Origin of the sequence: Clavibacter tessellarius (assembly GCF_001618005.1) — a bacterium.
In the GTDB taxonomy this organism is placed as follows: domain Bacteria; phylum Actinomycetota; class Actinomycetes; order Actinomycetales; family Microbacteriaceae; genus Clavibacter; species Clavibacter tessellarius_A.
Genome location: NZ_LQXA01000042.1, coordinates 1 through 56,790 on the forward strand (window position 1 = coordinate 1; position 56,790 = coordinate 56,790).

Sequence of the window (56,790 nt, forward strand, 5' to 3'; positions counted from 1 at the left end):
CGGCACCCGACGCGTGCGTGAGCACGGCGCTCACGTGGGTGTCGACGGTGACGGGGATCGCGCGCGCCTCCGGGTCGGACGCGGGGTCGGGAGAGGCGGATGCGGGCGGGGAGGCCGGGCGGGAGCCGCGTCGGCGCGACGCCGGTGCCCCGGCGCCGGCCGCAGGCGCGTCGGGCGCGGGCGGACGCGGGACCCGGGGCCGGTCGAAGCCCTCGGGCCGCTTCACTCGAGCGGCCGGGGGGACGCGGCGGGCTCGGTCGGGCGCGCCAGCGCGTCGACCACCTGCGGGATGATCCGGTACACGTCGCCGCAGCTGAGCGTCACGACGAGGTCGCCGTCCCGCGCGATCTCCGCGACGCGGTCGGCGGCCTCCTGCCAGTCGGGCAGGTAGTCGACGCGGGCGGCGTCCGCGAACCGCTCCGTCACGAGCGCACCGGTGACGCCGGGGATCGGGTCCTCGCGTGCGCCGAAGACGTCGAGCACGATGGTGTGGTCGGCGAGCTCCTCGTAGACGCGCGCGAAGTCGCCCGCCATCAGCTGCGTGCGGCTGTAGAGGTGCGGCTGGTGCACGGCGATGATGCGGCCCGCCCCGACGACGGTCCGCGCGGCGGAGAGCGCGGCGCGCACCTCGGTCGGGTGGTGCGCGTAGTCGTCGTAGACGCTCACGCCACGGACCTCCGCGTGCAGCTCGAAGCGACGGCCGGTGCCGGAGAAGCCGGCGAGGCCCGCGATCGCGTCGTCGGGATCCACGCCGAGGCCGACGAGCACGGCGTACGCGCCGGCCGCGTTGATCGCGTTGTGGCGGCCGGGGACGCGGAGCGCGGCGCGGCGGGACACGCCCTCGTGGGTGATCGTGAAGGCGACGGGGCCGTCGGTGACGATGTCGGAGATCCGGACGTCGGCGTCCGGGTCCTCGCCGAACGTGACGATGCGGCCCTCGATGCGGTCGGTGACGCGCCGCGCGCCCGGGTCGTCGCTGGAGATCACGACGAGCTCGGATGCCGCGCTCGCGAACCGGACGAAGGCGTCGTCGAACGCCTCGTGCGAGCCGTAGTGGTCGAGGTGGTCGGCGTCGACGTTGGTGATGAGGGCGACGGCCGTGTCGTAGAGGAGGAAGGAGCCGTCGGACTCGTCGGCCTCGACGACGAAGAGCTCCTCGGATCCGGGGGCGCTGGAGACGCCGAGGCCGCCGATCACGCCGCCGTTGACGAACGAGGGGTCGCGGCCGGCCTCGAGCAGCGCCGTGACGATCATGCCGGTGGAGGTGGTCTTGCCGTGCGCGCCCGCGACCGCGACGAGGCGCTGGCCGCTGATGAGCCAGGCGAGCGCCTGCGAGCGGTGCAGGATCGGCAGGCCGCGCTCCTTCGCGAGCACGTACTCGGGGTTGTCCTGCCAGAGCGCGCCCGTGACGACGAGCGCCTCGGCGTCGCCCACGTGCGCGGCGTCGTGGCCGACGTGGATCTCGGCGCCGAGCTCCCGGAGCGCCTGCACGGCGTCGGAGTCGCGCGAGTCGGATCCGGTGACGCGGTGGCCCGCGGCGAGGAACAGGCGCGCGATGCCGCTCATGCCGGACCCGCCGATGCCCACGAAGTGGACGCGGCCGAGCTCGGTCGGGATGTCCATGGTCAGGTCGGGTGCGATCACGTGCGGTCTCCTCGGGAGGGTGGGAAGCGGGGCGGGCGGCGGCGCGGTCAGCGCGGGGAGGCGACCCGGGACGGGCGGCCGTCGGCGGAGTCGCGCACGAGGTCGGCCATGCGGGCGGCGCCATCGCGGCCGCCCACGGACGCGGCGGCCTCGGACATGCGCGCGAGCGCCGCCGGATCGGACAGGAGCGGGAGCACGTGCGCGAGCACCCAGTCGGGCGTGAAGTCGGCGTCGTCCACGACGATGCCGCCGCCCGCCGCGACGACGCCGCGGACGTTGACCGCCTGCTCGCCGTTGCCGACCGGGTACGGCACGTAGACCGCGGGGAGGCCCACGGCCGTGAGCTCCGAGAGCGCGCCGGCGCCCGCGCGCGAGACGACGAGGTCGGCCGCGGCGATGGCGAGCTCCATCCGGTCGGAGTAGCCGACCACGTGGTAGCGCTCGACCCCCGGATCGGTGAACTCCTGCGCGCCGCCGACGATGTGCAGGATCTGCGCACCGGTCGCCGTGATGCGCTCGGCCACCTGCACCACCGTCCGGTTGAGGCTGCGGGCGCCCGTGGATCCGCCGGTGACGAGGAGCGTCGGCCGGTCGGCGTCGAGGCCGAGCTCGGCGCGCGCGGCGTCGCGGACGGCGGCCCGGTCGAGGGTGGCGATCTCGCGCCGGAGCGGCATGCCGACGACCTGCGCGCGCGGTCCGAGCGCGGTGCCCGGGAACGTGATGCCGACGGCGGTGGCCACGCGGGCGCCCAGGCGGTTGGCGAGGCCGGGCGACGCGTTGGCCTCGTGCACGACGACGGGGACGCGGGAGCGGCGTGCGGCGAGGTACGCGGGCGCGGCCGCGTAGCCGCCGAAGCCCACGACCACGTCGACGCGGCGCTCGGCGATCATCCGGCGGATCTGCCCGACGGCGCGCGCGAACGCGGGCGCGAAGGCGACGGCGGCCCGGTCCGCCCGGCGCGGGAAGGGCAGCCGGGCGATGGTGAGCAGCTCGTAGCCGCGGGCCGGGACGAGGCGCGCCTCGAGGCCCTCGCGCGTGCCGAGCACGAGGATCGTCGACTCCGGCTCGCGCGCCCGCAGCTCGTCGGCGACCGCGAGCAGCGGGTTGACGTGCCCCGCGGTGCCGCCGCCGGCCAGCAGGTAGACCGTCACGAGCGCATGCCGATCACGGCCGGGATGACGTCCGGCGACTCCTCCGTCGTGGGCCTCCGGGCGAAGCCGAGCACGATGCCCATCGCGACGAGCGTCGTCACGAGCGACGATCCACCCGACGACACGAACGGCAGGGGCACGCCGAGCACCGGGAGCAGGTTCAGCACCACGCCGATGTTCACGAAGGCCTGCACGATGATCCAGGTCATGACGGCGCCCGTGGCGACGCGCGCGAACGTGTCGGTGTTCGCGCGGATCACGCGGATGAACCCGATGGCGAGCACCACGAACAGGAGGATGACGACGATCGCGCCGATGAGGCCGAGCTCCTCGCCGATGATGGCGAAGATGTAGTCGTTGTCGGCCTCGGGCAGCCACATCCACTTGGCCTTCGAGTTGCCGAGCCCCACGCCGAAGACGCCGCCCGCGGCCAGCGCGTACAGGCCGTGCGTGGACTGCCAGCAGCCGCCCGCGTAGTCGCACTGGCCGGTGAGGAACTCGGTGACGCGGCGCATGCGGCTGTCGCTGATGACGGTCATGAGCACCGCGAGCACGGAGCCGATCGTGAGCATGAGCGTGAGCTTGCCCATCGGGATCCCCGCGAAGAACAGGGCTCCCAGCACGATGCTCGCCATGATGATGACCGTCCCGAGGTCGCCGCCGAGCGCGACGAGGCCCACGGCCCCGCCCGCGACCGGGAGCACGGGGATGAGGATGTGCGGCCAGGTGCGCAGCAGGTGGCGCTTCCTCGACAGGATGAAGCCCAGCCAGATGACGAGCCCCACCTTGATGAGCTCGGCGGGCTGGAACGTGGTGCCGGCGATGCGGATCCAGCCGACGTTCTCGCCGACCTTCACGCCCATGGGGCCGAACACGAGCAGCTGCACGGCGGACGCGGCCAGCAGCAGGACCCACGCCCAGCGCTTCCAGAACATGGGCGGCACGAGCGAGACGAGCAGCATGAGCGGCACCCCGATGAGCGCGAACATGCCCTGCTTGAGGAAGATGCCGAAGAAGCCGCCGCCGGCGACGAAGGAGTCGATGCTCGACGACGACAGCACCATCACGAGGCCGAAGACCACGAGGAAGAGCGTCGTGCCGAGCAGGAGGAAGTAGGCGCCGCTCTCCGCGTGGAAGGCGCGGCCGAGGCTGATCCGCGCGGCGAGCCCGCGGCGCTGCGTGCCCTCCTGCGCGTCGTCGGCGGGTGCGGACGGGGTGCGCGGGCCGCGGGGGCCCGACGCGTCAGCCGCGCGAGGGGTCCGCGTCGTTCTCGGGGGCAGTGTCATCCGCCGCACCTCCCAGGTGGTGGTCGACCGCGGCGCGGAATCGGCGCCCGCGGTCGGCGTAGTCGGTGAATTGGTCCATGGATGCCGCCGCCGGGGCCAGCAGGACGGTGTCGCCCTGCTCTGCCACGCCCGCCGCGAGCCGCACCGCGGCCCGCATGACGTCCCCAGTGTCGCTCTCGGCCACCTCGAGGACCGTCACGTCGGGCGCGTGTCGCGCGAATGCCGCGAGCACCTCGGCGCGTTCGGCGCCGATCACCACGGCGGCGCGCAGCCGGGCGGCGTGGGCGCGGATCAGCTCGTCGAGCTCGACGCCCTTGAGCAGGCCGCCGACGACCCAGACCACCGACGGGAAGGCGGCGAGCGACGCGGACGCCGCGTGCGGGTTCGTCGCCTTGGAGTCGTCGACGAACGCGACGCCGTCCCGCTCCCCGACGCGCTCGATCCGGTGGCTGTCGAGCTCGAAGCGCTGCAGGGCCTGGCGCACGACCGCGGGCGAGACGCCGTAGGAGCGCGCGAGCGCGGCCGCCGCGAGGATGTTCTGCACGATGTGCGGCGCGGCCAGGCCCACCGCGCGCAGCTCGTCGAGCGTGGTCAGCTCGAGCGCGCTCGTGAAGCGCTCCTCGAGGAACGCGCGGTCGCAGAGGATCCCGTCGACGATGCCGAGGTCGCTCGGGCCGGGCGCGTCGAGGCCGAAGCCGATGGCGCGCGCGCCGTCCTGCACGTCGGCGTCGCGGAGCGCGTCCTCGGTGGCGCGGTCGGCGCGGTTGTAGACGCAGGCGACCCGCGTGTCCGCGTAGACCCGGCCCTTCGCGGCGGCGTACGCCTGCCGGGATCCGTGCCACTCGAGGTGGTCGTCAGCCAGGTTGAGGAACGCGCTCGCGTACGGGCGCACCTCGCGCATGTAGTGCAGCTGGTGGCTGGACAGCTCCACCACGAGCACGTCGAAGCCGTCCGGGTGGCGCACGACGTCGAGCACGGGCAGGCCGATGTTGCCGCACGGGACCGCGCGCACGCCGCCCTCCTGCAGGAGCGCGGCGGTGAGCTGCGTGGTCGTGGTCTTGCCGTTGGTGCCGGTGATGGTGATCCACTCGGCGGGCGTCCCGGTCTTGTCGCGCACGCGCCAGGCCAGCTCGATGTCGCCCCACAGCGGGATGCCCGCCTCGAGCGCCCATGCGGGCAGCGGATGGGTGGGCGCGTAGCCGGGCGAGACGACGACGAGCTCGGGCGCGAACTCCGCGAGCTCCGCGGGGACGGGCTCCTCCTCGGTCGGCCGCACGAGGCGCCCGCCGATGACCTCGAGCAGCGCCAGGCGCTCGGGCGACGCGTCGGAGGCGACCACGAGCACGTCCGCGCCGAGCTCCACGAGGGTGTCCGCGACCGAGAAGCCCGTGCGGCCGAGACCGAGGACGGCGACGCGGAGGCCGCTCCAGTCGTCGTGCCAGCTGTGCAGGGAGTCGGGGCGCGCGAACGCCGGATCGTCGTCGAGGGGAGCGTCCGTCATCTCTACTGCGTGATCCATTCCAGGTAGAAGGTGCCGACGCCGGCCGCGACCAGCAGGCCGGCGATGATCCAGAAGCGCACGACGACCGTGACCTCCGCCCACCCCTTCAGCTCGAAGTGGTGGTGGAGCGGGCTCATGAGGAAGATGCGCTTGCCGTGCGTGAGCTTGAAGTAGATGCGCTGCAGGATCACCGAGCCCGCGACGATCACGAACAGGCCGCCGATGAAGACGAGCAGCAGCTCCGTGCGGCTGAGGATGGCCAGGGCCGCGAGCGCGCCGCCGAGGCCGAGGGATCCGGTGTCGCCCATGAAGATCTGCGCGGGCGACGTGTTCCACCAGAGGAAGCCGATGAGGGCGCCGACGATGGAGGCCGCGATGATCGCGAGGTCGAGCGGGCTCGCCACCTCGTAGCAGCGGTACTCGTTCTGGTAGCTGGAGACGCTGTCGCACGACTGGTTGAACTGCCAGAAGCCGATGATGACGTAGGAGCCGATCGAGAAGATCGACGCGCCCGCGGCCAGGCCGTCGAGGCCGTCGGCCACGTTCACGCCGTTCGAGGTGCTCGCGACGATGAGGCAGATCCACACGATGAACAGCGCCGTGCCGATGACCGCGCCGAGCGCCATGAAGTCGAGCGGCAGGTCGCGGAACAGGCTGATGGCGGTCGATGCCGGCGTGAGGCCGGAGACCGGGTCGCGCAGCGTGATGGCGAGCACGGCGAACACCGCGGCGACGAGCACCTGGCCGGCGACCTTCTGCCAGCCGCCCAGCCCGAGCGACTGCTGCTTGCGCGTCTTCAGGTAGTCGTCGAGGAAGCCGACGAAGCCGAGGCCCACCATCATGAACACGACCAGCAGGCCCGACGGCGTCACGGGGTCGAAGCGGATGCCGTCCCACGTGAGCAGGTGCCCCGCGAAGTACCCGAGCACGCTCGCCAGGATGATGACGATGCCGCCCATGGTGGCCGTGCCGCGCTTCGTGTGGTGCGTCTGCGGGCCGTCGTCGCGGATGAACTGGCCCCACTGCAGCCGGTGGAACAGCTTGATGAACAGCGGCGTGAGGAAGAGCGTGAAGGCGAGCGAGAAGGCGCCCGCGAAGAGGAGGGCTACCACGAGTGCTTCTCCCCCAGCTCGTCGCCGAGGAAGCGCAGCCCGGCCGAGTTCGACGACTTGACGAGCACGAGGTCGCCCTCGCGGAGGATCCGGTCGAGGATCTCGCGGGCCTCGTCGACGTCCTCGGCGAAGATCGACTCGCCGTCCCACGAGCCCTGCGCGATGGCCTCGAGGTGCAGGCGGCGCGCGGCGCGGCCGACCACGACGAGCTGCCCGATGTTGAGGCGCACCGCGAGGAGGCCCACGCGGTCGTGCTCCTCCTCGGAGAACTCGCCGAGCTCGCTCATCTCGCCGAGGACGGCGACCGTGCGCTGGTCCGGGCCCTTGATCTGCGCGAGCGTGCGGAGCGCCGCCGCCATGGAGTCGGGGCTCGCGTTGTAGGCGTCGTTGATCACGGTGACGCCGTTGCCGCCGAGCACCTCCATGCGCCAGCGCTCGGCGCGCTGCACGGTCTGCAGCGCGGAGACGATGGCGTCGCCGTCGACGCCGAGCGCCCAGGCGCCCGCCGCCGCGGCCATCGCGTTCGTGACGTGGTGCTCGCCGAGCACGCGGAAGGACACGGGCCGCGCGGATCCGTCGGGCAGGTGCAGGGTGAAGGTCGTGCCCGCGGCGGACGCGACGATGTCGGTCGCGCGCACCGCGGCGCGCGCGTCCCGCCCGAACCACAGCACGGGCGCGTCGGTCTTGTCGCTCATGGAGGACACGCGCGGGTCGTCGGCGTTGAGCACGGCCGTGTCCTCGGGCAGGAGGTCCTGGACCATCTCGGTCTTGGTGCGCAGGGTCTGCTCGATGCCGCCGAAGCCGCCCGCGTGCGCGAGCCCCACGGTGAGCACGATGCCGACGTCGGGCTTCGCCATGCGCACGAGGCGCGTGATCTCGCCGGGCCCGCTCGCGCCCATCTCCGCGACGAGGAAGCGCGTGGTGCGGGTGACCTTGAGCATCGTGAGCGGCGCGCCGACCTCGTTGTTGAAGGACGCGACGGGGGACACGGTCTCCCCCTGCGTGGCGAGGATCGCGTGCAGCAGGTTCTTGGTGGTGGTCTTGCCGTTCGAGCCGGTGACCGCGACCATGCGCAGGCCGCCGAGCGCGCGCACGCGGGCGACGACCTCGCGCGCGAGCACGCCGAGCGCGTCCACGACATCGGGCACGAGCACCTGGGGCACGGGCAGGTCGAGCTCCCGCTCGACGAGCAGCAGGGCCGCGCCGGCCTCGACGGCGTGCGGCGCGAAGAGGTGGCCGTCGGTCTCCTCGCCGGGCTTGGCGACGAAGATCCCGCCGGGCTCGATGAGCCGGCTGTCGGTGTCCACCGCTCCGTCCACGACGGTCTGCGGGGTGGCGTCGCCGCGCAGCAGGAGGCGGCCGCCGACCGCGTCGGCGATCTCGGCGAGGGTGAGGGCGATCATGTCAGCTCCAGCCTGCGTCGCGGAGGGCCGCGCGCGCGTCGTCACGGGCGGAGAACGGGATCTTGCGCCCGGCCACCTCGTGGTAGTCCTCGTGCCCGGGTCCGGCGACGAGGATGGTGTCCCCCTCGCGCACCAGCGACACCGCGGTGCGGATCGCGGTGGCGGGGTCGGGCACCTCGTGGATCTCGCGGTCGGGCACCGCCGCACGCGCCCCCGCGATGAGCGAGGCCCGGATCGACGCCGGGTCCTCGTAGCGCGGGTGGTAGTCGGTGATGACCACGACGTCGGCGAGGCGGGCCGCGATCGCGCCCATCTCGGCCCGCTTCGTGGTGTCGCGGTCGCCGTCGGCGCCGAAGACCATCACGAGCTTGCCGGGCGTGAACGGGCGCAGCGCCTGCAGCGTCTGCTCGAACGCGTCGGGCGTGTGTCCGTAGTCCACGAAGAAGAGGGGACCGGTCTCGCCCGACACGCGCTCGGCGCGACCGGGGATGTAGGCCCGGATGCCGCCGTCGCGGTCGAGCACCTGCGCGACCGCGTCGAGGTCGTAGCCCGACTCGACGAGCATGACGATGGCCAGGCCCGCGTTCGCGGCCATGAACCACCCGGGCACGGGGACGCGCGAGACGAGGACGCGGTTGTCGGGCCCCTCGAGGCGGAAGCCGGTCGAGTCAGGCGTCTGCTCGAGGACCGTCACGGTCCAGTCGGCCTCGACGCCGGGCTTCGAGGAGATCGTGGTGATGGGGATGCGGGAGCCGTCGACGATGCGCTGCCCCCACTCCGTGTCGAGCGACACCACGCCGCGGCGGGCGCGGTCGGGGTCGAAGAAGGCGGCCTTCGCGTCGAAGTACTCCTCGAAGTCGGCGTAGTCGTCGAGGTGGTCGTGGCTGAGGTTGATGAAGGCGGCCACGTCGAACACGAGCCCGTCCACCCGGTGGCGCGACAGCGCCTGGGCGGAGACCTCGATCGTGACGGCGCGGACCTCGGCCTCGCGCATCCGCGCGAGGAGCGCGTGCAGCTCGCTCGCCTCGGGCGTGGTGAGCCGGCTCGTGATGCTCTCCTCCCCGATCCGGCGCTCGGCCGTGGAGGTGAGCCCAGTGACGACGCCGAGCTGGCGGAGCAGCCCGTCGAGCAGGTAGACCACGCTCGTCTTGCCGTTCGTGCCCGTGACGCCGTAGAGCGTCGCCGGGTCCTCCGCGGAGCGGTGGACCCACGCCGCGATGTCGCCGAGGGCCGCCCGCGGGTCGGGGGTGAGGATCACGGGGAGGCCGGACCCCTGCGCGTCGGCCAGCCCGTCGGGGTCGGTCAGCACCGCGACCGCGCCGCTCGCCGCCGCCGCCGCCGCGAAGCGGGCCCCGTGGGCGCGCGCGCCGCGGAGGCCGACGTAGAGGTCCCCCGGCTGGACGTCGTCGGTCGACAGCGTCACGCCGGTGACCTCCACGTCATCCACGTCGCCGACGACGTCGAGCGCGAAGTCGCGCACGAGGCCGGACAGCGACCGCGCGACGGGATGCTCGGGGCGGAGGGCGGGGGTGGCAGGGGAGGTCATCGCCCTCATCTCTCAGTAGGTCGTCGGGAGGTTCGGGGACGGCACGGTGGAGGGGGGCACCCGGTAGGTCTTCAGGACCTGGGACATGATCTTCTGGAAGACCGGGGCCGCGGCCGCCGAGGACTTTATGGTATCCGGATTGGCGAGGCTGATCGACACGACGTACTGGGGGTCCTCGGCCGGAGCCATGCCGGCGATCGAGACCAGGTAGTTCTTGCCGTACTTCCCGTCCGCCTCGGCGACCTGCGCCGTGCCGGACTTCGCGGCCACCCGGTAGCCCGGGATCGTCAGGTCCTTCGAGAGGTGCCCGCTGGTGACGACCGTCTCGAGCATGTTGACCGTGGAGTCGGCGGCCTGGGGCGAGATCACCTGCGAGCCCTCGGCCGACGGCTGGTGCGTCACCGTGCCGTCGGGCTGCTTGCAGCCGGACACGAGCGACAGCGGCAGCTTCACGCCGTGGTTGCCGATGGTCTGGTAGATGCTCGCGACCTGGAGCGCCGTCGTCGTGAGGCCCTGGCCGAACATGGTCGCGTAGTTCGTCTGCGGGTCCCACTGCTGCCACGGGCGCACGAGGCCGCTGCTCTCGCCCGGGAAGCCGATGGCCGTCTTCTCCCCCACGCCGAACGCCTTGAGGTAGTCGTAGCGCTCCGCGGGCGAGAGGCGCTCGCCGAGCGTCGAGATGCCCGTGTTGGAGGAGTCCATGAGGACGCCCGCGAGCGTGAAGCGCAGGTCGGGGTGCACGTAGCTGTCGCTGAGGTTCACGTTCGGCCGCGTGAACGTGTAGGGCGCCACCACGCGGGTGCCGGCGTCGGCCTTGCCCGAGTCGAGGAGACCCGCCGCCGTCACGGCCTTGAGCGTGGACCCGGGCTCGAACGCCAGGCTGAACGCCCGGCTCCCCCGGTCGTCCGGCTTCGTCGCCGCGACGTTGTTGGGGTCGACGGACGGGTACTCGGCGACCGCGAGGACCTTGCCGGTCTTGATCTCGACGATGGTGGCGTGCCCGTAGTCGGCGCCGACCTTGACGGCCTGCTCCGCCACAGCGGTCTGCGCGAAGTACTCGAGGTCGGTGTCGATGTTCGTCATCACGTCGCTGCCGTCCTTGGCCGGCTTCTGCGTGACGGTGCTCCCCGCGATGGCCACGCCGTCGGCGCCGCGCTCGTACGTCTGCGACCCGTCCTCGGCGGCGAGGCAGCTGTCGTACTCCTGCTCGAGGCCGGCCTTCACGCTGCCGTCGCCCGCGATGTAGCCGAGGACGCTGCCCGCGATCTGCCCGTTCGGGTACGTGCGGCTGGACACGGGCTGGAAGTAGATCCACGGGATCTTGAGGCCCCGCACCTTGAGGTAGGCGTCCACGTCGAGGCCCTTGGTCACGTAGGCGAAGAGGGACTTGGGGTCCTTGGCCAGCGCGCCCGTGATGATCCCGTGGATCTCCTCGGGCTTCTGCCCCGTGATGGCGGCGAGCTGGGCCTCCGCCTCGGCGAGCGTCACGGCCTCCTTGGCGGGCTTCCCGTCGGCTCCGGTCACGGTGCGGGTGAAGTCGCCGGCCTTCGACGGGTCCATCGTCACGTCGTAGCGCAGCACGCTGCTCGCGAGCACGTTGCCCTCGGCGTCGAAGATGCTGCCGCGCACGCCGGGGAGGGGCTGCTCGATGGCGCGCTTGCCGAGCGCGGCCTCGTTCAGCTCCGTGGCCTGGACCACCTGGATGTCGATGAGCTTGACCACGAACACCCCGATGACCGCGAGGATCGCGATGAGGGAGAAGGCGATGCGCCGTCGGTTCGAGATCGTGCTCACTCGGGGATTCCTCTCGGTGCCTGCGGTGCGGTGCTGTGCTCCGTCGGAGCGGTGTCGTGCGGGGGTCGCGCGCCCTCGGCGGGACGTGCGATCAGCGGGTCTTCGGGGTCGGGATCGCCGTGGCCGACGCTAGCCCCGAGGTCGCGCCGTCGGCGGGAGGCGCGCTCGGGGTCCCGGCGGTCACACCGCCGGTGGCCTCGGCCGAGCCGGGGATGGCGGAGCCGGGGTCGACGGCGGCTCCCGCGTCGGGCGACGTCGCCGCCTTCAGCGCCGCGGCCCTCTTCGCGGGGTCGGCCTCGATGGTCAGCGGCACCCCCGCGAGCAGCGAGTTGCCGATGAGCGTGTCCGCGGTGAGCGCCGTCGTGGCGCCGTCCTTCGCCTGCGGCGTGCCCTGGACGGTGCCGTCCAGCGAGAGGAACGAGGGCGAGGCGCTGGCGACCATGCCGAGCGCCTGGGCGTTGCGCGCGAGGTTCTGCGGCGAGGACAGCCGGTCGACGTCCTCCGTGAGCGCCTGGTGCGTGCGGTCGAGCTCCCTCTGCTGCTGCTGCAGCGACGAGATGGCGTAGGCACCGTCGGACAGCCCGATGGACAGCATGAGCTGGGCGAGCAGGAGGACGAACAGGCCGCCCACCACGATCAGGGCGTAGACCGTGCGCGGACGGGCGCGGCGCTGGTCGCGCGTGGCGACCACCTCGATGTGACGGGGCGCGGGCTCGGCGGACGGCCGGATCCGGGGACGCGCGGTCGCGCGTGCTGCATCGGTCATGCGTGTCGCCTCCTGGCTCGTTCGGCGGCGCGCAACCGGACGGATGCGGCGCGGGGGTTGCGGGCGATCTCGTCCTGGTCCGCGAGCTCGGCTCCGCGAACCAGGAGCTTGAGCTCGGGACGGTGCTCGGGCAGCTCCACCGGCAGGCCGACCGGCGCGGTGCTCGTCGACCGCGCGCGCAGCTCGCGCTTCACGATGCGGTCCTCGAGCGACTGGTAGGACTCGACGACCACGCGGCCGCCGACGGCCAGCCGGTCGACGGCGGCGGGCATGGCGCGCGCCAGGACGCTGAGCTCCTGGTTGACCTCGATGCGCAGCGCCTGGAAGACGCGCTTGGCCGGGTGGCCGGCCCGCTGCACCGCCGCGGGCGTCGCCTGCTGGATGATCTCCACCAACCGCGCCGAGGTCGTGATGGGCTCCACCTCGCGCGCCTGGACGATGCGGCTGGCGTAGCGCGGGGCGAGCTTCTCCTCGCCGTAGTCGTAGAAGATGCGGCGCAGCTCGAGCTCGTCGTACTCGGCGACCACCTGCGCGGCCGTCAGGCCCGCCGTGCCGTCCATGCGCATGTCGAGCGGCGCGTCCTGGGAGTACGAGAAGCCGCGCTCCACGCGGTCGAGCTGCAGCGATGAGACCCCGAGGTCGAAGAAGACGCCCTGCACCTCGCCGATGCCGAGACGGTCGAGCGCGCTCCCGATCCCGTCGTAGACGGTGTGCACGAGGTGGACCCGGTCGCCGAACCGCGCGAGCCGCTCCCTTGCGATGGCGAGGGCATCCGGGTCGCGGTCGAGGCCCACGAGACGCAGGCCGGGGAGCGCGTCGAGGAACGCCTCCGAGTGCCCGGCCATGCCGAGCGTGGCGTCGACCAGCACGGCGCCCTCCTCCTGGAGGGCCGGTGCGAGCAGCTCGAGGCAGCGCTCCAGCAGCACGGGGGTGTGGATGTCGTCGAGTGCCATGGCATCCCGATGCCCTGTCCGCGGCTCCTGATCCCCATCCGTCCCGACCTGCCACCGGGGAAGTGCGGCAGGGCGTCGGACGGCTGGGAGTCAGGGGCCGGGGTCAGAACAGGCCGGGGATCACCTCCTCCGCGGTGTCGGCGAACGCGCTCTCGTTGGCGGTGAGGTACTCGTCCCACGTGGCCGCGTCCCAGATCTCGACGCGGCTTCCCGCGCCGATGACCGCGAGCTCGCGGTCGAGGCCCGCGTAGGTGCGGAGGGCCTGCGGGATCGTGATGCGGTGCTGCTTGTCCGGCGTCTCGGCGTTCGCCCCGGACAGGAAGACGCGCATGTAGTCGCGCGCCTGCTTGCTCGCGAGCGGGGCCTGGCGCATGCGGTCGTGCAGCTCCTCGAACTCGCGCGTCGTGAACACGTAGATGCACCGGTCCTGGCCGCGCGTCATCACGACGCCGCCCTCGAGCTCGTCGCGGAACTTCGCGGGGAGGATGAGCCGCCCCTTGTCGTCGAGACGAGGCGAGTGGGTGCCGAGGAACACACCGACACCCCCTGTCTCTCCGGCCGTGGTTCAGGACTTGCTCCACTTTACTCCACAGCCCTCCACCCACCGCTAGGCGGCGCGCGTGAATGTCCGGTTCGCGACCGTGGTTCCCGCTGAACCAGCGGGATCCACGACGGGGAGGGATGTGGAGGGCGAATGCCCGCACGGCGCGCCGCGGGAGCACGACGACGCCCCCGGCCGCGCGGCGAGGCGCGATCGGGGGCGTCAGGGAGCCCGGTGGAGGGCGTAGGGGACGAGAGAAGGGGCCGGCCCCGGGTGCGGGGCCGGCCCCTTCGGGTCGGGTGGAGGGAGGTGGAGGACCCCCGCTCAGGGAGGCGTCAGTCCTGACCGCCCTGGCGCTTCTCCCAGCGCTCGTTGACGCGGTCCATGAAGGAGGACGAGCTGCGCTTGGCGGACGGCCGACGCGCGGCGCCCGGCGAGCCGGCGGAGGGCATGGACTCCGAGGAGCCGCCCCGCGGGCTGAAGATGAGGAGCGCCCCGACCATCATGACGGCGAAGCCGAGGACGCCGATGATGGCCAGCTTGGTGATGACGCCCGCGGCCAGGGCGGCGATGCCCAGCACGATGACGAGCACTCCCACGACGACCAGGGTGTAGTTCGGTCTGCTGCGACGGCCGCTGACGGTCGCCACGAAGTCTGCGTCGTTGTGATAGAGGCTTCGCTCCATCTCCTCCAGCAGGCGCTGCTCTTGCTCGGAAAGCGGCATCATGTTCCCCTCAGGCTCGGGACGACGCGTCGATGTTCACCTGTGGATTCTAGCTCCCCACCCCTGGCTAGGCTAGGCGGGTGCCCGAAAGCGACCGCCTCGTCAGCCACGTCCAGACCCGCCTCGACGACTTCCTGGCAGCGCAGGCGGCGGGGCTCCGGGAGATCAGCCCGGATCTGACGCCCGTCCACGAGTTCTCCGCGGATCTGCTGAGAGGCGGCAAGAGGTTCCGGGCGCAGTTCTGCTACTGGGGCTGGCGCTCGGTCATCGACCTCGAGCCCTCCCCCGCCGGACGCCCTCCGGGCGCGGAGCGACCGGGCTACCGGGCGGTCGTCGGCGTCGCCGCCGGCCTCGAGGTGTTCCACGCCGCGGCGCTCGTCCACGACGACATCATCGACCGGTCCGACACCCGGCGGGGGCGGCCCGCCGCGCACCGCCGCCTCGAGGCGCTGCACGCCTCCCGCGGGTGGGGCGGATCCTCCGCCGCCTTCGGCGAGGCCGGCGCGATCCTCCTCGGCGACCTCCTCCTCGGGTGGAGCGACGAGCTCCTCATCGACTCGCTGCTGGCGCTGGCGGACGGATCCGCGGCCCGCGCCACCCGCGCCGAGCTGGCGACCATGCGCACGCAGGTCACTCTGGGCCAGTACCTCGACGTCCTGGAGGAGGTGGCGTGGCCCACCGTCGACGAGGACGAGACGCTGGCCCGGGCGCACAACGTGGTCGTCTACAAGTCGGCGAAGTACAGCATCGAGGCGCCGCTGGTCGTCGGGGCGAGCCTGGCCGGCGCATCACCCGAGCAGGTCGCCGCGCTCCGGGCCGTCGGCCTGCCCCTCGGCATCGCCTTCCAGCTGCGCGACGACGTGCTCGGGGTCTACGGCGACAGCGCGGTGACGGGCAAGCCGAGCGGCGACGACCTCCGGGAGGGCAAGCGCACCGTGCTCGTGGCGCTCGCCCGGCGACGGCTGCCCGACGGAGTGCGGCGCACCGTGGACGCGCTGCTCGGCGACCCGGAGCTCGACGACGAGCAGATCCGCGTGCTGCAGTCCATCCTCCGGGAGAGCGGCGCGCTCGACGAGGTCGAGGGGATGATCTCCCGCAACGTGCGGGAGTCCCTCGCCGCCCTGCGCGACGCCCCCATCTCGCCGCGGGCGCGCAACCAGCTGGAGCTGCTCGTGGACAGCGTCACCCGCCGCGTCACCTGACGGCGGACGCACGGCGTCCGCGGGTCAGCGAATCAGGCGCTCGCCTGCGCGACGCGCCGGACCTCGGCCTTGCGCCCGGCCAGCAGGGCGTCGATCGGCGCGGCGCCCAGGCTCGGCTCCTCGGTGAGGAGCCAGTCCATCGCCTCGTCGTCGTCGAAGCCGTTGTCCCCGAGGACGATGATCGTGCCGCGCAGCTCGGACAGCGGCTCGCCGTCGCGAAGGAAGACCGCGGGGACCTTCAGCACACCGTCGAGGCGGACGGCCAGCAGCCTCCGGTCCTCGATGAGCCGGCGCACGCGGCTGACGGTGAGACCCAGGAGGTCGACGAGATCGGGGACGGTCAACCACTCACGGTCGGCATAGGGCTCGTTCACGTGTCACATGCTGGCACGCCCGGAGCGGGAGCGGCCACCGCGGCGGGCGCTCCGGGCTCCCGGCGTCCACCATCGACCGGCCCGGGAACTGCCTATCCGCCGAATGCGCGTGTCGCTGATCACTCCAGTCACATCCATCACTTATGTGCACTCCGTGCGCGTTGCGTGTTAACGTGGAACACCTGCATCAGGGAATCGTGCACGACGGCCGGAGTAGACCAACATGCCCATGACCGACCCCACCCCTCCTCGCGACCCCCGCCGGTCCTCGGACACCTCCACCGGCCGGACGGCCACCCGCCGCTCCAAGGCGCTGCTGGCCACCATGCCCATCGTGCTGGTGGGGTCGCTCGCGGTGAGCCTCGGCATGGCGTCGCCCGCCGAGGCGGCTCCCGTCAAGCGGGTGCCCAAGGCCAAGTCCGGCCCCTCGCAGACCAAGCTGCCGACCGTCGCGGCGCCCGCCGCCGCCCCGGCCGCCGCGCCCATGGCCGCCACCCCCTCCTCCTACGTGGTCGAGCAGGGCGATACGGTCTCGAGCATCGCGGGGCGCTTCGGCATCTCCACGGCATCCGTCCTCGCGCAGAACGGACTCGGCTGGAAGACGACCATCTTCCCCGGGCAGACGCTCACCCTCGGCGGATCCGGCACCTCCTCGACGACGTCGAGCCCGGCCTCCGCGCCCACGGCAGCCGGCTCCCGCTACACCGTGGTCGCGGGCGACACCGTGACCGGCATCGCCGGCAAGCACGGCGTCTCGACGTCGGCCGTCCTGTCGGCCAACGGGCTGCAGTCCACGAGCAGGATCTTCCCGGGGAACCAGCTGACGATCCCCGGCGGCTCCGCGCAGGCCGCGGCGACCGCCCCCAGCGCCTCGCCCGCCGCCAAGTCCGGGCTGAGCGGCACCTACACGATCGCCACCGGCGACACCCTGCACAGCATCGCGCAGGACGCGGGCGTCACCGTGCAGGACCTGCTCAACGCCAACGGCCTCAACTGGTCGAGCATCATCTACGCGGGCAGCAAGCTGACCATCCCGAACGCCTCCGCGTCGGCCGTCCAGGTCGCCTCGCTGCACGGGACGACGATCATGACGGACGAGATGCGCACCAACGCCCGCATCATCGTCTCGGAGGGGCGGAAGGCGGGAGTCAACGACTACGGCCTGGTCATCGCGCTGGCCACCGCCGCGCAGGAGTCCACGCTCCGCAACCTCGACTGGGGCGACCGCGACTCCATCGGCCTGTTCCAGCAGCGCCCGAGCCAGGGCTGGGGCCAGCCCGCGCAGCTCCACGACCCGCACTACGCGGCGCGCGCGTTCTTCGGCGGCCCCGTCAACCCGAACCCCGGCACCACGCGCGGCCTCCTCGACACCCCCGGATGGAAGTCGATGACCGTCACGCAGGCCGCGCAGGCGGTGCAGTACTCGGCCTACCCCGACGCGTACGCGAAGTGGGAGGCGTCGGCCTGGGCCTGGATGGACGAGATCGGCTGACGCAGGCCGCCGTGCGGATCCGCGCCGCGTCGCTCCGGTGTGCCGGGGAGGCCCGGGCATCGGCCATCCCTAGAATCATCCAGTGACCTCCAGCCCGACCGACCCCATGATCGGCCGTCTCCTCGACGGCCGGTACCAGGTCAGATCCCGCATCGCGCGCGGCGGCATGGCCACGGTCTACGTGGCCACCGACCTCCGCCTCGAGCGGCGCGTCGCCGTGAAGGTCATGCACGGTCACCTCGCGGACGACAGCGCGTTCCGCGACCGGTTCATCCAGGAGGCGCGCTCGGCCGCGCGGCTCGCGCACCCGAACGTCGTCAACGTCTTCGACCAGGGCCAGGACTCGGACATGGCGTACCTCGTCATGGAGTACCTGCCCGGCATGACGCTGCGCGAGCTCCTGCAGGAGTACGAGCGGCTGACGCCCGAGCAGACCCTCGACATCCTCGAGGCCGTGCTCTCCGGGCTCGCCGCGGCGCACAAGGCCGGCATCGTCCACCGGGACCTGAAGCCCGAGAACGTGCTGCTCGCGGACGACGGGCGCATCAAGATCGGCGACTTCGGCCTGGCGCGCGCCGTCAGCGCCAACACCGCGACGGGGCAGGCCCTGCTCGGCACGATCGCGTACCTCTCCCCCGAGCTCGTCACCCGTGGCATCGCGGACACCCGCAGCGACATCTACGCCGTCGGCATCATGATGTACGAGATGCTCGCGGGCGAGCAGCCGTTCAAGGGCGAGCAGCCCATGCAGATCGCCTACCAGCACGCCAACGACCAGGTGCCGACGCCGAGCACGACGAACCCGTCGGTGCCCGTGGAGCTCGACGAGCTCGTGCTGTGGGCCACGGCACGGGATCCGGAGCAGCGTCCCCGCGATGCGCGCGCGCTCCTGGACGAGCTCTACGCCGTCCAGAACCGCCTCGACGCGCGGTCCGGCGATCCCGCTCCGCTCCAGCGCACCGTCGTCTTCCCCAGCGCCCCGGCGCTGCCGCCCGTCACGACCGGCGAGACGCAGGTCGTGGGCGGCCCGCCCGTGCTGATGCGCGAGGAGGGCGAGCGCACGCAGCCCGACTCCGTGGTCGCTCTCGCGGCCGCCGGCTCGCGGCGCCGCTCGCGCGGGTGGGTCCTGGCCCTCCTCGTCGTCATGCTCGCCGCCCTCGCGGGCGGGACGGGCTGGTACTACGGTCAGGGCCCCGGCGCGCAGGTGCCCGTCCCCCGAGTGACGGCCATGGCCGTCGACGACGCGGCGGGCACCCTGCAGGGCCAGGGCTTCGTCGTGGCGCGCGCGGAGGAGCCGAGCGTCGACGTGGAGGTGGGGCACGTCATCCGCAGCGTCCCGGCCTCGGGCACCCCCGTCGACCAGGGATCCACCGTCACCGTCTACGCCTCCACGGGGCCGCGGCTCCTCCCCGTTCCCGAGGTCGTCGGCGCGGCGGAGGCCGACGCGCGCACCCGCCTGGAGGGGGTCCCCTTCGTCGTCCAGGAGGCGGTGGTCCGGCAGTACGGCGACGCCGCCGAGGGCACGGTCATCCAGGTGCTCGACGCCTCCGGAGCGCCCATCGGCGCGCAGTACCCCGAGCGGCAGGCGGTGACCCTGGTGGTCGCCGCCGGGAAGATCCCCCAGATCAACGGACGCTCGGTCGACCAGGCGAAGGCGACGCTGGCCCAGGCCGGGCTCGTCGGCGAGCCGGGCAAGCAGAGCTTCAGCGACGACGTCGACAAGGGCGAGGTCATCTCCGTCTACGCGCTCGACCAGAACCCGGTGCGCTCCGGCGCCGGCGGCGCTCCCGGCAGCAAGGTGGGCCTCGAGATCTCCAAGGGCCCCGACCTCGTCGCCGTCCCCGCGGTCGTCGGGCTCACGCGGGACGAGGCGAAGGCCGCGCTCGACAAGGCGGGCTTCAAGTACGCCTACTCGGCCTTCTGGGACGCGCTGCCCAACGGCATCACCCGGGTCGCGTCGGCGAGCCCGGAGGCGCAGGCGCTCGCCCGCCGCGGCTCGACGATCAACCTCGGCATCACCGCATCCGGCTAGCCGGGGGCCGCAGCTGCCGACGCTCGCACACGCGCCGGAGACGAGGATGCCCCGTCGCCATCGTGGGCGGCGGGGCATCGTCGTGCGGGAGCGGTCAGCCGCGCGCGGCGGCCAGCTCCTCGGCGACCAGGAACGCGAGCTCGAGGCTCTGCATGTGGTTGAGGCGCGGGTCGCACAGCGACTCATAGCGCGTGGCGAGCGTCGCCTCGTCGATGTGCTCGGATCCGCCGAGGCACTCGGTGACGTCGTCGCCCGTGAGCTCGATGTGGATGCCGCCCGGGTGCGTGCCCGCCGCGCGGTGGGCCTGGAAGAAGCCCTGCACCTCGTCCACCACGTCGTCGAAGCGCCGCGTCTTGTAGCCGGTGGGCGTGGTGAGCCCGTTGCCGTGCATGGGATCCGTGACCCACAGCGGGTTGGCGTCGGACGCCTTGACGGCCTCGAGCAGGGGCGGCAGCGCGTCGCGGATGCGCCCCGCGCCCATGCGCGTGATGAAGGTGAGGCGACCGGGCTCGCGGTCCGGGTCGAGCTTCTCGATGAGCTCGTGCACGGTCTCGGGCGTCGTCGACGGGCCGAGCTTGACGCCCAGGGGGTTGCGGACGCGGGACAGGAAGTCGACGTGCGCGCCGTCGAGGTCGCGGGTGCGCTCCCCGATCCAGATGAAGTGCGCCGACGTGTTGTACGGCGTGCCGGTGCGCGAGTCGATGCGGGTCATGGGCCGCTCGTAGTCCATGAGGAGGCCCTCGTGGCCGGTGTAGAACTCGACGCGCTTGAGGTCGTCGAAGTCGGCGCCGGCGGCCTCCATGAACTTGATGGCGCGGTCGATGTCGCGGGCGAGGTGCTCGTAGCGCTGGTTCGCGGGGTTCGCGGCGAAGCCCCTGTTCCAGCTGTGCACCTCGCGGAGGTCGGCGAAGCCGCCCTGCGTGAAGGCGCGGATGAGGTTCAGCGTGCTGGCGGCCGTGTGGTACCCCTTCACGAGGCGCGCGGGATCCGCCGCGCGCGACTCGGGCGTGAAATCGTAGCCGTTCACGATGTCGCCGCGGTACGCCGGCAGCGTGAGGTCGCCGCGCGTCTCGGAGTCGCTCGAGCGCGGCTTCGCGAACTGGCCGGCCATGCGGCCCATCTTCACGACGGGCATCGCCGCGCCGTACGTGAGGACGACCGCCATCTGGAGGACGGTCTTCACGCGGTTGCGGATCTGGTCGGCCGTGGCGCCCGCGAAGGTCTCGGCGCAGTCGCCGCCCTGGAGGAGGAACGCGCGGCCGTCGGCTGCCGCGGCGAGGCGGCTGCGCAGCTGGTCGACCTCGCCCGCGAAGACGAGCGGCGGGAGCAGGGCGATCTCGGCGCTGGCGGCGTGCACGGCCGCGGCGTCGGGCCAGGCCGGCTGCTGCTTGACCTCGAGCGTGCGCCAGTGGTCGAGGCCCGCGAGGACGTCGGGGTGGGCGGGGACGAGGTGCTCTGAGGCCACGGTGGGATCCCGGTTCGTGTCGTGCGCGTGTGCGCGGTGGAGGCGGTGCGGGAGACGGTCAGCGGGCCGCGCTCGCGCGCTTCTCCTTGACCGAGGTCGCATAGACGTCGACGTACTCCTGGCCGCTCAGCCTCGAGAGCTCGTACATGATCTCGTCGGTGATGGAGCGGAGGATGAAGCGGTCTCCCTCGAGGCCGGCGAACCTACTGAAATCTAGCGGCTCGCCGATGACCACACCAATCCGGCGGACCTTGGGGATGCGCGTGCCGATGGGCATGACCTTCTCCGTGTCGATCATGGCGATCGGGACGACCGGGACCTCGCCCTCGAGGATCATGCGGGCGACGCCCGTGCGCCCGCGGTACATCTTGCCGTCGGGGCTGCGGGTGCCCTCGGGGTAGATGCCGAGCATCCGGCCCTCGGCGAGCACGCGGAGGCCCGTGTTGAGCGACGCCTCGGACGCCTTCCCGCCGGAGCGGTCGATGGGGAGCATGCCGGTGGCCGTGAAGAACATCTTCGTGGCCCAGCCCTTGAGGCCGGTGCCCGTGAAGTAGTCGCTCTTGGCGAGGAAGACGAGGTTGCGGTCCACCAGCAGCGGCAGGAACACCGAGTCGATGAACGAGAGGTGGTTGCTCGCGAGGATGACGCCGCCCTTGGCGGGGATGTTCTCGAGACCGGTGACCCAGGGGCGGAACGTGCTCCGCAGGAGGGGTCCGGCGACCAGGTTCTTCATGAACCAGTAGAACATCGGGTGGCCACCTTCCGGGCGGGGTCGGGATCCAGCATAGCCAGCGGGGGCCGCGTCGGCCGCCGGGCCTCCGAGGCGAGGACGGCGCGGGTCAGGCCCCGTGGCGCAGCGCGGCAGCGTGCAGGCGCGCGAGGTCGGCCGCGCCCACGACGCCCGCGTCGTTCACGAGCTCGGCGATGCGGAACTCGGGCTCCGGGTGGTAGCCGCGCGCCGGCAGGTGCGACAGGTAGGCCTCGCGGATGGGGTCGAGCAGCAGGTCGCCGGCCTGCGCCACGCCGCCGCCGATGACGAACATCTGCGGGTCGAGGATCGCGCCGATGCTCGCCGCGGCCTCCCCGAGCCAGGAGCCGAGGCGCCGCAGGGCCGCGAGGGCACCCGGATCGCCCGCCTGGATCAGGTCGCTGACGTCGTGCCCGTTGAGCGTGCCGACCTCGCGGCGGCGCGCGGCGAGGCCGTCGCCGTGGGTGCCGCCGAGGTCGGCGAGCTCGTTGGCGGTGCGGAGGAGGGCGCGGCCGGATCCGTACTGCTCGATGCAGCCGCGCGCGCCGCAGCCGCACGGCAGGCCGTCGGGCACGACGCGCATGTGGCCGAGCTCGGCGCCGGCGCCGAAGCCGCCGCGGAAGAGGCGGTCGTCGGCCACGATCGCGCCGCCGACGCCCGTGCCGATGGTGAGGGTCACCATGTCGCTCACGAGGCGTCCGGCGCCGTAGCGGAACTCCGCCCAACCGGCGGCGTTGGCGTCGTTCTCGATGACGATGGGGAGGTCGATGCGGCGCCGCAGCCGCTCGCGCACGGGCTCGTTGCGCCAGTTGATGTTCGGGGCGTAGTAGACGGTGGACTGCGCGGCGTCGATGAAGCCCGCGGCGGCGACGCCCACGGCGACCGCATCCGGGTGCTCGGCGCGGAGGCCCTCGACCATGGCCACGACCGCCTCGACGATGGCATCGGGGCTGCTCGCCTCGGTGGGCGTGCGGGCCTCGGCCGCGATGGCGCCGAGCTCGTCGACCACCGCTCCCGCGATCTTCGTCCCGCCGATGTCGATCCCGATTGCATGCACGTGGCGGGCCCTTCCGTTGTTCTCGCCTGACGATCCTACCGACGCCCCGGACGCCCCCGTCCGGGGACGCGCGCCCGGAGACCCCGCGCAGATACTGTGGGAACATCCATTTCCGGTACCGAGGGAGTTGCCGTGGAACAGCACATCATGCCCGCCGCCGTCGAGGCGCGGCCCGACGACAACGTCACCGACGTCCTGGTGCACCGCGTGAGGACGAGCCCCGACGCTCCGCTGTTCGCGCTGCCGGACGGGGACGGCTGGCGCGACGTCACGGCGCGCGAGTTCCACGCCCAGGTGGTCGCCCTCGCGAAGGGGCTCGTCGCCTCGGGCATCGAGCCGGGTGAGCGCATCGGCATGATGTGCCGCACGCGCTACGAGTGGACCCTCGTCGACTTCGCGGTCTTCTTCGCGGGCGCCGTCCTCGTCCCCGTGTACGAGACGTCCTCCCCCGGCCAGGTGCACTGGAACCTGCAGGACTCCGGCAGCGTCGCCGTGATCCTCGAGTCGGCGGAGCACTTCTCCCGCTTCGACGAGGTGCACCCGGACCTCCCCGACGTGCGCCGCGTGTGGCAGATCGACCTCGGCGACCTCGACAAGCTCGCCGAGCGGGGCGTCGACGTGCCGGACGCGGAGATCGAGCGGCGACGGAACCTCGCGGTCGGCTCCGACATGGCGACCCTCATCTACACGTCCGGGACGACGGGCCGGCCGAAGGGCTGCATCCTCACGCACGCCAACTTCGTGGAGCTCGCCCGCAATGCCGAGGTCGCCATGGAGGAGGTCGTGCGGGTCGGCGCGTCGACGCTCCTGTTCATCACGACCGCGCACGTCTTCGCCCGGTTCATCTCGATCCTCAACGTGCAGGCGGGCGTGAAGACCGGGCACCAGGCCGACACGACGCAGCTGCTGCCCGCGCTCGCGTCCTTCAAACCGACGTTCCTCCTCGCCGTGCCGCGCGTGTTCGAGAAGGTCTACAACTCCTCCGAGCAGAAGGCGGAGGGAGCCGGCCGCGGCAAGGTGTTCCGGAAGGCCGCCGAGGTCGCGTACGCGCACTCCGTGGCGGTCGACGCCGGGCGCGTGCCCTTCGCGCTGAAGGCCCAGTACAGGCTCTTCGACGCGCTCGTGTACTCCAAGATCCGACAGGCGATGGGCGGGCGCGTGCGCTTCGCGGTGAGCGGATCCGCACCCCTCGGCCTCCGCCTCGGGCACTTCTACCGGTCGCTCGGCCTCACGATCCTCGAGGGCTACGGCCTCACGGAGACCACGGCGCCCGTCAGCGTGAACCTCGTGAAGGGCTTCCGCATCGGCACGGTCGGCCCGGCGCTGCCCGGCGTCGCGACGCGGATCACCGACGAGGGCGAGATCGAGGTCAAGGGCGTCAACGTCTTCGACGGCTACTGGCAGGACGAGGAGGCGACGGCGGAGGTCTTCGACGACGGCTGGTTCCGCACGGGCGACCTCGGCAGCTACGACGCCGACGGCTACCTGACGATCACGGGCCGCAAGAAGGAGATCATCGTGACCGCCGGCGGCAAGAACGTGGCGCCCGCCGCGCTCGAGGACCCGATCCGCGCGAACCCGCTCGTCGGGCAGGTCGTGGTGGCGGGCGACCGGCGGCCGTTCATCTCGGCGCTCATCACGCTGGACCCCGAGATGCTCAAGGTGTGGCTGGCGAACAACGGCCAGGACCCGGCGCTGACGCTCGAGCAGGCGTCGCAGAACCCGGCCGTGCTCGCCGAGGTGCAGCGGGCGGTCGACGCGGCGAACGCGACGGTGTCGCGCGCGGAGTCGATCCGGAAGTTCGTCGTGCTGCCGGTGGAGCTGACGGAGGCGGCCGGGCACCTGACGCCGAAGCTCAGCATCAAGCGCCAGGTGGTGCTCGACGCGTTCGCCGACGTGATCACGCGGATCTACGAGGCAGCGCCGACGACCGAGGGGCACTCGCTGGTGCACTGACCGGCGTCGTCGGCCCGCGCGAGCGCGCGGGTCGACGGATCGGCGCGGGTCAGAACCAGCCGGACTCGCGGACCTGCTTCATGGCCTCGCGGCGGCGCTGCTTGTCGAGCCGGTCGAGGTACACCAGGCCGTCGAGGTGGTCGACCTCGTGCTGGAAGGCCTGGGCGAGCACGCCCGTGCCCTCGAGGCGCACCGGCTCCCCGTCGAGGTCGATGCCGCTGATCACGGCCTCGGGGTGGCGCATCGTGGGGAACCAGAGGCCCGGCACGGAGAGGCAGCCCTCGTCCACGAGCACGGCCTCGCCGCGCAGCTCCTCGATGACCGGGTTGAGGATGTAGCCGAAGGACGGCCCCACGTTGTAGCTGAAGGCCCGGAGGTTCACGCCGATCTGGGCGGCGGCCACGCCGGCGCGGCCGTCCGGCCGCACGCTGTCGAGGAGGTCCTCGACCAGGGCGCGCACGCCCTCGTCGATCTCGTGGATCTCCGAGGAGACGGTCTTCAGCACCGGATCGCCGAAGAGGCGGATCTGTCGTTCAGTCATTCTCTGCTTCCGTGGGTCCTGCGGGCCGGCGGTCAGGGTCGATCGGCGCCCGCGGGCGCGAGGCCCGCTCCATTCTCGCGTGCCCAGTCGGACACGGCCGACTCGGCGGCCAGCAGCGCGTTCTCGACGACCTCGGTGACGGCCGGGTGCGGCCAGTACTGCGCGCGGGCGAGGCCCGTGACGCGGTGGCCGAGGCTCGCGGCCGTCAGCAGCGGCTGGATCAGCGCCGCGGAGTCCGAGCCGATGATGTGCGCGCCGAGGAGCGTGCCGCCGTCGCGCGGATCCACCACGAGCTTGCAGAACGACGTCGTGTCCTCGAGGGCCCAGCCCCAGGCCGTGGACGAGTAGGGCTGCTCGATCGTGACGACGGGCCCCGCCGCGCGCGCCTCCGCCTCCGTCAGGCCGAACGAGCCGATCTGCGGGCGCGAGAAGACCGCCTGCGGGACGGGCCCGGGAGCGCCGCCGGTGAGGTCGTCCGGGTGCAGCAGGTTGTGCTGCACCACGCGCGCCTGGTGGTTGGCCACGTGCTTGAGCTGGTGCTCGGCGCTGATGTCGCCGAGCGCGAACACGCCGGGCACGGGCTCGCCGCCGGCGAGCACGCGCTGCCGGTCGTCGACCACGATGCGGCCGTCCGCGTGCAGGTCGTAGCCGGCGTTCGCGACCGCCAGCGTGTCGGTGTTGGGGATGCGGCCGAGCGCGACGAGCACGGCCTCCGTCTCGACCAGGTGCCCGGACGCCAGGCGCGAGCGGAGCACGTCGCCGTCGCGCTCGATCTCCTCCACCTCGCAGTCGGTGATGACGTCCCACTGCGTGCGCGCGAGCGTCGTGAAGCGCGTGGACACGTCCTCGTCGAGGTTGCCGAGCAGGTGCGAGGACCGGGCGACCTGGGTCACGCGCACGCCCAGGTGGCTGAAGACGTGCGCGAACTCGGCGGCGACGTAGCCGCCGCCCACGATGAGGAGCGACGCGGGCAGCTCGGCGATGCGCATGATGGAGTCGGAGTCGTGGATCGCCGGGTCCGGCGCGTACACGGCCGCCAGCGGGCGGGGTCGGGACCCCGCGGCGAGCACGACGCGGTCCGCCAGGATCCGCTGCCCGCTCGCCGACACGAGCACGCCCGGCGCCTCGAAGCCCACGCTCTCGCGCAGCAGCGTCACGTTCTCCATGCCGCTCTCGCGCCACTCGCGTCCGCCCTCGCTGATGGCGTCGACGCGGCCGAACACGCGCGCGGCGATGGCCGGCCAGTCGACGGCGTCGACCGACGCGCGGATGCCGAGCGCCGCGCCGTCGCGGGCCGCGGCGGCGACGTCGGCCACGTGCACGAGCATCTTCGTGGGGATGCAGCCCGCGTTGAGGCAGGTGCCCCCGAAGTGCTCCCCGTCGTCGACGAGGAGCACGCGCTGGTCGGCGAAGCGCTCGTCGACGATGGAGTTGCCGGATCCGGCCCCCACGATCACGAGGTCGTAGCGCTCGTCCTGCATCCGGTCCGTGTCGGTCATCCCGTGCCTCACTCCTCGATCTCGACGACGACGAGCAGGTCGCCCGCGTCGACCTGCTGCGTGGTCGGCACCGCGAGGCGCGCGACGCGTCCCGCGACGGGCGACGTGATGGCCGCCTCCATCTTCATGGCCTCGATGGACGCCACCGGCTGACCGGCCACCACCCGGTCGCCCGGCTCGACCTTGAGCGTCACGACGCCGGAGAACGGCGCGGACACGTGGCCGGGACGCGACGCGTCCCCCTTCTCGGCGACGGCGGTCGTGACGGCGATGCCGCGGTCCCGCACGAAGACGGGCCGCAGCTGTCCGTTCATCACGGCGAGGAGCGTGCGCATGCCCGACGCGTCGGCGTCTCCCACGGCCTCGAGGCCGATGAGCACGTCGACGCCCCGGCTGATCCGCACGACGTGCTCCCGGCCCTGGCGCAACCCGTAGAGGTAGTCCTCCGTGTCGACCACGGACAGGTCGCCGAACAGCCCCCGGATGGTCTCGAACTGCTCCGTCGGCTGCGGGAAGAGCAGGCGGTTCAGCGCCCGCCGGCGGTCCGCGCCGGGCATCTCGAGCGCGCGCCGGTCGTCGTCGGAGAGCGGCGTGATCCCGATGCGCACGTCGCGGCCCCGCAGCACGCGCGTGCGGAAGGGCTCCGGCCAACCGCCCGGCAGGTCGCCCAGCTCGCCCGCCATGAAGCCGATGACGGAGTCCGGGATGTCGTAGTCGCCGGGGTTCCGCTCGAAGTCGGCCGGGTCGGCCTTCGCCGCCGCCAGCTGGAGCGCGAGGTCGCCGACCACCTTCGACGACGGCGTGACCTTCGGGATGCGGCCGAGGATCCGGTCGGCCGCGGCGTACATGTCCTCGATGAGCTCGAAGTCGTCGGCGAGCCCGAGCGCGATGGCCTGCTGCCGCAGGTTGGAGAGCTGGCCGCCGGGGATCTCGTGCCGGTACACGCGCCCGGTCGGGCCGGGCAGCCCGGACTCGAAGGGCCGGTACATGCGCCGGACCGCCTCCCAGTAGGGCTCGAGGTCGCTCACCGCATCGAGGGAGAGGCCGGTGTCGCGCTCCGTGTGCGCGAGCGCGGCGACGAGGGCGGACGCGGACGGCTGGCTCGTGGTGCCCGACATGGGCGCGCTCGCGACGTCGACCGCGTCGGCCCCGGCGCGGCTGGCGGCGAGCAGCGTGGCGAGCTGTCCGCCCGCCGTGTCGTGGGTGTGCACGTGCACGGGCAGCTCGAACTCCCGGCGCAGCGCCGTGACGAGCCGCTCGGCGGCGGCCGGCCGGAGGAGGCCCGCCATGTCCTTGATCGCGAGGACGTGCGCCCCGGCGGCGACGCTGCGCTCCGCGAGCCGCAGGTAGTGGTCGAGCGTGTAGAGGTCCTCAGCTGGGTCGAGCAGGTTCCCCGTGTAGCAGAGCGCGACCTCCGCGACCGTGGTGCCGGTGGCGAGCACGGCGTCGATGGCGGGGCGCATCCGCTCGACGTCGTTGAGCGCGTCGAAGATCCGGAACACGTCCACTCCCGTGGCCGCGGCCTCCTCGACGAACGCGTCGGTGACCTCGGCCGGGTACGGGGTGTAGCCGACCGTGTTGGCGCCGCGCAGCAGCATCTGGATCGCGACGTTGGGCAGGGCCTCGCGGAGCGACGCCAGGCGCTCCCACGGGTCCTCGCCGAGGAAGCGGAGGGCCACGTCGTAGGTGGCGCCGCCCCAGGCCTCGACCGACAGCAGCTCGGGCGTCATGCGCGCCACGTACGGCGCGACGGCCACGAGGTCGCGCGTGCGGACGCGCGTCGCGAGCAGCGACTGGTGCGCGTCGCGGAACGTCGTCTCGGTGACCGCGAGGGCCGTCTGCGCACGGAGCGCCGCGGCGAAGCCCGCGGGACCGAGCTCGAGCAGGCGCTGGCGGGATCCGGCGGGCGCGGGCCGCCGCAGGTCGAGCGCGGGCAGCTTGTCGGCCGGTCGCGGCGTGCCGGGCCGCGGGCCGTTCGGCTGGTTCACCGTCACGTCGGCCAGCCAGTTGAGGATCTTCGTCCCGCGGTCCTGGGAGACGTTGCTCCGCACGAGCCCCGGCCGCTCGTCGATGAAGGACGTGCTGAGATCGCCCGCCTGGAACTGCGGGTCGTCGAGCACGGCCTGGAGGAAGGGGATGTTGGTGGAGACCCCGCGGATCCGGAACTCGGCGAGGGCCCGCTTCGCGCGCGTCACCGCCGACGGGAAGTCGCGGCCGCGGCACGTGAGCTTGGCGAGGAGGGAGTCGAAGTGCGGGCTGATCTGCGCCCCGGTGGCGACCGTGCCGCCGTCGATGCGGATGCCGCCGCCGCCCGGCGAGCGGTAGGACGTGATCTTCCCCGTGTCGGGCCGGAAGCCCTGCGCCGGGTCCTCCGTGGTGATGCGGCACTGCAGCGCCGCGCCGCGCAGCACGATGTCCCCCTGGTGCAGACGGAGGTCGGCGAGCGTCTCCCCCGCGGCGATGCGCATCTGCGACTGCACGAGGTCGACGTCGGTGACCTCCTCGGTGACCGTGTGCTCGACCTGGATGCGCGGGTTCATCTCGATGAAGACGTGCTGGCCCTTCCGCGGGCCGTCCGTGTCGAGCAGGAACTCGACGGTCCCCGCGTTGACGTAGCCGATGCTCCGCGCGAACGCGACGGCGTGCGCGTGCATCGCGTCGCGGATCCCCGGGTCGAGGTCGGGCGCGGGCGCGATCTCCACGACCTTCTGGTGGCGGCGCTGCACCGAGCAGTCGCGCTCGAAGAGGTGGACGGTCTCCCCCGTCGCGTCGGCCAGGATCTGCACCTCGATGTGCCGGGGCCGCAGCACCGCCTGCTCGAGGAACATGGTGGGGTCCCCGAAGGCGCTGTCCGCCTCGCGCATGGCGGCGCGCAGCGCCTCCTCGAGGTCCTCCGGGCGCTCGACCCGGCGCATGCCGCGTCCGCCGCCGCCCGCCACGGCCTTCGCGAAGATCGGGAAGCCGATCGCCTCCGCCTGCTCGAGCAGCAGGGCGACGTCGGTCGACGGCGGCGTCGACGCGAGGACGGGGACGCCCGCCGCGGTCGCGTGCTCCTTGGCCGTGACCTTGTTGCCGGCCATCTCCAGCACGTCCGAGCCGGGTCCGATGAAGACGATGCCGGCCGCGGCGGCCGCCCGTGCCAGCCCGGGGTTCTCGGACAGGAAGCCGTAGCCCGGGTAGATGGCGTCGGCGCCCGACTCGACGGCCACCCGGATGATCTCGTCGACGTCGAGGTACGCCCGGACCGGGTGCCCCTCCTCGCCGATGAGGTACGCCTCGTCCGCCTTGAGCCGGTGCAGGGAGCCACGGTCCTCGTGCGGGTACACGGCCACGGTACGGGCGCCCAGCTCGACGGCGGCGCGGAACGCCCGGATCGCGATCTCCCCCCGGTTGGCGACGAGGATCTTCGTGAACATGGCGGGCCTCTCGTCGGCAGGGCTTCGGGGGCGACGCGTTTAGGTTCTCCCAGAGTATCGACGGTAGCCTCTCCCTCGTGCATGTACTGAGCGTCAGCTCCCTCAAGGGGGGCGTGGGAAAGACCACAGTGACCCTGGGACTGGCGTCCGCCGCCTTCTCCCGCGGCTTGAGGACCCTCGTGGTCGACCTCGACCCGCAAGCCGACGTCTCGACGGGCATGGACATCCAGGTCGCCGGCCACCTCAACGTCGCCGACGTGCTCGCCTCCCCCAAGGAGAAGATCGTCCGCGCGGCCATCGCGCCGAGCGGCTGGACCAAGGGCCGCACGGGCACCATCGACGTCATGATCGGCAGCCCGTCCGCCATCAACTTCGACGGGCCGCACCCGAGCATCCGCGACATCTGGAAGCTCGAGGAGGCCCTCGCCAACGTCGAGGCCGACTACGACCTCGTGCTCATCGACTGCGCTCCCTCGCTCAACGCCCTCACGCGCACCGCCTGGGCCGCGAGCGACCGCGTCACCGTCGTCACCGAGCCCGGCCTCTTCTCCGTCGCGGCCGCCGACCGCGCGTTGCGCGCCATCGAGGAGATCCGCCGCGGCCTCTCGCCGCGCCTGCAGCCGCTCGGCATCATCGTCAACCGCGCACGCGTCCAGTCGCTCGAGCACCAGTTCCGCATCAAGGAGCTCCGCGACATGTTCGGTCCCCTCGTGCTCAGCCCCCAGCTGCCCGAGCGCACATCGCTCCAGCAGGCGCAGGGTGCGGCCAAGCCGCTGCACGTGTGGCCCGGCGAGAGCGCGCAGGAGATGGCGCGCAACTTCGACCAGCTGCTCGAGCGCATCATGCGCACGGCGAAGATCGGCGACTACGCGGAGAACGCCGCACGCTGACCCGCTCGCTCCCGGATCGCCGCTCCTCGTCGAGGGGCGGCGTTCGTCGTCCGGGCGGCCGGGCGGCCTCGGCCACGCCGCCCCCCCCCCGTCCAACCGGAGCGTCGAGCGGCCGGACGCGAGCACGGCGTGACGCCCCGCGGCGGATGGCGCGCGGGAGGAGCGGCCTCCCGGAGCGGAAGCCGGCGCGGGAGCCGGCGCGGGAGCCGGCGCGGAGCGGACGCTCGGGTCTAGGAGGCCCGGACGGCGCGACGGGCGGCGAGCTCGTCGGTGGGGTCGACAGTCTGCGTGTCGATCTCGACGAGGGAGTGCTCGACCTCGCGGAGCACCTTGCCCACCGCGATGCCGAAGACGCCCTGGCCGCGGCTCACGAGGTCGATGACCTCGTCGTTGCTGGTGCAGAGGTAGACGCTGGCGCCGTCGCTCATGAGCGTCGTCTGGGCGAGGTCGACGACGCCGGACTCGCGGAGCTGGTTCACCGCGGTGCGGATCTGCTGCAGCGAGATGCCCGTGTCGAGGAGGCGCTTGACGAGCTTGAGGACGAGGATGTCGCGGAAGCCGTACAGGCGCTGCGTGCCGGAGCCGGAGGCCCCGCGGACGGTGGGCTCGACGAGGCCGGTGCGGGCCCAGTAGTCGAGCTGGCGGTAGGTGATCCCGGCGGCGCGGGCGGCGACGGCACCGCGGTAGCCGGCGCTCGCGTCCATCTCGGGGAGGCCGTCGGTGAAGAGCAGACCGAGGTCGTAGCGCCCGGAGTCCGGGGTGGAGTCGCTCATCGTTCTGCCTTCCACCCCCCCAGCGCGGGTCCCGGAGGGGAGCGTGCGCTGATGCGGGTCGGTTCGTCGGGGTCGTGCTCTCACGGTAGCGGGGCCCACGGGCCCGAGCAACGACATCCGGCCTGAGCGCCCGGCGTGTCGTCCCGGCCCGCCCCGCGCCCCCATCGGGGGCGCCTGTCGGCCGGCGCCGCTCGGATCCTCCCGACGGACGGGCGTCCCGAGCGGACACGCCAGTCTACGGGCCGGGGCGGTCCGCGCGCGCCCCGTCGGAGGAGGAGGAGCGCCGATGCGGGACGCCGCGGGATGCCCGCAGCGATCTCCGGGGGCGCTCAGGAGGAGAGGCGGCCCAGAGCCGAGCGGATGAGGCTGCCGCGCACCACCTCGAGCTGCGTCGCGATCTCGCGCGCGAGCTCGGCGGCGTGCGCCCGGCTCGACGCGTCCCGGCGCCGGGAGACCGGCACGAGCGCCGACTCGATGAGGCTCAGCTCGCGCTCCGCTGCCTGGCGGAAGCCGCGGAGGTGGCGGGGCTCGATGCCCGTGCGCTGCAGCTCGACGAGCGCGCGCATGACCTGCACCGCCTCCTCGCCGTAGACCTCGGCCGGCACGAGCACGCCCGCGGTGATCGCGTCGCCGAGGAGCGGGGCCGTCGCGCCGGACTCGCGCACGAGCTCGGCGCGGTTGAAGCGCCGCTCCTGGTCGAGCATGGAGGCGGCGGGCGCGGTGGCCGCGCCGGGGAGCGCGGGCGACAGGCCGGCGTCGAGGTCGCGCAGGTAGGAGCGGATGACCTTCAGCGGGAGGTAGTGGTCGCGCTGCATGCCGAGCACCGTGCGGAGGCGCTCGACGTCGGCCGGGCTGAACTTGCGGTAGCCGGACTCCGTGCGGGAGGGCTGCACGAGGCCCTGCTCCTCGAGGAAGCGGAGCTTGCTGTTGGTGAGGTCGGGGAACTCCGGCGTGAGCCGCGCGAGCACCTGCCCGATGCTGAGGAGTCCGGGGGTGCGGGCGGGCGTCGACCGGGCGGCGGACGCCGGCACTACTCGATCGTCCGGCCGACGAGGTCGGCGCGCGAGGCGTAGAACGTGAGGCGGAACTTGCCGACCTGGACCTCGGCGCCGTCCTGCAGCAGGGCCGTGTCGATGCGGACGCCGTCGAAGTACGTGCCGTTCAGCGAGCCGAGGTCCTTGACCTGGAACGTGGTGCCCTCGCGCACGAACTCCGCGTGACGACGCGAGACGGTGACGTCGTCGAGGAAGATGTCGGCGTCCGGGTGGCGCCCCGCGACGGTGACGTCGGCGTCGAGGAGGAAGCGCGCGCCCTGGTTCGGTCCGCGGCGGACCACGAGGAGCGCGGATCCGGACGGGAGCGCCGTGACGGCGTCCTTCTCGTCCGCGGAGACTCCGCCGTCGAGGCCCGCGAGCGCGGCCCCCAGCTCGTCCCGGAAGGTGGCCGTGGTGTCCGTGCTCGTGTACTGCTCGGGCACGCGCGTGGCGCCGTGACCCTCTTCGCGTGCATCCATGGTCGTACCTCCTGTGACCTCACAGCGTAACGGATCGGACACGCTCGGGACCACGCCGGGATGGCCCCGGCGCCACCCCGACCGGGTGTCACCGGGTGGTGCCGCGGGCGTCGTCGCCGAGGTCGCCGGAGCGCGTGACGTCGGCCTCGAGGGCCTGCGCCGGCGCCTTCTGGGCGGCCCCGTGCTCGGTGCCCATGCTCTTCTCGTCGAACGGGTCGCCGCCGCCGAGGACGAGGGCCACGCGGTCGGCGTCGATGCCGCGGGTCCAGGTGCCGATGAGGATGGTCGCGACCGCGTTGCCGGTGAAGTTCGTGAGGGCGCGCGCCTCCGACATGAAGCGGTCGATGCCCACGATGAGGCCGACGCCGTCCACCAGATCGGGGCGGTGCGACTGGAGGCCGCCGGCCAGCGTCGCGAGGCCGGCGCCCGTGACGCCCGCGGCGCCCTTCGACGCGATGATCATGAACACCAGCAGCGAGACCTGCTCGCCGAGCGCCAGCGGGCTGCCCAGCGCGCTCGCGATGAAGAGCGACGCCATCGTGAGGTAGATGGCCGTGCCGTCGAGGTTGAACGAGTAGCCCGTGGGGACGGTGATCCCGACGACGGGCTTCGAGACGCCGACGTGCTCCATCTTCGCGATGAGGCGGGGCAGCGCGACCTCGGACGACGAGGTCGAGACGATGAGGAGGTACTCGCGGCCGAGGTACCGCATCAGCTTGAAGATGCTGACCCGGGCGACGAACCAGAGCAGCGTGCCCAGCACCACGACGATGAAGAGCGCGCACGTGATGTAGAAGCCGATCATGAGCGTCGCGAGGCTGATGACCGCCTGGAACCCGGTGGCCCCGACGACCGCCGCGATGGCGCCGAACGCGCCGATCGGGGCGACCCACATGACCATGCTGAGGATCCGGAACACCAGGATCTGGATGTTGCGGATGCCCTCCAGCACCGGCTCGCCGCGCGTGCCGAGCTGCTGCAGCGCGAAGCCGACGAGGAGCGCCACGAACAGGGTCTGCAGGATGCTGCCCGAGGTGAGCGACGACAGCAGCGACGTGGGGATGATCGAGAGGAGGAAGTCCTTCTCGCCCGTCGCCTCGGTCGAGCCCTCCGGCGCCCGCAGGCCCCGGAGGTCGAGGCCCTCGCCCGGGTGGATGAGGTTGCCGACCACCATGCCGATCGCGAGCGCGAACGTCGACATGACGATGAAGTACAGGAGCGCGAGCCCGCCGACGCGGCCGACCGTGGCGGCCTTCGCGACCGAGCCGACGCCGAGCACGATGGTGCAGAAGATGATGGGCGCGATCATCATCTTGATGAGCGCGACGAACGCGTCGCCGACGGGCTTGAGGGCCACGCCCGCCTCGGGGGCGACGAGCCCGACCGTGACGCCGAGGATCACCGCCACGATGACGGCGATGTAGAGGTAGTGCTGGCGGTCCAGGCGGCGGAGCGCGGCGATCGGGTTGGTCATGGGACGTCCTTGTCTCGTGAGCGGGGCAGGGCACGGGGTGCGCGGCGCCGGGTACCCGTCAGGATCGCGCAGGCGCGGCCGACCCCCGGCGTTGTGTTCATAATGTTCCTGCCGGGGTGACCGCCGCGGAGGCGAGGAGGCGGCATGGCGGAGCGCGCGCTCCCCGCACGCCCGGGCCGGACGAGACGCCGGCGCCCCGCGCTCCCCCGCGGCATCGCCGCGCGGCTCCTCGTGGTCCAGCTCGCCGTGCTCCTCGTGGTGGCGGTGGCGGCCACCGCGGCCCTCTGGTCGGACTCCCGCCAGCGTGCGGAGCAGGCGGCGGCCGACCGCAGCCTCGCCGTCGCGACGACGGTGGCCGACTCGCCGCGGGTGGCGGAGGGGCTGGCGTCCGCGGATCCGACGGCGGCGCTCCTCGACTACTCGCTCGACGTGACGCGCGACACGGGCGTGGACTTCGTCACGATCATGGACCGCGACACCGTCCGCGTCACGCACCCCGATCCCGACCAGATCGGCCGGCGCTACCTCGGCACGACCGGGCCCGCGCTCGCCGGACGTCCGCTGACCGAGACCTTCACCGGAACGCTGGGCCCCAGCGTGCGCGCCGTCGTCCCCGTGCGGGACGCGGCGGGCGGGATCGTCGGGCTCGTGTCCGCGGGCGTGACCGTCGAGCGCGTCTCCGAGGTGCTGGGCGCGCGGCTGCCGGGGCTCCTCGGGACGGTCGGTGCGCTCGCGCTGCTGCTCGCCGCGGGCGCGGTCCTCCTCAGCAGGTCGCTCGAGCGGACGACGTGGGGTCTCGGCCCCGAGGAGATGGCGCGGATGCTCGCCTACTACGAGTCGGTGCTTCACTCCGTGGGCGAGGGCATCGTGCTCGTGGACCGCGACCGGCGGCTCGTGCTGCACAACGACCAGGCGGCCGAGCTCCTCGACCTCGACGTGGATCCGACCGCCGGGCCCGTCGAGGTCGCCGCGCTCGGGCTGCCCGCGCCCCTCGAGCGGCTGCTCGCCGGCGGGACGACGGCCGACGAGGTCGTGCACCTGCCCTCCGGCCGGGTCCTCGTCGTGACGCAGCGCCCCGCGCTGCCGACGGGCCGCACCGGCAGCGCCGCCCGGCTCGGGACGGTGACGACGCTCCGGGACCGGACGGAGGTCCAGCGTCTGTCGGGCGAGGTCGCGACGCTGCGGACGCTCTCGGACGCCATGCGGGCGCAGACGCACGAGTTCGCGAACCGGCTGCACACGATCGTGTCGCTCATCGAGCTGGAGCGTCCGCGGGAGGCGCTCGCCCTCGCGGCGTCGGAGCTCGAGACCGACCGGCGGGCCGCGGCGGGGGGCCTCGCCGAGGGCGCGGATCCGGTCGTCCAGGCGCTCGTGCGCGGGAAGACGGCGCAGGCGGCGGAGCGCGGCGTCGAGCTCGCCGTGCGCGTCGCGGACGGCACGGGCGCCCCGGGCGTCGCTCCCGCCGACCTCGTGACCATCGTGGGGAACCTGGTCGACAACGCCATCGACGCGGCCGCCGATCCGTCGCGCGCCACCGCGCGCGGCGACGACCGGGGTCGCGTGGAGCTCGCGCTGGCGCGGACGGACGACGGCGCGCTCCTCGTCGAGGTCGCGGACGACGGGCCCGGCGTCGATCCCGCGGTGCGTCCGCGCGTGCTCGAGTTCGGGGTGACCACGAAGCCGGACGCCGGGGCGCCGCGCGGGGTGGGCCTCGCGCTCGTCGCGCGCACGGCCGAGCGGCTCGGCGGCACGGTCGAGGTGGGCGACGCCGACGCGCGGCTGGGCGGCGCCCGGTTCCGGGTCGTGCTGCCGGCGGATCCGCGGGCGGGGCGGGGCGACGGCGGGTCGTCCGCGGCCCGCGCGGGCGACGACGACGCGACGGGGGTGCGCACGTGATCCGCGTGCTGGTCGTCGACGACGACGCGCTCACCGCGGAGGCGCACGCGGCGTACGCCGGCCGGCTCGACGGGTTCGAGGTCGTCGGCGTGGCCCACACGGGCGGCGAGGCGCTGCGCCTCATCGCCGAGGCCGGGCCCGACGGCATCGACCTCGTGCTCCTCGACATGACGCTCCCCGACATGCACGGGCTCGAGGTGTGCCGCCGGCTGCGCGCCGCGGGCTGGGCGACCGACGTGGTCGCGGTGACGGCGGTGCGCGACCAGGCCGTGGTGCGCAGCTCCGTCACCGCCGGCATCGTGCAGTACCTCATCAAGCCCTTCACGTTCGCGGCGTTCGCCGAGAAGATGGCGGCCTACGTCGGGTACCGCGAGGGCCTCGACGCCGGGAGCGGCAGCACGACGCAGCTCCAGGTCGACCGGGCGCTCGCCGCGCTGCGCTCCCCCGCGACGGACGCCCGGCTGCCGAAGGGGATGTCGGCGGAGACGCTCGACCTCGTGCGCGGCATCGCCCGGGGTTCCGGCTCGGCCGCCGAGCGCCCCGCGGACGGCGTCTCGGCGGCGGAGGTGTCGTCCGTGCTCGACGTCTCCCGGGTGACCGCCCGGCGCTACCTGGAGTACCTCGCGGACGTCGGCCAGGTGGAGCGCGTGCCGCGGTACGGGACGCCCGGCCGGCCGGAGCTCGGCTACCGCTGGACCGGCTGAGGCACGGTACGGCACGAGGCCCCGGGGCGCGACCCCGGGGCGGGATCCGCCCGCACCCGTGACGATGTCGGCGCCCCGTGCGAGTCTCGGGGAATGAGACGCACGATCCTCCCGCCGTACCTGCTGACCCGCCTCGCCGAGGCCGACCCGGACCGCATGTCCGCCGCGCGCCAGGCCGCGCGCCGCGCCCTCCGCGACCAGGGGCCGCTCATCCACGAGCGGCGGGGACCGGGCGCCGCACCCGACGCGTCGGCGCTCGCCGACCGCGACCCCTCCGGGATCCACCGCACGATCTCCGACGCGGGGAACCGCGAGGTGCTGCCCGGCCGCACCGTGCGGGTCGAGGACGCGCCCGACACGGGCGACAGGGAGGTGGACGAGGCGTACGCCGGGCTCGGCGCCACCTACTCCCTCTTCTCCGAGGTCTACGGCCGGGAGTCGCTGGATGACCGCGGCCTGCCGCTGCTCGCGACGGTGCACTACGGCGAGGAGTACGACAACGCGTTCTGGGACGGCACCCGCATGGTCTTCGGCGACGGCGACGGCGAGGTCTTCGCGCCGTTCACGCGCTCGCTCACGGTCATCGGCCACGAGCTGACCCACGGGGTCACCGAGCTCACGCTGGGCCTCGTCTACCAGGGCCAGTCGGGCGCGCTCAACGAGTCGATCTCCGACGTGTTCGGCGTGCTCGTGGAGCAGCACGCGCTCGGGCAGACCGCGGACGAGGCCACCTGGCTCGTCGGGGCGGAGCTGTTCCTCGACCGGTCGACGGGCGTCGCGCTCCGCTCGATGCGCGCTCCCGGCACCGCGTACGACGACGACGTGCTCGGGAAGGATCCGCAGCCCGGCCATCTCGACGACTACGTGGAGACCGCGGAGGACAACGGCGGCGTCCACATCAACTCCGGGATCCCGAACCGCGCCTTCTTCCTCGCGGCCAGCGGCATCGGGGGCACGGCCTGGGAGGGCGCCGGCCGCGTCTGGTACGACGTCATCGAGACCGGCTCCGTGCGCCCCGACGCTGACTTCGCCGCCTTCGCCCGGGCCACGGTCGACGCGGCGTCCGCGCGGTACGGTGAGGGCGCGTCCGAGGTCGCCGCGGTCCAGGCGGCGTGGGAGGGCGTCGGGATCGAGGTCTAGGTGGAGATCGCCGTGTCGCGCACGGGCGGGATGGCGGGCATGACCCGCACCTGGTCGGTGCGCGTGGACGACGGCGCCGACGAGCTGGCCGGCTGGAGCGCGCTCGTCGACGCCTGCCCGTGGGACGAGCCCGCCGCGCCCACCCCGGGCGCCGATCGCTTCGTCTACCTCGTGCGCGCGGGCGACCGCGAGGCGCGCCTCGGCGAGGCCGCGGTGGACGGCCCATGGCGTCGGCTCGTCGACCGGGTGCGCGACGCGTCCCGTGAGAACCTCGGAGGATGACGCCGCCTCCCGCCCCCGACGACCGCTACGGACAGGACGTGCTCGCCGCCGGCTGGCGCGGGCCCGCGAAGAAGGCGCCCCGGCCGCAGGACGCGACGCGCGACCTCGTGGTCGAGGAGCTGTCCACCGGGTTCTGCGGCGCGATCGTCCGGGTCGAGTCCGGCATGGTCGTGCTCGAGGACTACAAGCGGAAGCAGCGCACGTTCCCGCTCGGCGGGTCCTTCCTGCTCGAGGGCGAGCCCGTCGCCCTGCGCGTGCCCCGCGCCGCGCCCGCCGGCCCCGCGCGCACGGCGTCCGGATCCCTCGCGGTCGCCGACGCCAAGGCCCGCGTCGCGCTCCCGAGCCGGATCTTCGTGGAGGGCCGGCACGACGCCGAGCTCGTGGAGAAGGTGTGGGGCGAGGATCTCCGCATCGAGGGCGTCGTCGTCGAGTATCTCGAAGGCGTCGACCACCTCGACGAGGAGCTCGACCGCTTCCGCCCGGGCAAGGGCCGCCGCGTGGGCGTGCTCGTCGACCACCTGGTGCCGGGATCCAAGGAGAGCCGCATCGCCGAGGCCGTCGCCCGCGGGCCGCACCGCGCGCACGCGCTCGTGGTCGGCCACCCCTACGTCGACGTGTGGCAGTCGGTGAAGCCCGGGCGGCTGGGCCTCCGCGAGTGGCCCGTCATCCCGCGGAGCGTCGAGTGGAAGCACGGGATCTGCGCCGCGCTCGGATGGCCGCACGCGGAGCAGGCCGACATCGCGCGGGCGTGGCAGCGGATCCTCGGCCAGGTGCGCTCGTACCAGGACCTCGAGCCCGCGCTCCTCGGCCGGGTCGAGCAGCTCATCGACTTCGTGACGGATCCCGCGGGGCGGTAGCCCCCTCCGCCCGCCCCGCGGCGTGCCCCGCGCCCCGCGGCGTGCCCCGTGCCCCGCGGCTCAGGCGGGCGCGGCCGCGGTCTCGCCCGTGCGCAGGCGGACCGGGAGCACCACGTCCGCGGCCGCGCGCCCCGCGAGCAGCTCGCCCACCATGCGCCCCGCGTGCAGGCCGCGGTCGTGCAGCGGCTGCTCCACGGTGGTGAGGCGGCGGCCGAGCCAGGGCAGGTCGGCGCCGTCGAAGCCCGTGACCGTGAGGTCCTCCGGCACGCGGAGACCGCGCGCGGCGGCCGCCTGCAGGGCGCTCGCGGCGAGCATGTCGTTCTGCGCGAGGATCGCCGTGGGGGGCGACGGCAGGTCGAGCAGCACGCCCGCCGCGGCCTCGCCCGCGTCGAGGTCACGTCCGCCGGCCTCCACGCGGACCGCGTCGGGGAAGACGCTGCGCGCCGCGCGGAGGCGCTCGCGGATGGTGCGGTTGACGATCTCCTCGAGGCCCTGGCCGACGGGCACGACCGGTCCGGGCGGGCCGTCCTCCTCGATGCGCGTCGTGCGCATCAGCACGCCGACGCGGCGGTGGCCGAGCGCGCGGACGTGCCGCGCGAGCTCGCCCATACCGCGGGCGTCGTCGATGTCGACCACGGCGACGCCGTCGCCGTGCGGCCCCTCGACGCCGACGATGGGGATGCGGCGCGCACGGAGGCCCGGCAGGAGCGCGTCGACCTCCTCGCCGCGGGTGAGGAAGACGACGGCGTCGACGGGCATGCCCTCGAGCAGCGGCGCGGCCCCGGCGTGCGGCTCGCGGCGGCCGGGCAGGAGCAGCTGCCCCACGTCGAGCTCGTCGAGCGCCTCCGAGAGGCCCGCCATGGTCGCGAGGGCGACGGGGTTCTGGAACGCGCGCCGGATGCTGCCCGCCACCACGACGCCGACGATGCCCGAGCGCCCGCTCTTGAGCGAGCGGGCCATCGGATCCGGGCCCGCGTAGCCGAGCTCCGCGGCGGCGCGCAGGATCCGGGCGCGCGTGGCCGGCGTGATGGACCCGGTGCTGCGGTACGCGAGGGACGCCGTGGAGGTCGAGACCCCCGCGAGGGCGGCGACGTCGGCGAGCGTCACGGAGCTGCGGGGTGAGTTCCTCCTCATGCCGCTCACCTTATTGACGGCCCGCTCCCCGGCGCGCACGTTCGCCCTCGGGGAGCCGGATCGCAACGTTCCGTTCACGTCCGGGCCACCAGCGGGCCGCACCATCGAAACGATGCGATCCGCATCGTCCCCCGAGCAGAAGGACACCCGACCCGTGATCCCCCGCCGTCACCTCCTCGCCCTCGCCGCCGCCGCGTCCGCCGCCGTCGCGCTCGCCGGCTGCGCGCCCACCACGAGCAGCGAGGCCCAGGCCCAGAACCACGCCGTGACCGACGCCTCGGGCAGCGCCCGCGTCTTCATCTCCGGCGACACCAACGTCAAGGCCCTCTGGGACGACGGGATCATCCCCGCGTTCGAGAAGGCGAACCCCGGCGCCTCCGTCACCACGACCCTCGACCTCCACGGCGAGCACGACGCCCAGACCATGGCGACGCTCACGAGCTCGGTGCAGGGCGGATCCGACCCCGGCTATGACCTCATCGACGCGGGCTTCACGGCGGCCGCCGGCACCGGCGGGCTCCTCGCGCCCGTCTCCGCCGGCACCATCCCGAACCTCGCCACCGTGCCCGACGCGACCGTGCAGGCCGGCGGCGGCTTCGGGATCCCCTACCGCGCGTCCTCGGTGCTCCTCGCCTACGACTCCACCAAGGTGTCGACGCCGCCGAAGACCCTCGACGAGCTGCTGTCGTGGATCACCGCGAACCCGGGCGAGTTCGCCTACAACTCGCCCGCGACGGGCGGCTCGGGCAGCGCGTTCGTCACGACCGTGCTCGACTCCCACCTCGACGACGCCACGCGGGAGAAGATGACGACCGGCTACGACCAGTCGCTCGAGGGCGCGTGGGACGCCGGCTTCGACCAGCTGAAGAGCCTCGACCCCGCCATGTACCAGGGCGGGGTGTACCCGAACGGCAACAACCAGGTGCTCGACCTGCTCGGCACGGGCGCCATCGAGATGGCCCCCGTCTGGAGCGACCAGGTCATCACCGCGCAGAAGTCCGGCACGCTGCCCTCCACGGTGAAGTACGCGCAGATCTCGAACCCCTCCTTCACCGGCCACGCGTCCTTCCTCGGCATCCCGAAGACGGCCGCGCACGCGGACGTCGCCCAGAAGCTGGCCGACTACGTGCTCTCCGCGGAGGGCCAGGCCGTCGTCGCGAGCACCATCGCGGGCTACCCCGTGATCGCGCTCGACCAGGTGCCGGAGGACCTCAAGGCCCAGTTCGCGTCCGCCGACCCGACCGAGCTGCGCCCCGGCTACAACAGCAAGATGGCGTCGGACATGGCGAACCTCTGGGACCAGAAGGTGCCCGGCCAGTGACGGCGATCCGGCAGTCGGCCCCCGCCGCGCCGGTCGCCCCCGCACGGCGCGCGACCCGGGTGTCCCCGGGCGCGCGCCGCGCCGGCATCGGCCTCGCGCTCGCCCTCCCGCCCGCGCTGCTGCTCGCGGTGTTCGTCGGGATCCCGGTGGTGCTCGCCATCGGGTTCAGCCTCGGCCACACCGGCGGGCTCAACAGCACCATCGCGTCCATCGGCCTCGGCACGCGGACCGCGACCGACTGGTGGGGCACGCTCGACGCGTACGCGGACGTGTTCCAGGACCCGCGCTTCCTGCGCGACCTCGGCGTGACCGTCGTCGTCACGGTGGTCTCCACTGCCATCGTGATCGCGCTGGCCCTGGCGATCTCGCTCAACCTCCGCCTCCGCGGCGGCCGGCTCGCGACGCTCTTCGCGGGGCTCGCGGTCATCCCGCTGTTCATCCCCGTCGTCATCGCGTCGTGGGCGATCCTCACCTTCTACTCGGGCGACGGGTTCGTGCGCACGGTCTTCGCGCTCATCGGCCTCGAGGGGCCGACGTGGGGCTACACGACGGTCGCGGTGGTCATCGGATCCGTCTGGACGAGCCTCCCCTTCGCCACGCTCATGGCCACCTCGGGCGTGCAGGGCATCCCCGACGCCATGATCGAGGCGGCGCGCGACGCCGGCGCGTCCACCTGGGCGATCGTCACCCGCGTGCTCGTGCCGCTCGCCGCCATCCCGCTCGTCATCGCGACGACCTTCACGGCGATCGGCGTGCTCGGCTCCTTCACGGTGCCGTACTTCACGGGACCGAACGCGCCCAGCATGCTCGGCGTCGACATCTCGAAGTACTTCACGGGCTTCAACCACCCGCAGCAGTCCATCGTCATGGCCATCGTGGTGTTCGTCCTGGCGTCGGGGATCGCGTTCCTCTACGTGCGGGCGAACTTCCGCTCCGCGAAGGCGGAGGGCCGGGTCTGATGCGCGCGCTCCTCTCCGCCCGCGGCGGGGTCCAGGCCGCGCTCTTCGCGGTCGTCGCCGTCTTCGTCCTCGGGCCGCTGCTGTGGCTCGCGGCGCACGCGTTCGCGACCTCGTGGGACTACCCGAGCCTCCTCCCCGCCGGCCTCACCCTCGACTGGTGGCAGGTCGTGTTCTCGGACGCCGAGCTCGGCGCGGCCGTCCGCAACTCGCTGTACTTCGCGCCCATCACGGTGCTGGTCTCGGCGCTCGTGTGCCTGCCGGCCGCCTACGCGTTCTCGCGGTTCCAGTTCCCCGGGCGGCGGATCCTGCTGGTGGGCCTCTTCGCGACCAACGCGTTCCCCAAGATGGGCCTCTTCGTCTCGATGGCGTCGCTCTTCTACGGGCTGCACCTGATGAACACGGTGACGGGCATCGTCATCGTGCAGCTCATCGGCACCGTGGTCTTCATGACCTGGATCCCGGCCGCCGCGTTCAGCGCCGTGCCGCGCTCCCTCGAGGAGGCCGCGCGCGACGCGGGCGCCGGACGCGTGCGGACCTTCCTGCACGTGACGCTGCCGCTCGCGCTGCCCGGGATCCTCGTCGCCGTGCTCATGTCGTTCCTCGCCGCGTTCGACGAGGCCCAGGGCACGTACCTCGTGGGGGCACCGGTCTACATGACGATGCCGACCGAGATGTACTCGCTGGTCCTCAACCACCCGGTGCAGGTCGCCGCGGTGTTCTCGATCCTCCTCTCCCTGCCCTCCGTCGCCCTCCTCCTGCTCGCCCGCCGCCACATCATGGGCGGGCGTCTGGCCGAGGGCTTCCAGATCCGTTAGGCCGGTCATGTCCGCATCCGCATCCCCCACCACGGCGACAGCGCCGCTCCCCCACGACGACGGCACGGGCACGCGTCCGGCGTCGGGCCTCGTCGTCGCCGGCCTCTCCAAGGACCTCGGCGGCCGCACCATCGTCGACGACCTCCACCTCGACGTCGCGCGCGGCGAGCTCGTCGCGCTCCTCGGCCCGTCCGGCTGCGGCAAGACCACGACGCTCCGGATGATCGCCGGGTTCCTCGAGCCCGACCGCGGCTCCGTCGTGATCGGCGGCCGCGACGTGACCGCGTCCGGCCCCGACAAGCGGCCGAGCGCGATGGTGTTCCAGAACTACGCGCTGTGGCCGCACCTCACGGTCTTCAAGAACGTCGCCTTCCCGCTGACGCTCCGGAAGCTGCCGAAGGACGAGATCGCCCGTCGGGTGATGGCCGCCCTCGAGACCGTGAACCTCGCGCACCACGCGCACTCGCGTCCCGCGCACATCTCGGGCGGTGAGCAGCAGCGCGCGGCCCTGGCCCGCGCCATCGTGCAGGAGCCCGACCTGCTGCTCCTCGACGAGCCGCTGTCGAACCTCGACGCGAAGCTGCGCGTGAAGGTGCGCGAGGAGATCCGCGACATCCAGCAGCGCCTGGGGATCACGACCGTCATGGTCACGCACGACCAGGACGAGGCGCTCGCCATCTCCGACCGCGTCGCCGTGATGCACCAGGGCCGCATCGAGCAGGTGTCGGCCCCGACCGAGCTGTACGCGCACCCGCGGACGCTCGTGGTGGCGTCGTTCATCGGCAGCATGAACCTGCTGCCCGCGCCGCGCCTGTCGGGCACGACGCCGGAGACGGTCGGCGCCGAGGCACCCGTCGCCTTCGCGCCCACCTCCGCCGACCCCGACGTGTGGGCGGTGCGTCCCGAGCACGTCGCCTTCGCGCCGCGCGGTCCGCGCTCGGAGGCGGACGCGACCTCCGTCGTGGTGCGCCGAGTCCTCCCGCACGGCCACTTCCAGGAGCTCGTGCTCGACGCGGGCGGCGTGGAAGTGCGTGCCCTCACGACCGGCGTCGCGCCCTCCGTGGGCGACGGCGGCACCGTGACGCTCCGGGACGTCCGGCACTATCGCGGCGGCACGCTCGTGGGATCGACGGCCAGCACGCCGGCGTCGACCGCGACGACGGCATCGGACGAGATCCGATGACGACCGCGACCGCCCACCGCGGCGACTCCTCCCGGCACCGCGAGAACACGCTCGCCGCGATCCGCTCGGCCGCGGAGTCCGGCGCGACGACCGTCGAGGTCGACGTGCAGGTCACGCGCGACGGCGAGGTCGTGCTCGTGCACGACGCGACGCTCGAGCGCCTGTGGGGCCTCGACGCGCGCGTCGCGGACGTGGACGCGGCCGTCGTCCGCGATCTCGGCGGCGGCGACCTGCGGATCCCGCTCCTCGCCGAGGCGCTCGAGCTGCTCGCGGGCACCGACGTGGAGCTCGTCATCGACATGGCGTCGCCGGATCCCGCCGCCGCCGCCCACGCGGTCGTCGCCCGGGCGCCGCGCACGCCGCGCGTCGCCTGGTGCGGGCACCTCGGCGGCATGCGGGTCATCCGCTCGCTCGACGCCGACGCCGTGATCTGGCTGCCCTGGGCCGACGCCGTGCCGCCGACCGCGGGCGAGCTCGCGGAGCTCCGGCCCGCCGTCGTCAACATGCCGCACCTCCTCGTGGGCCGCGCGCTCGTCGAGGCGGTGCACGCCCAGGGCGCCCGCGTCGCGGCGTGGACGGTCGACGCGCCCGAGCAGATGGCGTGGCTCGCCTCCATCGGGGTGGACGCCATCACCACGAACCGGCTGCCGCTCCTCCTCGAGGTGCTCGCGCGCAGCGAGGCCGGTGCCGCGGAGGCCGGGTCGCCCGCCGCCGAGCGGATCCGGGCCCGCGCCGTCGCGCGCGACCTCGCCGGGTGGGCCGTGCAGCGCGTCCGCTCGCACGAGGTGGGCGACGTGGACACCAAGGCCAACCCCGCCGATCACGTGACCGAGATCGACCGCGCCGTCGAGCGCGACGTGCGCGACGTGATCGGCGCGCAGTTCCCGCACCACGTGCTGGTCGGCGAGGAGTACGGCGGCGAGGCCGTGCCCGGCCGCCCGTGCTGGTACCTCGACCCCGTCGACGGCACCGCGAACCTCGCCAACGGCGTGCCCTGGACGAGCTTCTCGCTCGCGCTCGTCGTGGACGGGACGCCCGTCGTGGGGATCGTCGCGGATCCGTGGCGCGGCACGGTCGTGGAAGCCGCCGCGGGCGAGGGCGCCTGGTGCGACGGGGAACGCATCGACCTCGCGGCGACGCCGCACGGGGTCGCGCCCGACGCCGATCCGCTGCGGGGCCGCATGGTGAGCACGGAGCTCGCCGGGCACGCGCCGTGGCCGGGGATGCTGCCGCTGCTCGCGGCGCTCGCCGACCGGTTCTGCACGATGCGGGTCATGGGATCCGGCACGCTCACGGTCGCGGGCATCGCGCTCGGGCACGGCGCGGGCGCGGTGATCGGGTCCTTCGGGCCGGTCGACCACCTCGCGGCGACGCTCATCGTGCGCGAGGCGGGCGGCGTGGTGCTCGACGCGGACGGCGACGACACGCTGTTCCCCGCGTCCGGCGGCGTGCTGGCGGCGCGCGACCGGCCGACCGCGGAGGCGCTGCACGCCCTCTGGCGGGCCGGGATCACGGACGCCCTGACGGCTGCCGTGCCGGCGCCGCCGCTCGCGGCCCTGGCGGGCTGAGCCGCTAGTCCGCGTCGCGGTCCGCGCGCGCGTCGAGCAGCGCGCGGATCCGACCGGGCCCCGTCACGCGCGCGCCGAGCCCCTCGACGCGCGCGACGAGCCCGCGGTCCGCCGTGACGACGACGACCTCGCGTCCGGCGTCGCGGGCCGCCCCGACGACGCGCACGATCTCCGCGTCGCCGTCGGCCGGGGCGGCGACCACGGCCACGCCGGGCGCGCGCAGGGTGGGCTCGGCCGGATCCGCGACGGGTGCCGCGGGAAGCGACGCGCCGCGCCCCTGCCCCTCCACGACCGCGACGACGTCCGGCCACCGCACGGCGCCGGGCAGGCCGAGGTCGTCCGCGGGCAGGCCGTCGCGCGCGAGCAGGTCGAGCCCGGCGAGGAGACGGGACGTGGATCCCGCCCGGTCGCGCCACCACCCGTCGGGCCGGGAGCCGAGGAGGTTCGCGGTGTCGACCACGAGCGTCACGTCCCGCGCGAGCTCCCCGCGCAGCATCGGCCAGGATCCGCCGAAGCCCGGGTGCAGCGGCAGCGCGTCGACCTCGTCGACGGGCACCCAGCGCAGCTCGATGCTCTCCGCGTCCGCGACGCGGGGCGCGAAGGGCCGGAGGACGCGCGCGGTGACGGTCGTGTAGCTCCAGAAGCCGAGGTCGAGCACGGTCGCGAGCAGCGGGCGGATCCCCGCCGGCGGCACGCCCGCCTCCTCCGCCGACTCGCGCGCGGCTCCGTCGACGGCGGATTCGCCCGCGTGGCGGGCGCCTCCGGGCAACCCCCACGTGCCGCCGTGGTGGCTCCAGGCGACCCGGTGCTGCAGGAGCACGCCGCGGTCGGGATCGTGCACGAGCAGGCCCGCCGCCCCGAACGCGCCCCAGTAGCGCTGGCCCTCGGGGCTCTCGACCCAGGCGTCGCCGCTGTCTCGGGGCACCCCGCGCGGGGGCTCGGGCGGGCGCTCGGCGGTCATGGCCCCACCATCTCACGCGCTCCTTCGATAGCGTCGGGGCATGTCGTGCATCAGGTTCACCACCGCCGCGCAGCTCGAGGCCCTGCACCGGACCGCGCCCGCCGTCCTCACCGCGGAGGAGGCCGCCGCGCTGCATCCCGCGCCCGAGGTCACCCCCAGCAAGATCCGCCGCCTGCGCCTGCTCGCCGAGCACCGCGACCCCAAGGTGCGCGAGAGCGTCGCCAGCAGCCGCCACGCGCCGCTCGACGTGCAGCACGCGCTCGCGCACGACGCCGACGAGGGCGTCCGCGCCTGCCTCGCGCGCAACCCGGTCGCGCCCGCCGAGGTGCTGACGGTGCTCGTGGGCGACACCTCGGAGCGCGTGCGCTCCTGGCTCGCCGTCAACGACGCGACACCGCCGGCAGCGGTCGCGCTGCTCGAGTGCGACGAGTCCCCCGCCGTCCGCGACCTGCTGCTCTGGCGCGAGGCCCACATCGAGCGCCCCGCGGAGCCGGAGCCCGCCGAGGTCGTCGCCCGCTGACGACGCCCGCCGAGCGGGGCTCCGGGTCAGGCGCGCCCCTCCGCCACGTCGCGCGCCTTCGCCGTGCTGCGGCGGTCGCCCGGGTAGTGCACGGGCCGCATGCCGAGCACGATCTTGCCGCGCGCGTGCCGACGCTCCAGGTCGTCGAACGCGTCCTGTACCTCCGCGAGCGGGTAGAAGCCGGACACGAGCACGTCGACCTCGCGCTTGGCGGCGAGCTCCGCGACCGTGGCGAGCGTGCGCGAGCGGTGCACGTCGTCCTCCTCGACGGGCGGCAGCACGGCCTCGAGCTCGAGCTCCCGGCGGTCGTCGCTCGAGCTGAAGCGCTTGCCCGCGACACCCAGCTCCTCGGCCACGTGCTCGCCGCCGCCGAAGTTGTCGACGAAGCCCTGCACGCCGTTCGGGGCCGCCTTCCGGATCCGGTCGGCGAGGCCGTCGCCGTAGACGACGGGCGTGACGCCGATCTGGCGCAGGTAGTCGAAGTTGCGCTCGCCGCACGTCCCGATGACCCGGGCGCCGCGCCGCATCGCGAGCTGCGCCTGGATGCTGCCGACGCCGCCGGCCGCCGCGGTGACGACGAGGGTGTCGCCCTCGCCCACCGTGACGGCGTGCAGCACGTCGTGCGCCACGAGTCCGGCGAGGAACAGGCCGCCCGCGATCTCCCACGGGAGCTGCGCGGGCTTCAGCACGAGGTTGCCCGCGGGCACGACCACGTGCGTCGCGTGCGCGGCCATGACCGTGTGGCCGAGGACGTCCTGCCCCTTCTTGAACCGGGTCACGCCCTCGCCGACGGCCGCGATGCAGCCGGCGAAGTCGCTGCCCTGCCCGTTGGGGAACGCGGTCGGCACCTCGTCGGGGAACCGGCCCTGGCGGATGTACGCCTCGATGTGGTTGATGCCCGCCGCGAACACCTCCACGAGGACCTCGCCGGGTCCGGGCGACGGACGCGGGACGTCGACGACCTCGAGGACGTCGACGCCGCCGAAGGACCCGAACTGCACCTGCTGGGTGGTGGATCTCGATGAAGGGCTCATGCGCGTCATCCTGCCGTCCCCGGCCGCGGCGCGCGAGGGCGCGGAGGCGATCGTGAGACTCGCGTTCGTAGACTGGATGCGGCCGGGCAGCCTCGAGTCGGCCGCGATCGGAGTGCCGTGCAGAGGATCCTCGGTGCCGTGCGCCTCATCGCCGCGGTGGTGGGCGCGATCGCGCTCGCCGGGGACCTCGACTACGTGCAGGGTTTCACGAGCTTCGCGACGGCCAACTGGTTCAGCTACTTCACGACGCAGAGCGGCATGGCCGGGGTCGTCGTGCTCGCCGCCTCCGGCGTGCACGCCCTCCGCGGCGGGGTCGAGCCGCGCCTGATGGCGGCCGTCCGCGCGATCGTCGTCAGCTACATGGTGGTCTCCGGCGTCGTGTTCGGGCTCATCGTGCTGGAGTCGAGCGCGCAGTCCTACCACGTCGAGGTGCCGTGGTCGAGCCGGCTCCTGCACTTCGTGCTGCCGGCCTACGCGCTCCTCGACTGGACCCTCGCACCCGGTCGCCCGCGCGTCCCCTGGCCGGCCGTGGGCTGGGCGATGGCGTACCCGGTGGCGTGGTGCGCGTTCACGGAGGTGCGCGGGCCGCGCGTCGGCTGGTACCCGTACTTCTTCATGGACCCGGCGCAGGTCGGCGTGCCGCTCGGCATCGCGGCCTGGTTCGCGCTCGTGGCGGGGGTGCTCGCGGCGATCACGGCCGTGGTCGTCGCGCTCAGCCGGATCCGGCCGGCGGACGTGCCCTCGGCGCACGGACGGACGGCATCGCGCGACCGCGGGGCCGACGGGACGGCGGACGCCCCGGCCGACCCCGGTCGCGCCGACGCCCCGGCGGAGCACGACGGGTCGCCCGACGACGCGTCCGACCCGGCCCGGCGCCGCCGTGCGAGCATCGGACGGTGACCCTCCCCGACGCGCGACCGCCCGGCGATGCCGGTCCGAGCGGCCACGGCCTCGAGCTGCGCTGGCCGACCGTCATGACGCGCGACGGCGATCCGGAGGCGGTCGTCGTCGACGTGGTGAACGAAGGGGACGCGCGCTGGATCCCGACGGGCGAGTCGCTGCTCGCCTTCGGCGCCATCACGGCCCCGGGCGCGCCACCGCCGGGGATCGCGTTCGCGTTCGCGGGAGGCCCGCGGCGTGCGGTGGCGCTCGACCCCGGCGATCGCACGCGCGTCCCCGTCTCGATCCCCGACGGCGACTGGGCGGAGCTGGAGCCCGGCCCGCACGACGTGCACGCGGTCCTGATCAGCCCGCACGTCCGCGCCGCCGAGCCTCTCCGCGTGACGATCACGGCGGAGATGATCGCGCGCCGGTGCGCCGCCGTCGCGCGGGTGCCGCGGCACGACGCCGACGCCGTGCGTCGCTCCCGCGAGGCGACCATCGCGTGGCTGCGGGCGCGGACCGCCGCGGGCGACGCGCTCGTGGCGCTCGCCGGGGAGCTCGCCCGGGCGGCGTCCGCCGCGGACGCCGTGGCCCGGATCCGCGCGCTGCTCGACACCGACGAGTCGACGGCGCAGCTCCTGCTGGGCACGCCCCTGGACATGCTCCTGCCCTCCGCCGTCGCGGCCGGCCGACGCGAGCTCGCCGACGCCGAGGAGCGTCGCGACGCGTCGTCGCGGGCCGCCGACGCCTCCGGTCCCGCCTAGGGCGCCGGGGTCGCGCTGCCGTCGGGCGCGGGCGTCTGCGTGGCCGTGCCGTCCGCGACGAGCGCCGGATCGGCGAAGGGCGCGAGCGTCCGCAGCGCCGCCTCGCGCAGGGTCGCGTCGTCCATCCGCGCGACCCGCTCGGCGGCCTGGGCCCCGACCTCGGCCATGAGGACGGGCTCGCCCGTGATCGGCAGCAGGTTGTACCAGCGGGTGTGGCTGCCGCCCGCGTCGTGCGAGGTCCAGACGGTGGCGGTCGTCGACCAGAACGGCTCGCGGAATCGCAGCCACACGCGGTCGGCGCGGCCGGCCCCGAGCGCCCGGATGGCCGTGTCGTGCGAAGCGGGGAGCGCCGGGTCGAAGGCGATGGCGCCCTCCTGCAGCACGCCGAGCGGGACCGTGACGACCACGCGGTCGACGGAGAGCGACTCACCCGATCCCAGGCGGATGCCCACGCGCCCGTTCCCGTAGGAGATGCGCGAGACGGTGGACTCGCGGAGCACGTCGATCCGCTGGTCGCGCAGGAGGTGCTGCACGAGACCCGCGAACCCGCCGGTGACGGCGACGTTGGCGACCGGCACGGGCTCGTCGAGGCCGTGGGCCGCGGACAGGTCGCCGGGCGCCGCGCCGTGCGCGATGGCGACGTCGGTGGCGAGGAGGCCCGCGAGGCGCGAGGCCGGCGAGGCCGCTCCGCCCTCGATCGCGAGAGCGTCGCCGCCGGTGGCGAGGAGGGCGGCGGACACGCTCGCATCGGCCGACCGGGTGCGCGCCCAGGTGCGCGCGGCGGCGAGGGCGTCGGATCCGGCGGTCGAGGGCTCGAGCACCTTCCCGTCGGGGCCGCGGTCCTCGGCCACGAGCGCGAGCCCGTAGCGGGAGAGGCCCGCCGCCTCGACGGCGTCGCGGAGGGCGCCGTCGGGGTCGGCGGCGATCCAGAGCGCGCCGAGCTCCGCGGGCTGGGGCCAGTCGGGTCCGGTGACCGCCCGGATCCGGCCGCCGAGGTCCGCGCGCGCCTCGACGAGGACGACGTCGTGTCCCGCGTCGCGGAGGGCGCGGGCGGCGGCCGCGCCCGCGATGCCGGCGCCGACGACGGCGATCCGCTCGGATCCGGCGCCCGCCCGCTGGACCTCGGCGGCGGCACGCAGCCCGGACGCGTGCGCGCCGGCGACCGTGCCCGGACGGTCCGCGCTCGTGGCCTCGCCCGCGAAGAAGAGGCGGTCGGCCACGGGACGGGCGAGCGCATCGCGGTCGGCCGAGGTCGCGCCCGGACGCAGGTAGCTGCCGGCCCCGCGCGCGAAGGGATCGCCCGACCAGTCGGAGCGCGCGAAGGCGACGGGCTCGGGCACGCCCGCCGCGGTGATCGTCGGCGTGGGGCCGGGGGTCGACGTGCCGGGCGGCGTGGCCGGGGGCGTCGCGGGGGCGGGGGTCGTCCGCGTGCACGCCGCGAGCCCGAGGAGCGAGAGCCCCGACGCGGAGGCGGCGAGGAGGGTGCGGCGGGAGATCGACATGCTCCGGTCAGCGTACCGGGGAGCCGTCGCCTAGGGTCGGGGCATGCCCATCGACGACGCGCCGGCCCCGCTCCCCGGCGGCCAGGCGGCCGTCCGGGTCGACAGCTGGCTGTGGGCCGTGCGCGTCTACAAGACGAGGTCGCAGGCGACGGCCGCGTGCCGGGCGGGCCACGTGCGCGTCGGCGACGAGCGCGCGAAGGCCTCGCAGGCGGTCCGGCCGGGCGACGGGGTGCGGGTGCGCGTCGCGGGCGCCGAGCGGATCCTCGTCGTGCGCCGCACGCTCGTGAAGCGCGTCGGTCCCGCCGTCGCGGCCGAGGCGATGACCGACCTCACTCCCCCGCCGCCGCCCCGGGACGCCGCGCCGGCGACCGTCGTGCGCGACCGCGGCGCCGGGCGGCCGACGAAGCGCGACCGGCGCGACATCGAGCGGCTGCGCGATCCCGAGGGCATGCGCGGACGCTGATCCCGTGACGTCCGCACGCCCGTCCGGCGCAGCCGCGGCTCCCGCGACGGACGGACCGGTCCCGCGTCAGAGCCCGGCGGCGGCGACGCGGCGCGCGTGCGCGAGCTCGCCGAGGATCCGCTGCCGCAGCGCGTTCGACCGCTCGGCGAACCCGCGCTGCTCCGCCGCGTAGCGCGCCTTGCCCGCGGGCTCCTCGATCCGCACGGCCTCGAGCCCCAGTGCCGAGACGTCGTACGGGCTCGCGCGCATGTCGAGGGAGCGGATGTCCCGGGCCAGCTCGAACGCGTCGAGCAGCACCTCCCCGGCGACGAGCGGGCCGAGCTTCGTCGCCCACTTGTAGACGTCCATCCCGGCGTGCAGGCAGCCGGGCTGCTCGAGGTCGGGCTGCGTCTCGCGGGTCGGCGCCAGGGCGTTCCGCGGCACGGCCTCGGGCGTGAAGAAGCGGAACGCGTCGATGTGGGTGCAGGCCAGCCGGTGCGTCTCGACGACCTCGTCGGTCGCGGCGGATCCGAGGCGCAGCGGCAGCCGCTCGTGCCGCTGCTCACCCGGCCCCACCCTGTAGACCATGGCCCACTCGTGCAGGCCGAAGCAGGAGAAGCGGCCGGGGCGGGCGGCGGTGCGGGAGAGGATCCGCTCGACGAAGGAGGCGGTGGACCCGCGCGCCTCGAGGTACGAGGACGCGTCCACGCGGACGCCGCCGTCCGTCGCGTCGTCGGCCGCGGCGTACCAGCGCCAGGCCGCGCGCTCCTCGCCCGCCGCGCCCGCGAGCACGACGCCCGCGCCCGGATGCCAGCGGCGCAGCAGCGACGGCTTGTGCGGGTAGTAGGTGAAGAGGAAGTCGTCCACCTCGTGCGTGCGGCCCGCGAGGCGGCGCTCGCGGAAGCCCGCGGAGAAGGCGTCGGCGCGCTCCCCGTGGCGGTCGGCCCGGTCGCGCCAGTCCGCCGGGTCGAGGATCGCGGGGGCGGCGCGCTCCCCCGCGCCGGTCGCCGGATCCGCCGCGGGCGCGGGCAGGAGGTCGGCGGCGGGGATCACCCGTCGAGGCTACCCGCGGCGGGCGCGCGATCCGGCGACGACGGGTCGGGGATCCCGCCCGCCGGGGAGCCGCGGGTGGATAGCATTGGCGCATGGATGACGACTCCCCTCTCACGCCTCCCGGCGTCGCCGGCTACACGATCACCGAGATCGTCGAGAGCGAATCGGGCGGCGAGCCCCTGTTCATCTCCGCGATCCTCCTCGACGGCGAGCACGTCGCCAACTGGATCTCGACCGACCTCGACGAGGACGACGGCATCGTCGCCGACATCGACCACGCGTTCGGCGGCCCGGCCACCGACCGCATGTTCCGCCAGGCCGCGGCGATCTTCCCGGACGCCGTGCTGTCCGAGATCCTCCCCGAGCTCGTCAGCTTCCTCTGGGTCGTGGCCGACGTCGCGGGCGTCGCCGACGACCAGGACCTCGACTTCGAGGCCGCCATCCGCATCGTCGCGGCCGAGGGCGACCTCGACGCGCAGGACCGCGACCTGCTCGGCCGCCTCGAGGGCCTGAAGCGCATCGACTGAACCGCCGTCTCCGAGCGCGCCGTCCGCATCGCGGGCGGCGCGCTCCTGCGTGGGCCGCGGGTGTGGAGGGGCCGGGCGCCCCGTGCTCCGGAGGCCTAACGTGGGCCTCCCGTCTCGATCCTCGCCGCGGCCTCGCCCGCGGCCCCGAGGCGCGGGGCGCCCACGGCGCATCATGAGCGCCGGACAGCCGGCGCCCCACGGGAAGAGGCCGACCACCGCATGATCAACGAGACGCTCATCGACACGCCGCCCCAGCTGTGGCGCACCTCGGAGCTGGTCGACAACGCCCGGCGCTACGTCGACGGCGTCGACGACCGCACGCCCGACCGTCTCTTCCTCGCCCTGAACACGCTCACGCTCGTGCTCGCCCGGTCGGGCCGGGCGGCGCAGGCGTCCGCGCTGCTCGACCGCGGCATCCAGGCGGCCGACCGGCTGATGCGCACGGACCCGGACGCGATCCGCTTCGGCATCGAATGCGTCATCAACCACGCCGACCTCCTGCGGTACTCCGGTGAGCCGCGCGCCGCGATCGCGCTCCTCCGGGAGGTCCACGAGCTGTCGAGCGGCCGGCAGCCGGATCGCCCGGAGATCCGGGGCGTGGACCTCGTGCGCGGCCGGGACGCGAGCCCGGCGGTGCTCGGCGGGGCCATGTTCATGCTGCGGCTGCGCAGCCGGATCTCGCTGCTGAAGACGCTCGTCGCCGTCGGCGACGAGCGGGAGGCGCTCGCGTTCGCGCGGCGCGCGGCCGAGGAGAGCGGCGACAGCGGTGGCCCGCTGCTCGACGTGGCGCTCGACTACGTCGCCGGGCTCGACGACGCGCCCCCCGCCGCACCGAGCGCGTCGGCGCCCGCCACGGCCCTCCAGGTCTGCCAGCTGATCCGCACCCGGTCCCGGCTCGGACTTCCCGTCCTCCCCGTCGAGGAGTTCGACGCCGCCGTCGACCGCGTCGTCGCGAGCACGACGCTGCACAACCCGCGCACGCCGATCCTGTGGCGGGTGGCCCACGCCCGTGCGGCGGGTCTCGACGGGCGGGTCGAGCAGCACCTGGGCGCCATGGGCGACGCGTGCGTCGCCGCCGGCGACAGGCGCCTGCACGAGCGCGCCCTGGTGTTCGCCGGACGGGAGGCCGGGGACGCGCGTGCGCTCTTCCCGGATCCGCGCCCGGACGCCCGGGAGCTCGACGCGCTCGCCGGCGCCTTCACCCGCTGCGTCGACGGGGTCGCCGCGCCGCTCGCTCCCGCCGTCTGAGGGCCCTCACCTGGCCCCGCGGGCCGGGCCCCGCTCACCGGGCCCCGCCCGCCCGGACGCGCGCGGGGCTCCGGCGTACGGTCGATGCATGAGCGACTCCGACATCGATCCCCTGTCCACCGTCCAGGGCGCCCCGGGCGTCACGCAGTCCATGCCGGGTGAGGCCGACTCCGACTCCGCCGTCGGCGGCACGGTCCCCGACGGCGAGTCCATCCAGCACGTCGACGACGACGAGGCTCCCGGCGACGGCGGCCTCTCCAGCGGCGGCGACTCGCTCGGCTCCGACGAGGACGCGGCCGACACCGCGTCCGGCGCGGGCGACGCGCCCACGGACCTGCCCGCCTGATCCACCGCCCCCCCCGAGGGCCCGCCGCGATGCGTCGCGGCGGGCCCTCGCGCGCGCGGCGGCCTCGGCCCGGTGTCAGCCCGCGGCGGGCCCGAGCAGCGTCAGCCGCTCGCGGAGGAGCGCTCGCACGGCGTACGGATCGGCGACGCTGAGCCGGCCCTCCTCCGAGACCCCGTCGCGGAGCACGAGCGGCAGGACGGACCGGCGGACGACGAGCGCCCCGCGGTTGCGGCCGCGCTCCACGCGCTCGACGGGGTGGGCGAGCGCGTCGTCCGGCACCACGACCACAGCCGCCGCGAAGCGGACCCCCGCCGAGGCCGCGAGCGACCGGGCCGCGCCGACCAGCCACGTGACGGGCGCGTCGCCCGGCGCGAGGGCACCGTCGGGATCCGGTGAGACGGGCTGCAGCTCGCCGCGCACGAGCTGGACGTCCGTGCCCCAGTCCTCGGAGCTGAGCGCGAAGAGGCCCGCGGGGGCGAGCACGACGTGGTCGACCTTTCCCGCGCCGTCGAGCGGCCGCACGTCGTGGAAGATCGTGGCGCCCATGCCGAGCGACGCCGCGGCGCGTGCCGTCGCCTCCTCGGCCAGGGCCTTCGCGAGCAGCCAGCGGACGTCGCGCGGGGCGCGGCGCACGAGCTCGGGCGACCAGGGATCCACGCCGAGGTCGGCGCCCGGCGCGACGCCCTGCCACGCCGCCACGCGGTCGAGGTAGTGGGCGCGGGCGAGCGCGCCGGCGACGCCGTGGACCGCGGCGCCGAGACGCGTGCCGGATCCGGGTGCGGGCGCGTACCCGGCGTC

51 protein-coding genes and 1 pseudogene (1 of these 52 only partly in view) are annotated in these 56,790 nt (G+C 74.0%); 22 read left to right on the top strand and 30 right to left on the bottom strand.

Features of this window, described 5'->3' with window-relative positions; translation table 11 throughout:
* The 13 genes and pseudogenes from AWH51_RS16385 to AWH51_RS11045 all read right to left on the bottom strand — a co-directional run.
* Positions 1–226 (bottom strand): annotated as a pseudogene (locus AWH51_RS16385) (hypothetical protein); the annotation flags it as partial.
* Complete coding sequence (gene murC / locus AWH51_RS10990) at positions 223–1,644, bottom strand: UDP-N-acetylmuramate--L-alanine ligase (RefSeq protein ID WP_063072115.1); 1,422 nt, start codon at positions 1,642–1,644, stop codon at positions 223–225. The gene murC and the pseudogene AWH51_RS16385, both read right to left, overlap by 4 nt.
* 47 nt (positions 1,645–1,691) lie before the next feature.
* Positions 1,692–2,795: an undecaprenyldiphospho-muramoylpentapeptide beta-N-acetylglucosaminyltransferase gene (gene murG / locus AWH51_RS10995; RefSeq protein ID WP_063072116.1), complete on the bottom strand. Its 1,104-nt coding sequence runs from the start codon at positions 2,793–2,795 to the stop codon at positions 1,692–1,694.
* A complete protein-coding gene (ftsW, locus tag AWH51_RS11000) occupies positions 2,792–4,081 on the bottom strand; it encodes a putative lipid II flippase FtsW (protein WP_063072117.1) in 1,290 nt (429 codons plus the stop codon). The genes murG and ftsW overlap by 4 nt, the downstream gene beginning before the upstream one ends.
* Positions 4,038–5,582 (bottom strand): UDP-N-acetylmuramoyl-L-alanine--D-glutamate ligase, encoded by a 1,545-nt coding sequence (gene murD, locus AWH51_RS11005; protein ID WP_063072118.1) that lies wholly within the window; start codon positions 5,580–5,582, stop codon positions 4,038–4,040. Before murD ends, ftsW begins: the two co-directional genes overlap by 44 nt.
* Before the next feature lie 2 nt (positions 5,583–5,584).
* On the bottom strand, positions 5,585–6,694 hold the full coding sequence (gene mraY / locus AWH51_RS11010; protein WP_063072119.1) for a phospho-N-acetylmuramoyl-pentapeptide-transferase: 1,110 nt from the start codon (positions 6,692–6,694) through the stop codon (positions 5,585–5,587).
* The gene (locus AWH51_RS11015; protein WP_063072120.1) at positions 6,688–8,097 is read right to left on the bottom strand and encodes a UDP-N-acetylmuramoyl-tripeptide--D-alanyl-D-alanine ligase; all 1,410 of its coding nucleotides are present in this window, start codon (positions 8,095–8,097) and stop codon (positions 6,688–6,690) included. Before AWH51_RS11015 ends, mraY begins: the two co-directional genes overlap by 7 nt.
* A 1-nt stretch (position 8,098) precedes the next feature.
* Positions 8,099–9,643, bottom strand: coding sequence for a Mur ligase family protein (locus tag AWH51_RS11020; RefSeq protein ID WP_063072121.1), 1,545 nt, complete (start codon positions 9,641–9,643; stop codon positions 8,099–8,101).
* 12 nt (positions 9,644–9,655) lie between these two features.
* On the bottom strand, positions 9,656–11,437 hold the full coding sequence (locus tag AWH51_RS11025) for a peptidoglycan D,D-transpeptidase FtsI family protein (RefSeq protein ID WP_063072122.1): 1,782 nt from the start codon (positions 11,435–11,437) through the stop codon (positions 9,656–9,658).
* 91 nt (positions 11,438–11,528) lie between these two features.
* The gene (locus AWH51_RS11030) at positions 11,529–12,203 is read right to left on the bottom strand and encodes a hypothetical protein (RefSeq protein WP_063072123.1); all 675 of its coding nucleotides are present in this window, start codon (positions 12,201–12,203) and stop codon (positions 11,529–11,531) included.
* Complete coding sequence (gene rsmH / locus AWH51_RS11035) at positions 12,200–13,156, bottom strand: 16S rRNA (cytosine(1402)-N(4))-methyltransferase RsmH (RefSeq protein WP_063072124.1); 957 nt, start codon at positions 13,154–13,156, stop codon at positions 12,200–12,202. The genes AWH51_RS11030 and rsmH overlap by 4 nt, the downstream gene beginning before the upstream one ends.
* 103 nt (positions 13,157–13,259) lie before the next feature.
* Positions 13,260–13,691: a division/cell wall cluster transcriptional repressor MraZ gene (gene mraZ / locus AWH51_RS11040; RefSeq protein ID WP_063072125.1), complete on the bottom strand. Its 432-nt coding sequence runs from the start codon at positions 13,689–13,691 to the stop codon at positions 13,260–13,262.
* 341 nt (positions 13,692–14,032) lie between these two features.
* Positions 14,033–14,425, bottom strand: a complete 393-nt coding sequence (locus tag AWH51_RS11045; RefSeq protein WP_081235069.1) for a DUF3040 domain-containing protein — start codon at positions 14,423–14,425, stop codon at positions 14,033–14,035.
* A gap of 77 nt (positions 14,426–14,502) precedes the next feature.
* On the opposite strand from AWH51_RS11045, the gene AWH51_RS11050 reads away from it, so the two are divergent.
* Complete coding sequence (locus tag AWH51_RS11050) at positions 14,503–15,624, top strand: polyprenyl synthetase family protein (protein WP_063072126.1); 1,122 nt, start codon at positions 14,503–14,505, stop codon at positions 15,622–15,624.
* Between the two features lie 32 nt (positions 15,625–15,656).
* Here the strand turns inward: AWH51_RS11050 and AWH51_RS11055 are convergent, their stop codons facing one another.
* A complete protein-coding gene (locus AWH51_RS11055; RefSeq protein ID WP_063072127.1) occupies positions 15,657–15,998 on the bottom strand; it encodes an Rv2175c family DNA-binding protein in 342 nt (113 codons plus the stop codon).
* A gap of 223 nt (positions 15,999–16,221) precedes the next feature.
* Between AWH51_RS11055 and AWH51_RS11060 the strand changes: the two genes are divergently transcribed.
* Positions 16,222–17,490 (top strand): muramidase family protein, encoded by a 1,269-nt coding sequence (locus AWH51_RS11060; RefSeq protein ID WP_063072128.1) that lies wholly within the window; start codon positions 16,222–16,224, stop codon positions 17,488–17,490.
* A gap of 82 nt (positions 17,491–17,572) precedes the next feature.
* On the top strand, positions 17,573–19,522 hold the full coding sequence (gene pknB / locus AWH51_RS11065; RefSeq protein ID WP_063072129.1) for a Stk1 family PASTA domain-containing Ser/Thr kinase: 1,950 nt from the start codon (positions 17,573–17,575) through the stop codon (positions 19,520–19,522).
* 94 nt (positions 19,523–19,616) lie between these two features.
* Here the strand turns inward: pknB and AWH51_RS11070 are convergent, their stop codons facing one another.
* The 3 genes from AWH51_RS11070 to AWH51_RS11080 all read right to left on the bottom strand — a co-directional run bounded on the left by AWH51_RS11070 (position 19,617) and on the right by AWH51_RS11080 (position 22,792).
* A complete protein-coding gene (locus AWH51_RS11070) occupies positions 19,617–20,987 on the bottom strand; it encodes a class II 3-deoxy-7-phosphoheptulonate synthase (protein ID WP_063072130.1) in 1,371 nt (456 codons plus the stop codon).
* 58 nt (positions 20,988–21,045) lie between these two features.
* Positions 21,046–21,735, bottom strand: coding sequence for a lysophospholipid acyltransferase family protein (locus AWH51_RS11075; RefSeq protein ID WP_053774695.1), 690 nt, complete (start codon positions 21,733–21,735; stop codon positions 21,046–21,048).
* 91 nt (positions 21,736–21,826) lie between these two features.
* On the bottom strand, positions 21,827–22,792 hold the full coding sequence (locus AWH51_RS11080; RefSeq protein ID WP_063072131.1) for an ROK family glucokinase: 966 nt from the start codon (positions 22,790–22,792) through the stop codon (positions 21,827–21,829).
* Positions 22,793–22,924: 132 nt separating this feature from the next.
* On the opposite strand from AWH51_RS11080, the gene AWH51_RS11085 reads away from it, so the two are divergent.
* Positions 22,925–24,748, top strand: coding sequence for an AMP-dependent synthetase/ligase (locus AWH51_RS11085; protein WP_063072132.1), 1,824 nt, complete (start codon positions 22,925–22,927; stop codon positions 24,746–24,748).
* A gap of 49 nt (positions 24,749–24,797) precedes the next feature.
* Here the strand turns inward: AWH51_RS11085 and AWH51_RS11090 are convergent, their stop codons facing one another.
* The 3 genes from AWH51_RS11090 to AWH51_RS11100 are packed head-to-tail and all read right to left on the bottom strand — an operon-like array spanning position 24,798 to position 30,204.
* Positions 24,798–25,289: a peptide deformylase gene (locus AWH51_RS11090; protein WP_063072133.1), complete on the bottom strand. Its 492-nt coding sequence runs from the start codon at positions 25,287–25,289 to the stop codon at positions 24,798–24,800.
* Between the two features lie 32 nt (positions 25,290–25,321).
* Positions 25,322–26,788, bottom strand: a complete 1,467-nt coding sequence (locus AWH51_RS11095) for a mycothione reductase (protein ID WP_063072134.1) — start codon at positions 26,786–26,788, stop codon at positions 25,322–25,324.
* 8 nt (positions 26,789–26,796) lie between these two features.
* Positions 26,797–30,204, bottom strand: coding sequence for a pyruvate carboxylase (locus AWH51_RS11100; protein WP_063072135.1), 3,408 nt, complete (start codon positions 30,202–30,204; stop codon positions 26,797–26,799).
* 77 nt (positions 30,205–30,281) lie between these two features.
* Between AWH51_RS11100 and AWH51_RS11105 the strand changes: the two genes are divergently transcribed.
* Positions 30,282–31,094: a ParA family protein gene (locus AWH51_RS11105; RefSeq protein WP_045528295.1), complete on the top strand. Its 813-nt coding sequence runs from the start codon at positions 30,282–30,284 to the stop codon at positions 31,092–31,094.
* A 230-nt stretch (positions 31,095–31,324) separates the two neighbouring features.
* Here AWH51_RS11105 and AWH51_RS11110 read toward each other — a convergent pair whose 3' ends face one another.
* The 4 genes from AWH51_RS11110 to AWH51_RS11125 all read right to left on the bottom strand — a co-directional run bounded on the left by AWH51_RS11110 (position 31,325) and on the right by AWH51_RS11125 (position 34,854).
* On the bottom strand, positions 31,325–31,867 hold the full coding sequence (locus tag AWH51_RS11110) for a MerR family transcriptional regulator (protein WP_063072136.1): 543 nt from the start codon (positions 31,865–31,867) through the stop codon (positions 31,325–31,327).
* Positions 31,868–32,196: 329 nt separating this feature from the next.
* A complete protein-coding gene (locus AWH51_RS11115; RefSeq protein WP_063072137.1) occupies positions 32,197–32,898 on the bottom strand; it encodes a MerR family transcriptional regulator in 702 nt (233 codons plus the stop codon).
* Complete coding sequence (locus AWH51_RS11120; RefSeq protein ID WP_063072138.1) at positions 32,898–33,380, bottom strand: FHA domain-containing protein; 483 nt, start codon at positions 33,378–33,380, stop codon at positions 32,898–32,900. The genes AWH51_RS11115 and AWH51_RS11120 overlap by 1 nt, the downstream gene beginning before the upstream one ends.
* 88 nt (positions 33,381–33,468) lie before the next feature.
* Entirely contained in the window at positions 33,469–34,854 is a 1,386-nt protein-coding gene (locus AWH51_RS11125) for a cation:dicarboxylate symporter family transporter (protein WP_063072139.1), read from the bottom strand.
* 144 nt (positions 34,855–34,998) lie between these two features.
* Here AWH51_RS11125 and AWH51_RS11130 point away from each other — a divergent pair, with 144 nt between their 5' ends.
* The 5 genes from AWH51_RS11130 (at position 34,999) to AWH51_RS11150 (ending at position 39,733) form a co-directional block, all read left to right on the top strand.
* The gene (locus AWH51_RS11130; protein ID WP_063072140.1) at positions 34,999–36,750 is read left to right on the top strand and encodes a sensor histidine kinase; all 1,752 of its coding nucleotides are present in this window, start codon (positions 34,999–35,001) and stop codon (positions 36,748–36,750) included.
* Positions 36,747–37,454 carry a response regulator gene (locus AWH51_RS11135; RefSeq protein WP_063072141.1) on the top strand — a complete coding sequence of 236 codons (708 nt, stop codon included), beginning with the start codon at positions 36,747–36,749 and terminating at the stop codon, positions 37,452–37,454. Before AWH51_RS11130 ends, AWH51_RS11135 begins: the two co-directional genes overlap by 4 nt.
* 93 nt (positions 37,455–37,547) lie before the next feature.
* Positions 37,548–38,594, top strand: a complete 1,047-nt coding sequence (locus tag AWH51_RS11140) for a M4 family metallopeptidase (protein WP_063072142.1) — start codon at positions 37,548–37,550, stop codon at positions 38,592–38,594.
* A 12-nt stretch (positions 38,595–38,606) separates the two neighbouring features.
* Positions 38,607–38,876: a protealysin inhibitor emfourin gene (locus AWH51_RS11145; RefSeq protein ID WP_414146355.1), complete on the top strand. Its 270-nt coding sequence runs from the start codon at positions 38,607–38,609 to the stop codon at positions 38,874–38,876.
* A complete protein-coding gene (locus AWH51_RS11150; RefSeq protein WP_063072144.1) occupies positions 38,873–39,733 on the top strand; it encodes a DUF3097 domain-containing protein in 861 nt (286 codons plus the stop codon). Before AWH51_RS11145 ends, AWH51_RS11150 begins: the two co-directional genes overlap by 4 nt.
* Before the next feature lie 60 nt (positions 39,734–39,793).
* Here AWH51_RS11150 and AWH51_RS11155 read toward each other — a convergent pair whose 3' ends face one another.
* On the bottom strand, positions 39,794–40,867 hold the full coding sequence (locus tag AWH51_RS11155; protein WP_063072145.1) for a LacI family DNA-binding transcriptional regulator: 1,074 nt from the start codon (positions 40,865–40,867) through the stop codon (positions 39,794–39,796).
* Between the two features lie 112 nt (positions 40,868–40,979).
* Between AWH51_RS11155 and AWH51_RS11160 the strand changes: the two genes are divergently transcribed.
* Genes AWH51_RS11160 through AWH51_RS11180 form a run of 5 tightly spaced genes read left to right on the top strand, consistent with a single transcriptional unit; the run spans position 40,980 to position 46,713 of the window.
* Positions 40,980–42,188 carry an extracellular solute-binding protein gene (locus tag AWH51_RS11160; protein ID WP_254654546.1) on the top strand — a complete coding sequence of 403 codons (1,209 nt, stop codon included), beginning with the start codon at positions 40,980–40,982 and terminating at the stop codon, positions 42,186–42,188.
* Positions 42,185–43,147: an ABC transporter permease gene (locus AWH51_RS11165; RefSeq protein ID WP_063072146.1), complete on the top strand. Its 963-nt coding sequence runs from the start codon at positions 42,185–42,187 to the stop codon at positions 43,145–43,147. The genes AWH51_RS11160 and AWH51_RS11165 overlap by 4 nt, the downstream gene beginning before the upstream one ends.
* Positions 43,147–43,962 carry an ABC transporter permease gene (locus AWH51_RS11170; RefSeq protein WP_063072147.1) on the top strand — a complete coding sequence of 272 codons (816 nt, stop codon included), beginning with the start codon at positions 43,147–43,149 and terminating at the stop codon, positions 43,960–43,962. The genes AWH51_RS11165 and AWH51_RS11170 overlap by 1 nt, the downstream gene beginning before the upstream one ends.
* Before the next feature lie 7 nt (positions 43,963–43,969).
* Entirely contained in the window at positions 43,970–45,145 is a 1,176-nt protein-coding gene (locus AWH51_RS11175) for an ABC transporter ATP-binding protein (protein ID WP_063072148.1), read from the top strand.
* Entirely contained in the window at positions 45,142–46,713 is a 1,572-nt protein-coding gene (locus AWH51_RS11180; protein ID WP_063072149.1) for an inositol monophosphatase family protein, read from the top strand. The genes AWH51_RS11175 and AWH51_RS11180 overlap by 4 nt, the downstream gene beginning before the upstream one ends.
* A gap of 4 nt (positions 46,714–46,717) precedes the next feature.
* Here AWH51_RS11180 and AWH51_RS11185 read toward each other — a convergent pair whose 3' ends face one another.
* The gene (locus AWH51_RS11185; protein WP_063072150.1) at positions 46,718–47,674 is read right to left on the bottom strand and encodes an NUDIX domain-containing protein; all 957 of its coding nucleotides are present in this window, start codon (positions 47,672–47,674) and stop codon (positions 46,718–46,720) included.
* Between the two features lie 40 nt (positions 47,675–47,714).
* Here AWH51_RS11185 and AWH51_RS11190 point away from each other — a divergent pair, with 40 nt between their 5' ends.
* Positions 47,715–48,194 carry a hypothetical protein gene (locus AWH51_RS11190; protein WP_063072151.1) on the top strand — a complete coding sequence of 160 codons (480 nt, stop codon included), beginning with the start codon at positions 47,715–47,717 and terminating at the stop codon, positions 48,192–48,194.
* Positions 48,195–48,220: 26 nt separating this feature from the next.
* Here the strand turns inward: AWH51_RS11190 and AWH51_RS11195 are convergent, their stop codons facing one another.
* Positions 48,221–49,228, bottom strand: a complete 1,008-nt coding sequence (locus AWH51_RS11195; protein ID WP_254654547.1) for an NADP-dependent oxidoreductase — start codon at positions 49,226–49,228, stop codon at positions 48,221–48,223.
* 117 nt (positions 49,229–49,345) lie between these two features.
* Here AWH51_RS11195 and AWH51_RS11200 point away from each other — a divergent pair, with 117 nt between their 5' ends.
* Complete coding sequence (locus AWH51_RS11200) at positions 49,346–50,128, top strand: Pr6Pr family membrane protein (protein ID WP_081235071.1); 783 nt, start codon at positions 49,346–49,348, stop codon at positions 50,126–50,128.
* Positions 50,125–50,874, top strand: coding sequence for a hypothetical protein (locus AWH51_RS11205; RefSeq protein ID WP_063072154.1), 750 nt, complete (start codon positions 50,125–50,127; stop codon positions 50,872–50,874). Before AWH51_RS11200 ends, AWH51_RS11205 begins: the two co-directional genes overlap by 4 nt.
* On the opposite strand, the gene AWH51_RS11210 is transcribed toward AWH51_RS11205, so the two are convergent.
* Entirely contained in the window at positions 50,871–52,376 is a 1,506-nt protein-coding gene (locus tag AWH51_RS11210; protein ID WP_063072155.1) for a flavin monoamine oxidase family protein, read from the bottom strand. The two genes, AWH51_RS11205 and AWH51_RS11210, sit on opposite strands and share 4 nt — an antisense overlap.
* A gap of 43 nt (positions 52,377–52,419) precedes the next feature.
* Here AWH51_RS11210 and AWH51_RS11215 point away from each other — a divergent pair, with 43 nt between their 5' ends.
* Complete coding sequence (locus tag AWH51_RS11215; RefSeq protein WP_063072156.1) at positions 52,420–52,839, top strand: RNA-binding S4 domain-containing protein; 420 nt, start codon at positions 52,420–52,422, stop codon at positions 52,837–52,839.
* Positions 52,840–52,905: 66 nt separating this feature from the next.
* Here AWH51_RS11215 and AWH51_RS11220 read toward each other — a convergent pair whose 3' ends face one another.
* Entirely contained in the window at positions 52,906–53,871 is a 966-nt protein-coding gene (locus tag AWH51_RS11220; protein WP_081235073.1) for a 3-methyladenine DNA glycosylase, read from the bottom strand.
* A 92-nt stretch (positions 53,872–53,963) separates the two neighbouring features.
* Between AWH51_RS11220 and AWH51_RS11225 the strand changes: the two genes are divergently transcribed.
* The 3 genes from AWH51_RS11225 to AWH51_RS11235 all read left to right on the top strand — a co-directional run bounded on the left by AWH51_RS11225 (position 53,964) and on the right by AWH51_RS11235 (position 55,992).
* Positions 53,964–54,398 carry a hypothetical protein gene (locus AWH51_RS11225; protein ID WP_063072157.1) on the top strand — a complete coding sequence of 145 codons (435 nt, stop codon included), beginning with the start codon at positions 53,964–53,966 and terminating at the stop codon, positions 54,396–54,398.
* A 219-nt stretch (positions 54,399–54,617) separates the two neighbouring features.
* The gene (locus tag AWH51_RS11230; protein ID WP_063072158.1) at positions 54,618–55,646 is read left to right on the top strand and encodes a hypothetical protein; all 1,029 of its coding nucleotides are present in this window, start codon (positions 54,618–54,620) and stop codon (positions 55,644–55,646) included.
* An 88-nt stretch (positions 55,647–55,734) separates the two neighbouring features.
* Complete coding sequence (locus AWH51_RS11235) at positions 55,735–55,992, top strand: hypothetical protein (RefSeq protein WP_063072159.1); 258 nt, start codon at positions 55,735–55,737, stop codon at positions 55,990–55,992.
* 75 nt (positions 55,993–56,067) lie between these two features.
* On the opposite strand, the gene AWH51_RS11240 is transcribed toward AWH51_RS11235, so the two are convergent.
* Positions 56,068–56,790, bottom strand: partial view of a J domain-containing protein gene (locus tag AWH51_RS11240; protein ID WP_063072160.1) — the 3' portion only. The gene runs 258 nt beyond the window's last position; 723 of the gene's 981 nt are visible here — the last part of the coding sequence; its start codon lies off the right edge, out of view; it ends in the stop codon at positions 56,068–56,070.

Bases quoted from the DNA above. Each gene is read 5' to 3' on its own strand.
- AWH51_RS11015 (WP_063072120.1), bottom strand. From the start codon at position 8,097: ATGATCGCCCTCACCCTCGCCGAGATCGCCGACGCGGTCGGCGGCCGC.
- AWH51_RS11160 (WP_254654546.1), top strand. From the start codon at position 40,980: ATGCGATCCGCATCGTCCCCCGAGCAGAAGGACACCCGACCCGTGATC.
- ftsW (WP_063072117.1), bottom strand. From the start codon at position 4,081: ATGACACTGCCCCCGAGAACGACGCGGACCCCTCGCGCGGCTGACGCG.
- AWH51_RS11075 (WP_053774695.1), bottom strand. From the start codon at position 21,735: ATGTTCTACTGGTTCATGAAGAACCTGGTCGCCGGACCCCTCCTGCGG.
- AWH51_RS11150 (WP_063072144.1), top strand. From the start codon at position 38,873: ATGACGCCGCCTCCCGCCCCCGACGACCGCTACGGACAGGACGTGCTC.
- AWH51_RS11120 (WP_063072138.1), bottom strand. From the start codon at position 33,380: ATGGATGCACGCGAAGAGGGTCACGGCGCCACGCGCGTGCCCGAGCAG.
- AWH51_RS11125 (WP_063072139.1), bottom strand. From the start codon at position 34,854: ATGACCAACCCGATCGCCGCGCTCCGCCGCCTGGACCGCCAGCACTAC.
- AWH51_RS11225 (WP_063072157.1), top strand. From the start codon at position 53,964: ATGGATGACGACTCCCCTCTCACGCCTCCCGGCGTCGCCGGCTACACG.
- AWH51_RS11060 (WP_063072128.1), top strand. From the start codon at position 16,222: ATGCCCATGACCGACCCCACCCCTCCTCGCGACCCCCGCCGGTCCTCG.
- AWH51_RS11230 (WP_063072158.1), top strand. From the start codon at position 54,618: ATGATCAACGAGACGCTCATCGACACGCCGCCCCAGCTGTGGCGCACC.
- AWH51_RS11170 (WP_063072147.1), top strand. From the start codon at position 43,147: ATGCGCGCGCTCCTCTCCGCCCGCGGCGGGGTCCAGGCCGCGCTCTTC.
- AWH51_RS11140 (WP_063072142.1), top strand. From the start codon at position 37,548: ATGAGACGCACGATCCTCCCGCCGTACCTGCTGACCCGCCTCGCCGAG.
- AWH51_RS11210 (WP_063072155.1), bottom strand. From the start codon at position 52,376: ATGTCGATCTCCCGCCGCACCCTCCTCGCCGCCTCCGCGTCGGGGCTC.
- AWH51_RS11110 (WP_063072136.1), bottom strand. From the start codon at position 31,867: ATGAGCGACTCCACCCCGGACTCCGGGCGCTACGACCTCGGTCTGCTC.
- AWH51_RS11030 (WP_063072123.1), bottom strand. From the start codon at position 12,203: ATGACCGATGCAGCACGCGCGACCGCGCGTCCCCGGATCCGGCCGTCC.
- AWH51_RS11020 (WP_063072121.1), bottom strand. From the start codon at position 9,643: ATGACCTCCCCTGCCACCCCCGCCCTCCGCCCCGAGCATCCCGTCGCG.
- AWH51_RS11175 (WP_063072148.1), top strand. From the start codon at position 43,970: ATGTCCGCATCCGCATCCCCCACCACGGCGACAGCGCCGCTCCCCCAC.
- AWH51_RS11235 (WP_063072159.1), top strand. From the start codon at position 55,735: ATGAGCGACTCCGACATCGATCCCCTGTCCACCGTCCAGGGCGCCCCG.
- AWH51_RS11215 (WP_063072156.1), top strand. From the start codon at position 52,420: ATGCCCATCGACGACGCGCCGGCCCCGCTCCCCGGCGGCCAGGCGGCC.
- AWH51_RS11090 (WP_063072133.1), bottom strand. From the start codon at position 25,289: ATGACTGAACGACAGATCCGCCTCTTCGGCGATCCGGTGCTGAAGACC.
- AWH51_RS11185 (WP_063072150.1), bottom strand. From the start codon at position 47,674: ATGACCGCCGAGCGCCCGCCCGAGCCCCCGCGCGGGGTGCCCCGAGAC.
- AWH51_RS11100 (WP_063072135.1), bottom strand. From the start codon at position 30,204: ATGTTCACGAAGATCCTCGTCGCCAACCGGGGGGAGATCGCGATCCGG.
- AWH51_RS11190 (WP_063072151.1), top strand. From the start codon at position 47,715: ATGTCGTGCATCAGGTTCACCACCGCCGCGCAGCTCGAGGCCCTGCAC.
- AWH51_RS11045 (WP_081235069.1), bottom strand. From the start codon at position 14,425: ATGATGCCGCTTTCCGAGCAAGAGCAGCGCCTGCTGGAGGAGATGGAG.
- rsmH (WP_063072124.1), bottom strand. From the start codon at position 13,156: ATGGCACTCGACGACATCCACACCCCCGTGCTGCTGGAGCGCTGCCTC.
- murD (WP_063072118.1), bottom strand. From the start codon at position 5,582: ATGACGGACGCTCCCCTCGACGACGATCCGGCGTTCGCGCGCCCCGAC.
- AWH51_RS11155 (WP_063072145.1), bottom strand. From the start codon at position 40,867: ATGAGGAGGAACTCACCCCGCAGCTCCGTGACGCTCGCCGACGTCGCC.
- AWH51_RS11130 (WP_063072140.1), top strand. From the start codon at position 34,999: ATGGCGGAGCGCGCGCTCCCCGCACGCCCGGGCCGGACGAGACGCCGG.
- AWH51_RS11180 (WP_063072149.1), top strand. From the start codon at position 45,142: ATGACGACCGCGACCGCCCACCGCGGCGACTCCTCCCGGCACCGCGAG.
- AWH51_RS11195 (WP_254654547.1), bottom strand. From the start codon at position 49,228: ATGAGCCCTTCATCGAGATCCACCACCCAGCAGGTGCAGTTCGGGTCC.
- AWH51_RS11095 (WP_063072134.1), bottom strand. From the start codon at position 26,788: ATGACCGACACGGACCGGATGCAGGACGAGCGCTACGACCTCGTGATC.